This window comes from Ruegeria sp. BHSA123, from assembly GCF_059613425.1.
This window is the reverse complement of the sequence record NZ_JBXWSL010000002.1, coordinates 1-57,671: the sequence shown is the minus strand read 5'-3', so window position 1 is coordinate 57,671 and position 57,671 is coordinate 1. Positions and strand designations below refer to the sequence as shown.

The 57,671-nt window shown below is 55.9% G+C and carries 51 protein-coding genes, 1 tRNA gene and 1 pseudogene (1 of these 53 running past the window's edge); 31 read left to right on the top strand and 22 right to left on the bottom strand.

All coding sequences use genetic code 11. The features are described 5' to 3' along the window. Positions 1-1,198, bottom strand: the 5' portion of a protein-coding gene (locus tag AC2FNC_RS01325) for a trimethylamine methyltransferase family protein (RefSeq protein WP_480472461.1). 347 nt of this gene lie to the left of the window's left edge; the window shows 1,198 of its 1,545 coding nt (coding positions 1-1,198); the start codon lies at positions 1,196-1,198; its stop codon lies beyond the left edge, outside the window. 301 nt (positions 1,199-1,499) lie between these two features. On the opposite strand from AC2FNC_RS01325, the gene guaA reads away from it, so the two are divergent. From guaA to AC2FNC_RS01280, 9 genes are all read left to right on the top strand, one after another. Further along, the gene (guaA, locus tag AC2FNC_RS01320) at positions 1,500-3,059 is read left to right on the top strand and encodes a glutamine-hydrolyzing GMP synthase (RefSeq protein WP_480553353.1); all 1,560 of its coding nucleotides are present in this window, start codon (positions 1,500-1,502) and stop codon (positions 3,057-3,059) included. Between the two features lie 211 nt (positions 3,060-3,270). Then, positions 3,271-4,176, top strand: a complete 906-nt coding sequence (locus AC2FNC_RS01315; RefSeq protein ID WP_496714420.1) for a DMT family transporter — start codon at positions 3,271-3,273, stop codon at positions 4,174-4,176. 124 nt (positions 4,177-4,300) lie between these two features. Next, a complete protein-coding gene (locus tag AC2FNC_RS01310; RefSeq protein ID WP_480516822.1) occupies positions 4,301-5,440 on the top strand; it encodes an OmpP1/FadL family transporter in 1,140 nt (379 codons plus the stop codon). Between the two features lie 100 nt (positions 5,441-5,540). After that, positions 5,541-6,437: a DMT family transporter gene (locus AC2FNC_RS01305; protein WP_496714418.1), complete on the top strand. Its 897-nt coding sequence runs from the start codon at positions 5,541-5,543 to the stop codon at positions 6,435-6,437. A gap of 47 nt (positions 6,438-6,484) precedes the next feature. Next, entirely contained in the window at positions 6,485-7,357 is an 873-nt protein-coding gene (locus AC2FNC_RS01300) for an ATPase (RefSeq protein ID WP_480516818.1), read from the top strand. 36 nt (positions 7,358-7,393) lie between these two features. Continuing rightward, positions 7,394-8,311, top strand: a complete 918-nt coding sequence (gene metA, locus AC2FNC_RS01295; RefSeq protein ID WP_480516816.1) for a homoserine O-acetyltransferase MetA — start codon at positions 7,394-7,396, stop codon at positions 8,309-8,311. Then, complete coding sequence (locus AC2FNC_RS01290; protein WP_496714416.1) at positions 8,301-9,254, top strand: alpha/beta fold hydrolase; 954 nt, start codon at positions 8,301-8,303, stop codon at positions 9,252-9,254. The genes metA and AC2FNC_RS01290 overlap by 11 nt, the downstream gene beginning before the upstream one ends. Positions 9,255-9,303: 49 nt before the next feature. Continuing rightward, complete coding sequence (gene ppk2, locus AC2FNC_RS01285; protein WP_480553346.1) at positions 9,304-10,173, top strand: polyphosphate kinase 2; 870 nt, start codon at positions 9,304-9,306, stop codon at positions 10,171-10,173. Between the two features lie 113 nt (positions 10,174-10,286). Then, positions 10,287-10,901: a TetR/AcrR family transcriptional regulator gene (locus tag AC2FNC_RS01280; protein WP_480476721.1), complete on the top strand. Its 615-nt coding sequence runs from the start codon at positions 10,287-10,289 to the stop codon at positions 10,899-10,901. A gap of 6 nt (positions 10,902-10,907) precedes the next feature. On the opposite strand, the gene AC2FNC_RS01275 is transcribed toward AC2FNC_RS01280, so the two are convergent. From AC2FNC_RS01275 to pyrH, 11 genes are all read right to left on the bottom strand, one after another. After that, positions 10,908-11,966 carry an adenylate/guanylate cyclase domain-containing protein gene (locus tag AC2FNC_RS01275; protein WP_480472441.1) on the bottom strand — a complete coding sequence of 353 codons (1,059 nt, stop codon included), beginning with the start codon at positions 11,964-11,966 and terminating at the stop codon, positions 10,908-10,910. Next, the gene (locus AC2FNC_RS01270) at positions 11,963-12,331 is read right to left on the bottom strand and encodes a group I truncated hemoglobin (protein WP_480493317.1); all 369 of its coding nucleotides are present in this window, start codon (positions 12,329-12,331) and stop codon (positions 11,963-11,965) included. The genes AC2FNC_RS01275 and AC2FNC_RS01270 overlap by 4 nt, the downstream gene beginning before the upstream one ends. A 232-nt stretch (positions 12,332-12,563) precedes the next feature. Then, positions 12,564-12,653 (bottom strand) — tRNA-Ser (locus tag AC2FNC_RS01265). A gap of 142 nt (positions 12,654-12,795) precedes the next feature. After that, on the bottom strand, positions 12,796-15,222 hold the full coding sequence (locus AC2FNC_RS01260) for a DUF3772 domain-containing protein (RefSeq protein ID WP_496714413.1): 2,427 nt from the start codon (positions 15,220-15,222) through the stop codon (positions 12,796-12,798). Further along, complete coding sequence (locus AC2FNC_RS01255; protein ID WP_480622480.1) at positions 15,222-16,256, bottom strand: cysteine synthase A; 1,035 nt, start codon at positions 16,254-16,256, stop codon at positions 15,222-15,224. The genes AC2FNC_RS01260 and AC2FNC_RS01255 overlap by 1 nt, the downstream gene beginning before the upstream one ends. 67 nt (positions 16,257-16,323) lie before the next feature. Beyond that, positions 16,324-17,430 (bottom strand): NUDIX domain-containing protein, encoded by a 1,107-nt coding sequence (locus AC2FNC_RS01250; RefSeq protein WP_480476718.1) that lies wholly within the window; start codon positions 17,428-17,430, stop codon positions 16,324-16,326. 36 nt (positions 17,431-17,466) lie between these two features. Beyond that, entirely contained in the window at positions 17,467-17,907 is a 441-nt protein-coding gene (locus AC2FNC_RS01245; protein ID WP_480553340.1) for a TrgA family protein, read from the bottom strand. A gap of 11 nt (positions 17,908-17,918) precedes the next feature. Next, the gene (locus AC2FNC_RS01240) at positions 17,919-19,130 is read right to left on the bottom strand and encodes a class I SAM-dependent methyltransferase (RefSeq protein WP_480553338.1); all 1,212 of its coding nucleotides are present in this window, start codon (positions 19,128-19,130) and stop codon (positions 17,919-17,921) included. A gap of 69 nt (positions 19,131-19,199) precedes the next feature. After that, positions 19,200-20,624, bottom strand: a complete 1,425-nt coding sequence (locus AC2FNC_RS01235) for a cryptochrome/photolyase family protein (RefSeq protein WP_496714410.1) — start codon at positions 20,622-20,624, stop codon at positions 19,200-19,202. A gap of 48 nt (positions 20,625-20,672) precedes the next feature. After that, positions 20,673-21,899 (bottom strand): aminotransferase class V-fold PLP-dependent enzyme, encoded by a 1,227-nt coding sequence (locus tag AC2FNC_RS01230; protein ID WP_496714408.1) that lies wholly within the window; start codon positions 21,897-21,899, stop codon positions 20,673-20,675. A gap of 263 nt (positions 21,900-22,162) precedes the next feature. After that, positions 22,163-22,915 (bottom strand): UMP kinase, encoded by a 753-nt coding sequence (gene pyrH / locus AC2FNC_RS01225; RefSeq protein WP_209504110.1) that lies wholly within the window; start codon positions 22,913-22,915, stop codon positions 22,163-22,165. Between the two features lie 97 nt (positions 22,916-23,012). Between pyrH and miaA the strand changes: the two genes are divergently transcribed. The 5 genes from miaA to AC2FNC_RS01200 all read left to right on the top strand — a co-directional run bounded on the left by miaA (position 23,013) and on the right by AC2FNC_RS01200 (position 30,757). Continuing rightward, the gene (miaA, locus tag AC2FNC_RS01220; protein WP_496714406.1) at positions 23,013-23,906 is read left to right on the top strand and encodes a tRNA (adenosine(37)-N6)-dimethylallyltransferase MiaA; all 894 of its coding nucleotides are present in this window, start codon (positions 23,013-23,015) and stop codon (positions 23,904-23,906) included. A gap of 352 nt (positions 23,907-24,258) precedes the next feature. Further along, complete coding sequence (locus AC2FNC_RS01215) at positions 24,259-25,929, top strand: ABC transporter substrate-binding protein (protein WP_480472425.1); 1,671 nt, start codon at positions 24,259-24,261, stop codon at positions 25,927-25,929. A 123-nt stretch (positions 25,930-26,052) separates the two neighbouring features. Continuing rightward, positions 26,053-27,099 carry an ABC transporter permease gene (locus AC2FNC_RS01210; protein WP_480472422.1) on the top strand — a complete coding sequence of 349 codons (1,047 nt, stop codon included), beginning with the start codon at positions 26,053-26,055 and terminating at the stop codon, positions 27,097-27,099. 13 nt (positions 27,100-27,112) lie between these two features. Further along, positions 27,113-28,576 carry an ABC transporter permease gene (locus AC2FNC_RS01205; protein ID WP_480472420.1) on the top strand — a complete coding sequence of 488 codons (1,464 nt, stop codon included), beginning with the start codon at positions 27,113-27,115 and terminating at the stop codon, positions 28,574-28,576. Between the two features lie 93 nt (positions 28,577-28,669). Beyond that, on the top strand, positions 28,670-30,757 hold the full coding sequence (locus tag AC2FNC_RS01200; protein WP_480472418.1) for a dipeptide ABC transporter ATP-binding protein: 2,088 nt from the start codon (positions 28,670-28,672) through the stop codon (positions 30,755-30,757). 111 nt (positions 30,758-30,868) lie between these two features. On the opposite strand, the gene AC2FNC_RS01195 is transcribed toward AC2FNC_RS01200, so the two are convergent. From AC2FNC_RS01195 to AC2FNC_RS01185, 3 genes are all read right to left on the bottom strand, one after another. Continuing rightward, on the bottom strand, positions 30,869-31,855 hold the full coding sequence (locus tag AC2FNC_RS01195; RefSeq protein ID WP_480516796.1) for an MBL fold metallo-hydrolase: 987 nt from the start codon (positions 31,853-31,855) through the stop codon (positions 30,869-30,871). Between the two features lie 130 nt (positions 31,856-31,985). Next, entirely contained in the window at positions 31,986-32,948 is a 963-nt protein-coding gene (locus AC2FNC_RS01190) for a LuxR C-terminal-related transcriptional regulator (protein ID WP_480516794.1), read from the bottom strand. Positions 32,949-33,044: 96 nt separating this feature from the next. Next, complete coding sequence (locus tag AC2FNC_RS01185; RefSeq protein WP_267363904.1) at positions 33,045-33,623, bottom strand: lytic transglycosylase domain-containing protein; 579 nt, start codon at positions 33,621-33,623, stop codon at positions 33,045-33,047. 201 nt (positions 33,624-33,824) lie between these two features. On the opposite strand from AC2FNC_RS01185, the gene ssb reads away from it, so the two are divergent. Together ssb and AC2FNC_RS01175 are read left to right on the top strand one after the other, a co-directional pair. Continuing rightward, positions 33,825-34,313, top strand: coding sequence for a single-stranded DNA-binding protein (ssb, locus tag AC2FNC_RS01180; RefSeq protein WP_480472412.1), 489 nt, complete (start codon positions 33,825-33,827; stop codon positions 34,311-34,313). Positions 34,314-34,331: 18 nt separating this feature from the next. Beyond that, positions 34,332-35,402 (top strand): site-2 protease family protein, encoded by a 1,071-nt coding sequence (locus tag AC2FNC_RS01175; protein ID WP_496714402.1) that lies wholly within the window; start codon positions 34,332-34,334, stop codon positions 35,400-35,402. 8 nt (positions 35,403-35,410) lie between these two features. On the opposite strand, the gene aroB is transcribed toward AC2FNC_RS01175, so the two are convergent. Together aroB and AC2FNC_RS01165 are read right to left on the bottom strand one after the other, a co-directional pair. Beyond that, positions 35,411-36,523 carry a 3-dehydroquinate synthase gene (gene aroB / locus AC2FNC_RS01170; RefSeq protein ID WP_480472408.1) on the bottom strand — a complete coding sequence of 371 codons (1,113 nt, stop codon included), beginning with the start codon at positions 36,521-36,523 and terminating at the stop codon, positions 35,411-35,413. Further along, complete coding sequence (locus AC2FNC_RS01165; RefSeq protein ID WP_496714400.1) at positions 36,523-37,110, bottom strand: shikimate kinase; 588 nt, start codon at positions 37,108-37,110, stop codon at positions 36,523-36,525. Before AC2FNC_RS01165 ends, aroB begins: the two co-directional genes overlap by 1 nt. Before the next feature lie 79 nt (positions 37,111-37,189). On the opposite strand from AC2FNC_RS01165, the gene AC2FNC_RS01160 reads away from it, so the two are divergent. From AC2FNC_RS01160 to AC2FNC_RS01120, 9 genes are all read left to right on the top strand, one after another. Next, positions 37,190-37,339, top strand: a complete 150-nt coding sequence (locus AC2FNC_RS01160) for a hypothetical protein (RefSeq protein WP_480472404.1) — start codon at positions 37,190-37,192, stop codon at positions 37,337-37,339. Continuing rightward, complete coding sequence (locus tag AC2FNC_RS01155; RefSeq protein ID WP_480553328.1) at positions 37,329-38,849, top strand: hypothetical protein; 1,521 nt, start codon at positions 37,329-37,331, stop codon at positions 38,847-38,849. The genes AC2FNC_RS01160 and AC2FNC_RS01155 overlap by 11 nt, the downstream gene beginning before the upstream one ends. 2 nt (positions 38,850-38,851) lie before the next feature. Continuing rightward, positions 38,852-39,808 carry a site-specific tyrosine recombinase XerD gene (locus AC2FNC_RS01150; RefSeq protein ID WP_480553326.1) on the top strand — a complete coding sequence of 319 codons (957 nt, stop codon included), beginning with the start codon at positions 38,852-38,854 and terminating at the stop codon, positions 39,806-39,808. Between the two features lie 63 nt (positions 39,809-39,871). Continuing rightward, positions 39,872-41,179, top strand: coding sequence for an HlyC/CorC family transporter (locus tag AC2FNC_RS01145; protein ID WP_480493337.1), 1,308 nt, complete (start codon positions 39,872-39,874; stop codon positions 41,177-41,179). A 96-nt stretch (positions 41,180-41,275) separates the two neighbouring features. After that, positions 41,276-43,693, top strand: a complete 2,418-nt coding sequence (locus AC2FNC_RS01140) for a GcvT family protein (protein WP_496714397.1) — start codon at positions 41,276-41,278, stop codon at positions 43,691-43,693. Between the two features lie 31 nt (positions 43,694-43,724). Next, on the top strand, positions 43,725-44,324 hold the full coding sequence (locus tag AC2FNC_RS01135; RefSeq protein ID WP_480472395.1) for a nucleotidyltransferase family protein: 600 nt from the start codon (positions 43,725-43,727) through the stop codon (positions 44,322-44,324). A 749-nt stretch (positions 44,325-45,073) separates the two neighbouring features. Next, positions 45,074-46,510: a DegQ family serine endoprotease gene (locus tag AC2FNC_RS01130; protein WP_480516778.1), complete on the top strand. Its 1,437-nt coding sequence runs from the start codon at positions 45,074-45,076 to the stop codon at positions 46,508-46,510. 180 nt (positions 46,511-46,690) lie between these two features. Continuing rightward, positions 46,691-47,371 (top strand): response regulator transcription factor, encoded by a 681-nt coding sequence (locus AC2FNC_RS01125; protein ID WP_209504130.1) that lies wholly within the window; start codon positions 46,691-46,693, stop codon positions 47,369-47,371. Continuing rightward, complete coding sequence (locus AC2FNC_RS01120; protein WP_480553318.1) at positions 47,364-48,734, top strand: sensor histidine kinase; 1,371 nt, start codon at positions 47,364-47,366, stop codon at positions 48,732-48,734. The genes AC2FNC_RS01125 and AC2FNC_RS01120 overlap by 8 nt, the downstream gene beginning before the upstream one ends. Here the strand turns inward: AC2FNC_RS01120 and AC2FNC_RS01115 are convergent. From AC2FNC_RS01115 to AC2FNC_RS01105, 3 genes are read right to left on the bottom strand one after another with little or no spacing between them, the layout of a single operon-like run. Beyond that, positions 48,731-49,198: a CYTH domain-containing protein gene (locus tag AC2FNC_RS01115; protein ID WP_480516774.1), complete on the bottom strand. Its 468-nt coding sequence runs from the start codon at positions 49,196-49,198 to the stop codon at positions 48,731-48,733. The genes AC2FNC_RS01120 and AC2FNC_RS01115 overlap by 4 nt on opposite strands. Next, entirely contained in the window at positions 49,198-49,950 is a 753-nt protein-coding gene (locus AC2FNC_RS01110) for a ParA family protein (RefSeq protein ID WP_480472387.1), read from the bottom strand. The genes AC2FNC_RS01115 and AC2FNC_RS01110 overlap by 1 nt, the downstream gene beginning before the upstream one ends. Positions 49,951-49,953: 3 nt before the next feature. Then, positions 49,954-51,114, bottom strand: a complete 1,161-nt coding sequence (locus AC2FNC_RS01105) for a CHAD domain-containing protein (RefSeq protein ID WP_496714393.1) — start codon at positions 51,112-51,114, stop codon at positions 49,954-49,956. Positions 51,115-51,685: 571 nt separating this feature from the next. Here AC2FNC_RS01105 and AC2FNC_RS01100 point away from each other — a divergent pair. Beyond that, positions 51,686-52,033: a TfoX/Sxy family protein gene (locus tag AC2FNC_RS01100; RefSeq protein WP_480472383.1), complete on the top strand. Its 348-nt coding sequence runs from the start codon at positions 51,686-51,688 to the stop codon at positions 52,031-52,033. 59 nt (positions 52,034-52,092) lie between these two features. On the opposite strand, the gene ndk is transcribed toward AC2FNC_RS01100, so the two are convergent. Together ndk and AC2FNC_RS01090 are read right to left on the bottom strand one after the other, a co-directional pair. Beyond that, on the bottom strand, positions 52,093-52,515 hold the full coding sequence (gene ndk, locus AC2FNC_RS01095; RefSeq protein ID WP_008757405.1) for a nucleoside-diphosphate kinase: 423 nt from the start codon (positions 52,513-52,515) through the stop codon (positions 52,093-52,095). A 115-nt stretch (positions 52,516-52,630) separates the two neighbouring features. Next, positions 52,631-53,833, bottom strand: a complete 1,203-nt coding sequence (locus tag AC2FNC_RS01090; protein ID WP_480553314.1) for a multidrug effflux MFS transporter — start codon at positions 53,831-53,833, stop codon at positions 52,631-52,633. A gap of 107 nt (positions 53,834-53,940) precedes the next feature. Between AC2FNC_RS01090 and AC2FNC_RS01085 the strand changes: the two genes are divergently transcribed. The 5 genes and pseudogenes from AC2FNC_RS01085 to AC2FNC_RS01065 all read left to right on the top strand — a co-directional run. Further along, positions 53,941-55,791: an ABC-F family ATP-binding cassette domain-containing protein gene (locus tag AC2FNC_RS01085; RefSeq protein WP_480553312.1), complete on the top strand. Its 1,851-nt coding sequence runs from the start codon at positions 53,941-53,943 to the stop codon at positions 55,789-55,791. Continuing rightward, complete coding sequence (locus AC2FNC_RS01080) at positions 55,788-56,180, top strand: ACT domain-containing protein (protein ID WP_496714390.1); 393 nt, start codon at positions 55,788-55,790, stop codon at positions 56,178-56,180. Before AC2FNC_RS01085 ends, AC2FNC_RS01080 begins: the two co-directional genes overlap by 4 nt. After that, on the top strand, positions 56,177-56,797 hold the full coding sequence (locus tag AC2FNC_RS01075) for a MarC family protein (RefSeq protein WP_480472375.1): 621 nt from the start codon (positions 56,177-56,179) through the stop codon (positions 56,795-56,797). The genes AC2FNC_RS01080 and AC2FNC_RS01075 overlap by 4 nt, the downstream gene beginning before the upstream one ends. Positions 56,798-56,839: 42 nt before the next feature. Beyond that, complete coding sequence (locus AC2FNC_RS01070) at positions 56,840-57,421, top strand: retropepsin-like aspartic protease family protein (protein WP_480472373.1); 582 nt, start codon at positions 56,840-56,842, stop codon at positions 57,419-57,421. A 48-nt stretch (positions 57,422-57,469) separates the two neighbouring features. Beyond that, positions 57,470-57,671 (top strand): annotated as a pseudogene (locus AC2FNC_RS01065) (hypothetical protein); the annotation flags it as partial.

The following is a 57,671-nucleotide window of genomic DNA, read 5'->3' as shown; positions in this document are numbered from 1 at the left end:
CATCCATAACAAATTTCTCGAAGTCGGCCACCAGGCCACCTTCCAGCCAGCCGCAGGCATGCAGCATGAAGTTCACGCCAGCCAACAGACCCATGTTCAGCGAGTTCGCTGTCTCATAAGCCGCCTGCGCATCCGGAAGTTTCGAGCCGCAGAACGACCCTGCGGACCGATACGGCAAGTTCAGACGCCGCGCCAGCTGACCCGCGCCATAGGTGATATGCGAAGCTTCCGGCGTACCGAAGGTCGGCGCGCCAGAATTCATGTCGATCGAGGTCACGAATGCCCCAAAGATCGCGGGAGCACCAGGACGGACGATCTGGCTGTACGCCACACCGGCAAGAACCTCGGCCAGAACCTGGGTCAAAGTACCGGCCACCGAGACCGGCGCCATCGCACCGCCCACAATAAAGGGCGAGATGATGCAGGCCTGATTGTTGCGGGCATAGACTTCCAGCGAGCCCATCATCACATCGTCGAATGTCATCGGCGAGTTTATGTTGGTCAGCGACGTCATCACCGTGTTTTGCTGGACGAATTCCTTACCGAACAGGATTTCGCACATTTCAACCGAATCCTGCGCCCGGCTGGGATCGGTCACCGAGCCCATGAAAGGCTTGTCCGACAGAGTCATATGCGCCTTCAGCATATCCAGATGGCGCTTGTTCACCGGAATGTCGGTCGGTTCACACACCGTACCGCCCGAATGGTGCAGCCACTTGGACATATAGGCAAGTTTCACGAACTTGTTGAAGTCGTCCATCGTCGCGTAACGACGGCCGCCTTGTGCATCGCGCACGAAAGGAGGGCCGTAAACCGGGGCCAGAACCATGTTCCGGCCACCAATCACGACCGACTTCTCGGGGTTGCGGGCATGTTGGGTGAACTCGCTGGGCGCTGTTTTAATCAGCTCACGAGCAAGGCCGCGCGGAATGCGCACGCGTTCACCGTCGATATCCGCACCCGCGTCGCGCCAGCGTTCCAGAGCGGCAGGGTTATCAACAAAGTTAACACCGATCTCTTCCAACACGGTTTCCGCGTTGTTTTCAATGATCTCCAGTGCCTCTTCGTTGAGGATTTCAAAGTTCGGAATGTTGCGTTCGATGTATTTCGCGGTCTCGATACGAACTGCAGTCCGCTCGGCACGGCGGGCAGCGCCACCGCCACCTCTCGCCCTGCGCCGGGTGTTTGCCTCGGTCATGAGAAGATCCCGTGTTGTTGGTTAGATTGAGCGTTTGATACAGGTTTGCCGGGGCGCAAGCATAGGGATTGCGGCACGTTGGGGGGAAAAGCGACATTGCCGCGCGGCAATCCGGCGAACCGGCCGCCAAGGGTGAAATCTGGAATTGGAAAGCGTACCCTTCTGCCCTGTCCATGTGCGCCGACGGAGCCACCGGTGGAAACCCTCGTGTCAAAAATCATTGCAGTGATCTTTTTTGATTCCCGCGCTGGAATCGGACCTCGCTCTTGCGAAATGTGCGGGCTTGCCCTAAGGCGCTGACATGACCCAGACATCCCACGACCGCCTTCTGATCATCGACTTCGGCAGCCAGGTTACGCAGCTTATTGCCCGCCGCCTGCGTGAGCTGAATGTCTATTGCGAAATTCACCCTTACCAGAATGTCACGATGGATTTCGTGCGGGAAATGGCCCCGCGCGCGGTGATCTTCTCGGGCGGGCCGGACAGTGTGACGCGCGAGGGCTCGCCCCGTGCTCCGCAAGAGATTTTTGACTATGGCGTGCCGATTCTGGGCATCTGTTATGGCCAGCAAGTGATGATGCACCAGCTTGGCGGCAAGGTCGAAAGCGGCCATGGCACGGCCGAGTTTGGTCGGGCTTTTGTCACGCCAAAAGACAAACTGGCAATTCTGAACGGCTGGTTTGACGACGGGGATGAACAGGTCTGGATGAGCCACGGCGACCACGTCAGTGAAATCGCACCGGGGTTTCAGGTCTTCGGCACATCGCCTAACGCGCCCTTTGCGATCACAGCCGATCCGTCGCGTCACTTCTATGCCGTGCAATTCCACCCCGAGGTGCACCACACGCCCAAGGGCGCGAAGCTGTATGCGAACTTCGTCAAGCTGGCCGGTTTCAAGGGCGACTGGACCATGGGGGCCTATCGCGAAGAAATGATCCGCAAGATCCGCGAGCAGGTTGGCGACAAGAAGGTCATCTGCGGTTTGTCGGGCGGTGTTGACAGCTCGGTCGCGGCGATCCTGATCCACGAGGCGATTGGGAACCAGTTGACCTGCGTCTTCGTCGACCACGGGCTGTTGCGCAAGAACGAGGCGACAGAAGTCGTCGGCATGTTCCGCGACAACTACAACATCCAGTTGATCCACGCGGACGAATCCGAACTGTTCCTTGGCGAGCTTGAAGGGCAAAGCGACCCGGAAACCAAGCGCAAGATCATCGGCAAACTGTTCATCGACGTGTTCCAGAAACACGCTGACACCATTGAAGGGGCCGAGTTCCTGGCGCAAGGGACGCTTTATCCGGATGTAATCGAATCGGTGTCATTTTCGGGCGGGCCTTCTGTAACCATCAAATCGCACCACAATGTCGGTGGCTTGCCGGAAAAGATGGGGCTGAAGCTGGTCGAGCCCCTGCGAGAGCTGTTCAAGGATGAGGTTCGCGCGCTTGGCCGCGAACTTGGCCTTCCACAGAGCTTCATCGGACGTCACCCTTTCCCCGGCCCTGGTCTGGCAATCCGCTGCCCCGGTGAAATCACCCGCGAAAAACTGGGCATCTTGCGTGAAGCTGATGCGATCTTTATCGACCAGATCCGTAAACACGGCCTCTATGACGACATCTGGCAGGCTTTTGTTGCCATCTTGCCAGTGCGGACCGTAGGTGTCATGGGCGACGGGCGCACCTATGACTACGCCTGCGCGCTGCGGGCCGTAACATCTGTCGATGGCATGACCGCAGACTACTACCCGTTCAGCCATGAATTCCTGGGCGAAACGGCAACGCGGATCATCAACGAAGTCAAAGGCATCAACCGGTGTACCTATGACATCACATCGAAACCCCCCGGCACCATCGAGTGGGAATGACCGGCGGGTGTCTGCGTAAAACTTAACTGATTGAGCGGCAAAACGCCCTACTCGTTAAAGCCTTTGTACCGGGCAGTCACCTATGCGACCTTGAATCTGGCGCACCTTCGGCGTTTGATTAGCCGGACGAACCTAGTCTGCTTATCATAAGCGCTTGGCTTTGCGGTCTTTTGGCAGCGCGGCCCCGCGACGAACCTGAGGGACGCTCGAAATGAGCCATGCGCAGAAAGACGTAATCAAGGCCGGTCTATGGATGACCGGCGCGATCGCCTCATTCTCTTCCATGGCGGTTGCAGGGCGTGAACTGAGTTCTGCGCATGATACCTTTGAAATCATGATGTATCGCAGCATCGTTGGGTTCGTTGTTGTTGCAACTGTCCTGACTGTGACTCGCAACTGGCAGCAAGTTTCGACGGAACGGCTGGGATTGCACGCCTTACGAAACACCTTACATTTCACGGGGCAAAATCTCTGGTTCTACGCCGTGGCAGTGGCTCCCTTGGCGCAGGTATTCGCGCTGGAGTTCACACAGCCGCTTTGGGTAATCCTGCTCTCGCCGCTGTTTCTGAACGAACGGTTGACGCCGCTCAGGTTGATAGCGGCGCTTATCGGGTTTTCGGGCGTTCTGATCGTCACGCGCCCCGGCGCTGCCCCTTTGAGCCCCGGCCTTATGACAGCCGCCGCATCCGCAGTATTCTTTGCGTTTACAACGATTACCACCAAGAAGCTCACGCGATTTGCCAGCATTGGGTGTATTGTTTTCTGGCTGACTACAATGCAAGCAGTCCTTGGAGCCACAGCCGCTGGCATCAATGGTCAGATTGCGCTTCCGACAATGCAGACCGCTCCCTATCTGATTTTGGTTGGGCTGGCGGGTTTGCTGGCGCATTTCTGTATTACCAATGCCCTATCCATAGCCCCGGCAACCGTGGTCATTCCCTTTGATTTTGCACGTCTTCCGACAATCGCAGTAATCGGGATGCTCCTCTATCATGAACCCATCGACCATTGGGTACTGATCGGCGCTGCCGTCATCTTTACTGGCATTTTCCTGAACATCTGGTCCGAAAATCGTAACAGTTTGGCAACAGTTCAGAACTGTAGTGGCAACAAGTAACGCACCGTCACCAGTTGACCTTAAACTAACTGAAAAGAAAGTATCGCGCATTACACACGGGTAAGCGCTGGACTCACTCAATTCTTCGCCAGGCAAATACTCGAAAAAAGTTCGGGAGGACAGAATGAAAACAACACTACTCGCAACGTGCGCATTGTGCGTTGGAGCAACGGCTGGTTTTGCAGGCGGTCTGGACCGCAGCGGTCAGGGTATCAACCTGATCTTTGAAGAAGGCTCTGCAGTTCAGTTTCGGTTGGGGTATACCGACCCAAGCGTGACCGGCACGATGCCAGACATTTTTGGTACAAACGGCGGCCAACCCATTAGTTCAGGTGAAGTTGCGAACGACTTTTTTACACCGCACCTTGGGTTCAAAACGGCGCTTACCGAAAAGCTTGATTTCGCACTGATCTATGATCAACCCTACGGTGCCGATATTCAATATGCGGCCGCCTACCCGCTTTCGATCAACCCGGTTAATCCTACAGACCCCCGCGTGTTGCAGGCAACTGCTGACACTGATGCGATTACCGCTTTGCTACGGTACAAATTCGACGGTGGATTCAGTGCGATCGGCGGTATTCGCGCGCAGCGCGTCGAGGCTTCGATTACTGTTCCCATTACCGCAGGCTATCAGGTGAATACTGACGCAGATACCGCATTCGGGTATGTCGTGGGCGTCGCCTGGGAAAAACCTGAGATCGCCGCGCGCGTATCTCTGACCTATAACTCCAAGATCAGCCACGATCTTTCACAGACAGAATCCAGTGCTTTGACTGGAGGGTTGCCTGTAAACACTTCGAGTGAGATTGAAACACCGCAGTCTGTGAATCTGGATTTTCAAACGGGCGTGGCGCCCAAGACATTGTTGTTTGGCTCGATCCGTTGGGTCGACTGGCCACAACTTGTGTATAATCCGCCAAACTATCCGCCGACCAGCAACCTGGTTGACTATGACGACGCCACGTTCACCTACTCGCTGGGTTTGGGTTATCAGTTCTCGGAAGAGTTTTCTGGTGCTGTGACACTGGGCTACGAAACTTCCCAAGGTACGCCGGTTTCGAACCTCGGTCCGACAGATGGGTTCTGGAGCATCGGTCTGGGTGGCACGTATTCGCTTGAGAAGGCAAAAATCTCGGGCGGTGTTCGTTATACCGACATCGGGGATGCCACCGCGAATGGTGCTGGTCCCGCGGCACGTGGTACGTTCACAGGCAACAGCGCCTGGAGCGTTGGTTTCCAGATCACATACGCTCTGAACTGATCTGAGTAATCTTATGTAACTGTAAAGCCCCGCAGTTTCTGCGGGGCTTTTTCGCATGAACCGGGTCGCCGTTGGTTAACATCAATGAAACAGTGCCCGCATGAACGAACAAAAACACCTCTCTCTCCGCGCCTGGGCCGAGCTTTTGCTCCTTGGACTGATCTGGGGCGCCTCCTTTGTTTCCATCCGGGTCGCTCTGGACACGCTTCCCGTGATGACCTCGGTTTTGCATCGCACATTCTGGGCCATGCTGGTTTTGTGGCTGGTAACTTGGATCAGGCGGATCAAGGTGCCGCGCGCGCCCCGTATCTGGGGCACTTTTCTGGTCATGGGGCTGTTGAACAACGTCATCCCCTTCAGCCTGATGGCTTGGGGGCAGCTTTACATTGACACGGGTCTGACGGCGATCCTGAACGCGGCGACTGCGATCTTCGGCGTTTTGATAGCAGCACTGTTTTTTCGCGACGAGCGATTGACAAAAACCCGGCTACTGGGTGTCTGCCTGGGCTTTCTTGGTGTCTCAATCGCGATTGGAGTGCTGAACTTCTTGAGTTTCAGCCTGCAAAGCACCGCTCAGCTTGCAGTGTTGGCCGGAACAGTTTCCTACGCATGTGCCGCGGCTTGGGCGAGGCAGACTTTATCGCACCTTCCCCCGGTGATTGCCGCCGCCGGTATGCTGACGGCTTCGACAGTGCTGGTATTGCCAATAACACTAGCAGTTGATGGAGTACCCAGCTTGGCGTTACCCGCAATAACCTGGGTGGCCATCGGGTACTATGCGATTGTCGCAACGGCCGGCGCATATCTGCTTTACTACCGGGTTTTGGCAATGGCCGGCAGTGGCAATCTGATGCTGGTCACACTTGTCATACCTCCGGTCGCTATTGTTCTGGGTGCATTACTGCGCGAAGAGTCCCTGCCCCCAAATGCCTTTCTGGGCTTTGCCGTTCTGGCGATTGGCCTTTTGGTTCTCAATCGTTCGTCCCGGCCCAATTGACGCCGTGCGCTGCCCGATTTAGCTAGGGCAAAAAAGGACAGCGCAAAATGATCTACACCTCAGCCAATGACTGGCGCACGGCAAGCCGAAAGAAAGTGCTGTTCTTTGGCATGTCGGGGTTGGGCAAGACCTATGTATCCAACATCCTCAGAGATTCTGGGAACTGGTTCCACTACTCGATCGATTACCGGATTGGCACGCGCTATATGGGCGAGTACATCACCGACAATGCCAAGGCCGAGGCCATGAAAGTTCCGTTCTTGCGTGAACTGCTGTTGTCGGATTCGATCTATATCGGTTCGAATATTTCATTCGCCAACCTGACACCTGTTGCCGCTTATCTGGGCAAGCCGGGAAACCCCGATCTGGGCGGCTTGGACATGCCGGAGTACCGCCGCAGGCAGGAACAGTTTCGCTTGGCCGAAATTCATGCGCTGCTGGACACCGAATACTTCATCGACCGCGCCGAGCGTCTGTACAAATATCCTCACTTTATCTGCGATACGGGCGGATCCATCTGCGAGTGGGTAGATCCCGAAGACCCAAGGGATCAGGTTTTGTCCGAACTCGCGCGGCACACCCTCATGATCTGGCTGAAGGGTGACGAGGGTCACACAGCCGACCTTGTGCGCCGTTTCGACAAGGCCCCAAAACCCATGTCCTATCAGGCTGATTTCCTGACACGTTCCTGGACCGAGTATCTGGATCAACACGGCTGTGCAGAGGCCGAGGTCAACCCCGATGATTTTGTCCGCTGGACCTATGCGCAAGCCCTGGCCCATCGTCAGCCCCGATACGAGGCGATGGCAAAGAACTGGGGCGTGACGATTGATGCCAACGACATCGGCAAAATCCGCGATGCGGCCGATTTCGATGAGTTGATCGAACGCACCCTTGAGGCCAGACGCAATAACGCCTAACTACCAGTTTTCCCTAATCTCTTCGAAGTCAGACACATGCCCATCAAAATTCCCTCTGATCTGCCCGCCTTTGACGTCCTGAACAAAGAGGGCGTTATGGTCATGTCCGAGGATCAGGCAATGCGTCAGGATATTCGCCCCCTGCGCATCGGGCTGCTAAATCTGATGCCGAAGAAGATCCAGACGGAAAACCAGTTTGCGCGCCTGATCGGTGCAACCCCGTTGCAGATCGAACTGTCATTGATCCGTATGACGGAACATCAGACAAAAACCACTGCCGCCGAGCATATGTCCGAGTTCTATCAGCCTTTTCAGGAGGTCAAGGACCAGAAATTTGACGGCCTGATCATTACTGGCGCGCCGATCGAGCATCTGGAATTCGGTGATGTCACCTATTGGGATGAAATCAGCGAAATCTTCGACTGGACCCAAACCAACGTTCATTCAACCTTTGGTGTTTGCTGGGGAGGGATGGCGATGATCAACCATTTTCATGGTGTTCGAAAGCACATGCTGGATGCCAAGGCCTTTGGCTGTTTCCGCCACCGCAATCTGAACCCTGCATCACCTTTTTTACGTGGGTTCTCTGACGATTGCGTTATCCCGGTCAGCCGCTGGACGGAAATGAAACAAGATGAGATCGACGCCGCGCAGGGTTTGACGACCCTGCTGGGCAGCGATGATGTGGGCCCTTGTCTGGTCGAAGATCCCAGCCACCGCGCGCTGTATATCTTCAATCATTTTGAGTATGACAGCGACACGCTGAAACAGGAGTATGACCGCGACGTCGCCAATAACACGCCCATCAACGTGCCGATCAACTATTATCCGGATGATGACCCATCCAAGACACCTCAAAACCGTTGGCGCAGTCACGCGCATCTTCTTTACGGAAACTGGATAAACGAAATCTATCAGACGACGCCTTTTGATATGAGCAAAATTGGCCACTAAAACCTTGATATCCTTTAGCCTCATCATTCTGGGCCTTGTCGCTGTGACTGCGTGGCGCAGCGCCCGGATTGAAGCACATGCAGAAGCGGCTTTCCCACCCGAAGGCCAGATTCTTGATGTCGACGGAATCGCGGTTCATGCGGTTGTCATAGGGAATGGGCCGGATGTTGTCCTTCTTCACGGCTCAAGCGGCAACACCCGCGACATGACCTTTGCGCTGGCACCTATTCTGGCGGAAAACTACCGCGTCATCGTTTTTGACCGGCCCGGCCTGGGGTTTTCAGAAAGTTTCAACCCAGACGGTGAAACGATCACGGAACAAGCGGATATCCTGCAAAAAGCTGCTGCCCAGCTTGGGGCGGACAAGCCTGTCGTGGCGGGCCAAAGCTATGGTGGTTCAGTGGCGCTTGCATGGGCGGTCACCAGGACCGACGACCTCTCAGCACTTGTTCTGATCGCACCCGCCGCCATTCCGTGGGAAACGCCGCTGGATGGGTTTAACCAATTAGCGTCTACCACGCTCGGCAATACGCTCGCCCTGCCTCTGATTTCTTCCTTTGTGCCCGATTGGTACGTAACGCGGGCATTGGACAGTGTATTTGCGCCCCAATCGGCCCCCGCTGGATATGCTGAACATTTTGGGCCCGGCCTGACCATCCGGCGCAGTTCCATGCATGCAAATGCCAAGCAACGGGCCAACCTATTGGATGAGATAACCCAATTGCAGCCGCGATACGGTGAGATTTCAGTGCCAACCGAAATCGTTCACGGCACCGCCGACGACACTGTCGGCCTTGAATGGCATTCGCAACGTCTGATCCAGCAAATCCCGCAGGCCGAACTGGTCGCGTTACCGGGGATCGGTCACATGCCGCAGGTTGTCGCAGCGCCCGAGGTTGCTGCCGCAATTGATCGTGCAGTGCAGCGTGCAGGTTTGCGTTAATCCAAGCTCTAATCCATAGTCGGATATGGGTTTTATCGCGAGGTGACATATGGCTCGGACCGAAAAAGGTTCTATCGAGAAGTATTTTCAGGATAGCGCGCCCAAAGCTGTGCGGGATGAGATCGAGAATTCGAAGAAAGGCGATATCCTGAACCCGACCTACCCATATAGCGAGAAGATGAAACCCAAGGACTATGATGAGCAGATGGAACTGCTCCAGATCGAGCTGGTCAAAATGCAGTCTTGGGTCAAGGACACGGCGCAACGGATCGCCATCATCTTCGAAGGCCGCGATGCTGCCGGTAAGGGCGGAACGATCAAACGGTTTCGCGAAAACCTGAACCCGCGCGGAGCGCGCAATGTGGCGCTCAGCAAACCCTCGGAAACTGAACGCAGTCAATGGTACTTTCAGCGCTACATCCCGCACCTGCCTGCAGCCGGCGAGATCGTGTTCTTTGACCGCAGCTGGTACAATCGCGGCGTGGTCGAAAACGTCTTTGGTTTCTGCACCCGGGAAGAGCGCGAGCGGTTCTTTCGTCAGGTTCTGCCGCTTGAAACGGGTCTGGTCAATGATGGCATCAAACTCTTCAAGTTCTGGCTCAATGTCGGGCGCGCTGAGCAACTGAACCGTTTTCTGGCCCGTGAAACCGACCCGTTAAAGCAATGGAAACTCAGCCCGATTGACGTGGCAGGGTTGGACAAGTGGGACGAATACACACAGTCGATTTCGGAAACTCTTACCCGGTCACACTCAGACATATCTCCTTGGACAATAGTCCGGTCCGACGACAAGAAACGCGCCCGTCTTGCAGCAATTCAATCGGTCCTGCACACGCTGGACTATGATGAGAAGGACGCAAAAAGCATTGGTGACATTGATCCCCTGATCTGCGGTGGTCCGGATGTCTGGGAAGCGTAGGTTGCGTTTTCGCCCTGCCCGGCCAAGGCTTTCAAGGGCAAGTGTTGGACGACCGGGTGTATTTGGTCTATCCCCTTGTCTTCCAATACCTAATCGAAGAACCTGAGGCCGGGATGTCGAAACGCGGTTATCATCACGGAAACCTAAAGCAAGCTCTGATCGAGGCAGCCTTGTCCCTGATCGAAGAAAAGGGGCCGACAGGTTTTACGTTATCTGAAGCCGCCAAAACCGCTGGCGTAACACCAGCCGCAGTCTATCGCCATTTTGAAGGGCGCGAAGACCTTATCGCCGAAGCCGCACGGCAGGGATTCGAGATGTTCGCGGACCTGATGCAATACGCTTATGACACAGGCCAACCCTCTGCCCTATCCGCCTTCGAGGCAACCGGGCGGGCCTATCTGGCTTTTGCCCGGAAGAACCCCGGCCACTACATCGCCATGTTTGAAAGCGGAATTTCGTTGAATCGCACCCCAGAATTATCCATGGCCGCCAATCGGGCCAAATCGGTTCTCGAGAAAGCAGCCGCTGACTTGTCGCAACATATTCCACCAGAAAAGCGCCCGCCCGCGTCGATGTTCAGCGCGCACATCTGGGCGATGAGCCATGGCGTGGTCGAATTATACGCGCGCAATACCGGGGCGACGTCTCCCTTCCCCCCGGAAGACCTGCTGGAAAGCGGCATTGGTATCTATCTGCGAGGGCTGGGTCTGATCCCGCAGGACGACTGACACCTTTCAAAAAGTTCGACTGCTTTGCGGTAAGCTCAGCCCGGACGTAACGTTGATAAGATTCATCTCGCCCATTCCCTTTATGTCGACACGTCCCAGGTCCGAGACCTGAAACTCATCAATCAGGGCGTATTTCATCTCTTCCGGCGCAACTATTTTCATAGGATTGGCGAAAATTTGCAGTCGGGACGCGATATTTACCGCCGGACCGAAAACGTCGTAGACGTATTTCTGAATGCCCACGACAGACCCGACTGCGGCCCCCATGCCCAAACCGATCCGGGCCTGCCATTTGTGCGGATGGCTTTCGTTACGGCGTTCGAGATAACGCAGGAAACGTACCGCGCAATGGGCCACTGCAGTCGCATGATCGGGTGTCGGGTCAGGCATGCCTGAGACCGCAAGATATGCGTCACCTATTGTTTTGATCCTTTCACACCCGAATTGTTCAACGATCCTGTCAAACGCCGTGAAAATGTCGTTCAACTCACTCAGGGTCACTGTCGGGTCGGTCTTGGCCGCGAAATCGGTGAAACCCACAAAGTCCAGCATGACCACAGACACCTGCTTGTAGAGCTGCGGAGTGACGACACCGAAGGTTTTGAACTCTTCATAAACAGCCCGTGGCATCAGGTTCAGAAGCAGGCGTTCAACCCGTTCTTTTTCGCGTTCCAGTTCTCGTGTGTTGCGTTCGACCATGGTGGAATAGCTGTCGATCATGCTTTCCAGCTCGCGAATGCGCGTGATGTTCTGGCATTCGACAATCAGAACCTGCTCGGACAATCCGCTTGCCAACGAAACTGCGACCGCAAAGATCAAGGTCCGCCGCTTTGGTTTGATCTGCAACTCAACCGAATATCTCAGGCCCGATTGCTTGACGTCTTCCAGTTCTTTGGGATCAAGGGCAGGCAGAATGTCCGTAAGAGTACTGCCGTTCTCGGGGGTTCCAAACCACTCTGCGAAAGGTCCGTTATGAAACACGAACTGAAGATCCGAGGCGCGCACCACGGCAATGCCGACACCGATGGCGCGTAACAGCTGTTCGTTTATCGCATGAATGCTCATGCCGCGTTTCGGGCGACGATAATTGAACGCTTCCCTTCAATTGCAGCCAGCGCGGTTTTGATATCCTGATCGGACATACCATGCACGCTCAGCGCTTCGCCAAACAGCTCAGCCATCACATCAAATTCGTCGTGTGAAATACCCAGATGCCTGTGAACGGCTTCGATCCTGTCATCACTGAATGACGCCGGTCCGCCAATCAGGGACGATACGAATTTCGTCTGATGATCAATCAGCCGAGGCATGTCGATATCTTCAAAATAATGGCCGATATCATCCGAATCCAACGCCATTTCATAGAAGGTCATCACGACACGGCTGATCGTTTTGAAGCCACCGTATTTGTCATAAAGCGTTTGTGTCACACGAAAACCCAAGCGATACAGAACAAAAACACTATAACTCTATATCAAATTGATATTTTTGTTAATGTTTATGGTGTTTTTTATTTTCCGGTTTACCGGGTATTCTTTTAAGGGAAAGCAATAGCGACCAGGGTACACGATCCTGGGCTTTCGGAAATCTGGCGTGGTTCACGAAACTGCGTTGCACAGCCAAGACGCCGGGGCAGACATAGTTCTCTGTAAAAAGGGGCAATGGCGGAGAGACAGGGATTCGAACCCTGGAGACGGTTCCCCGCCTACACACTTTCCAGGCGTGCGCCTTCGACCACTCGGCCACCTCTCCGTGCCGGCGATGTTTGGACCAATGTCATGGAATTTGCAAGGCCCCAATTCGGCGAAATCACGGGAAAGATCAATTAAATCCGGTCGCCTTTCCGGTGCGCCAAACCACCGGAAAGGCTACCCTTCAGCTTTCGGACAGGTCGTCAGAATTCATCGCCAGCGTCGGGGTCCAGATCAGATTCGGTCAGTTCAACTGGCTCTCTTGTCGTCGACTCATCTGCCTTCTGTTTGGACGCTGAACCAGCCGCTTTCACCTTGTTTGAGGTCTGCAAAGCTTCGGGATTACGCAACCAGATATCACGCTGTGCAAACGGCACCTCGATGCCTGCTTCAAGGAAGCGTCGGTTGATTTCGTGGTTCATGTCGGATTTGACGGACAGAACCCAGTTCACATCCCGCAGGATCGCCCTGATTTCAAAATCCAATGCATCCGCTCCAAACCCCTGAAACACCACACTGGGTGCCGGGTTGGCCAAAACCATCGGGTGGTTGTTCGCAACCTCACTCAGGATGGTCTCGACCAGACGCGTATCAGTGCCATATGCGACGCCGACCGGAACAATCACCCTGCCGATTGTATTGCCACGCGTATAGTTGGTGACAACACCGCTGATCAGGTCCGAGTTGGGAATGATCACATCCGATCTGTCGAACGTCTCGATACGGGTCGAGCGGACGGAAATGTCACGCACGTAGCCCATCATCCCGTTCACATCAATCCAGTCACCCTTGGAGATTGGCCGTTCCACCAGAAGGATGATGCCGGACACAAAGTTGGACACAATCGTCTGCAGCCCAAAGCCAATACCGACAGACAGTGCGCCCGCAACAATTGCCAGCGACGACAGATCAAACCCCGCGACCATAATCGCTGCCAACGCAGCCAGAAAGATCCCGATATACCCCGAGCCAGCGACAATCGCGTTCTGCCCGCCCGGATCGATGCTGGTTTTGGGCAACAGCGAGTTGCGCAACCCGCTTTGCAACAACCGTGTCAGCGTATATCCGATTGCGAAAACAGCGATAAATGTCAGGAAATTGCTGGGCGAGATCATGACACCGCCGATGTCAAAGCCAAGCAGCAGACGTGACCACACCTCAAGCAGGTCCGTTTCGCGCGCGCCCCAGTATATCGCCAGAACAGGCAGCGCGACGATGGCGAGTGCAAAGCCCACCAGGACCGAAAAAAGAGAGTCGCGCGCAGCGTCGCCCTGCCCTGTGATCCATCCGTATATCTGACTGACGAACCGTTGGAAAATCGCCAGAGCGGCAATCAGAACCAGCGTTTTTACCGCCGGAAACACGATCGCTTCGGCCGCATTAGTATAGCCGGCCAGTGCCAGTACGGGTGTTGCGATCCCCAGCAGGAACATGGCCTTGCGCAGGAATTCCAACAACTGGCTGAATCCGGCGGCCCGGGTAGACGCCGTCTGGTCCAGCAGGCGGTCGTTCGTTCTGATCTGCCGCACGCGGAGCAAAAGCAATGCCGTTCCAACAATCACGGGAAAGCTGATCACCGCACGAGTCGCATCCGAGACGTTTTCGATCTGCTGAAACAGAAGCGCCAGTTCGTGCAGGATCAACATCAAAGCCAACAGATCAATGTATATCCGCAATTCGGTAATCCGAGCAGCAGACAGGCGCTTGAATCCTTGTGAAGCGCCAATCACGTAAATCTGTCGGCCAATCCAGTCGTAGAAGAAGGCAATTGCCGCCCAGTAGGGGATTTTTTCCAGCAACAAACTGCCTCGCAGACCCGGAATACCCGAAAGACTGATCGCGGCGATGGCGGCAACGACACCGATCCATGGCAACAGAATCCGCAACAGAGAAATGATGAAGGACCAAACACCAGTGCCCGCTCCGCCCAGCAACCTCAGATAGTCGCCGCCCCGCTCGGACCAACGTTTGCCGAAGATCAGTAATACCGCGGCCAGGATCACCAGAAACAGGATTCCCAAGCCACGATCACGGATACGTTCTTTCACTACGTCCGAACGCAGGTTGGTAATTGTTTCATTTGTCAGGCTCTGAAGCGCCTCTTTTACGTCTTGCCATGCAGGTCCCCAATATACGGGGTTGATCGGTGACGGCCCGCGCTCAAAGAATTGTTTTGTCTGCCGCGTCCGGATGATCCGATCGATTTCACTGATCAATCCATTTGCGCGGGTATAAGCTTCTTCGGAAATGATGCGCGGCACCCGCAAACTGTTGAGCTGCTCATTAAGATGAGTTCGCAATTTAGCGATGTCTTCAGGTTCGGCCGCGTCCCCTTCGGGTTTCGGACCAAGCGCCTTGATCTGGCTTTCCAGCGTTGTGATACGGTCTGTGTTGGCGCTGCGTGCCTTGTTAAAGTCCTCTCGGTAACCGTTTATTTCAGAACGTAAATTCTCAAACGCAGCGTTTGACGCACGGTTCGCTTCAATCACGGACTCGGCACGGTCAGCCGTTTTTATCCAGCCCCGGTAATACTCACTTTGCCTGTCGGTCAGCTGCGCGACAGCACCGCCTGCGAGCCCGACAAGACACAGGAATACCAGTGTCAGAAACAGGCGAACCTGCCCAGGCATTACACGTCCTCGAAAACGCCGGGAATGCTGCGCGGTGCTTCGGTCATCCAATCCGGCACCGGCAATTCTTTCTCGCGCAGGAAATCCGGGTTGAACAGCTTGGACTGATACCGCGTGCCATAGTCGCAAAGGACAGTCACAATCGTGTGGCCCGGCCCCATTTCCTTGGCCAGACGCACGGCGCCCGCCATGTTGATCGCGGTTGACCCGCCCATAACCAGCCCCTCTTCACGGAGCAGGTCAAAGATATAGGGCAACGCCTCGGTGTCAGTGATCTGATAGGAATGATCCGGCGTGAACCCTTCCAGGTTCTTTGTTATCCGCACCTGTCCGATACCTTCGGCAATCGATCCGCCCTCCATCGCGATTTCACCGGTGGTGTAGTAAGAGTAGAGACCCGCACCCATAGGATCGGCCAGACCGATTTTCACACCCTTGGGCTGCAACGCTTCGGCAACCCCGGCCAACGTACCGCCCGACCCGACAGCACAGATAAACCCGTCGACCTTACCTGCTGTTTGTTCCCAGATTTCGGGCCCTGTGGTTTCAACATGGGCCTGACGGTTCGCCACGTTGTCAAACTGGTTGGCCCAGATCGCCCCATTGGGTTCGGTCTGCGCCAATTCCTCGGCCAGACGGCGGGAATAATGCACGAAATTGTTGGGGTTGCGATAAGGTGCGGCCGGAACTTGAACCAGTTGTGCACCTGCCAGCCGCAGCATGTCTTTCTTTTCTTCCGACTGGGTCTCCGGGATCACAATCACGGTCTTGAACCCCATTGACGCACCCACCAGCGCCAGGCCAATACCGGTATTGCCTGCGGTGCCTTCCACAATGGTGCCGCCGGGCTTCAAATCGCCCCGCGCAATGGCATCACGGATAATAAAGAGTGCAGCACGGTCCTTGACGGATTGACCGGGGTTCATGAATTCGGCTTTGCCGAGAATTTCGCAACCAGTTTTTTCACTGATGCGGCGCAGCCGGATCAACGGTGTTTTTCCTACTGCGTCAGCAAGATCTCGTGCAATGCGCATGACGGCCCCTTGTCGTTTGTACCATCGAAGATTTACAGCCGCACCGCCGCGACCACAAGCAGGATAGTCACCCGCGCAATCTGTCCCGATGGCGGGCCAGCCAATAAGCCAGAGACACCAATTGTAGATCCTTGAAAACATGACGATCCGTCAAGTCTATGAATTCATCGAACGGCAAGATTTGACTGCGGATGTCTTCACCTTCTGTGTCCAGGCCGCCAGTGATTGTGGTGTGTGTCAACTCACCCAGACCAACATAAAGATACATGAACCCGGTGGAAGATCCGCTCGAGGTATAGGCCCCGCCGGCATATTCCAGCCTGTCAAAACGAATACCCGCCTCCTCCATCGCCTCGCGATGCGCGGCCTGTTCGGGTGTCTCGCCCGGATCAATCATCCCGGCCACCGCTTCCCAAAGCCAGGGTTCCGGATCGTTGTTCAGGAAAACCGGCGGTCTGAACTGTTCCACGATCAAAACGGTATCACGGACCGGATCATAGGGCAGAACGCCGACCGCACTGCCCTGCAACAAGCTTCCACGGCGCAGCACCGGACCCATGCTGCCGTCATGCCGCCGGTGTTGCAGATCGATTTCCTCCATCCCGAAATAATCGAGATACACCCGGTCATGGCGATGCACGATCACGTCTTTTGCAATGTCCCGCGGATCACCGGTTCGCCGCTGCCCGGCCATAATCTTCGACCAGGCACGCGTTTGCGTGGCGCGAATACTGCGGGCCATGACCCGGGGGGCGACCTTCCCGAAATAGGCCATCTCTTCCTCAGCTGCGAGCGTTGTGAGTTCGCCCAATCTGTCCGCCCAGTTCTGAAGCGACCACAAATCACCCGGTCTCCATGCATCGGGTGCCGGAAAAAAGACCTGCGCTTCGGCCTCGGTCCCGTCTTCTAATTCGACTTTCAAAGGCTTCAGATCATAGTCGAAAGACCCTTCGTAATAATCCAGCCTGGCCAGATCCTCAGGCGACAAGTCCTGCACGAGCAACCCTTCGGCACTGGCGCCTTCCGTTTCCAGGATCATCGGGAAATCCTGCCCCTGAACAGAATGGACAGCATGGCCTCGAAGTCGGGCGGGCCGTGCTTTGCTTTCGCTCAGAGGATGGCCAAGAACGCGTTCCAACAACGGCAAGTGCCGCAGCGTTCCATAAAAAAACAAATCAGACAAATTCGATCTCTCTTGTAAGGAAACGGATCAGCGCCACGAACGGTTGGCCTGTTCTGTGGCCAGCCCCGAGACAACGGCACCAATCAGGAATGCAATCAGGATTTCCGGATAAATCAGCAGCTTACCGTACTCAATCCCGATTTTGAAAATGGCCAGTATGGCCTCGAACGGGCCACCGTAACGATTGCGCATGGCAAGCCGGAACATTTCATAACAGCCCTGCACGAACAGCGCCCAGAAAATCAGCGAGGCGACACCAGTCAGCCCATTGTTGATCGCAGCAGTCCAACCGCGCCCGGCCCGCTTACCCATGATGCCCCACCCGCAAACCGCACCAAGGGCCATGTTGACCACGGTAAAGTACCCATAATCCTTACCTTCTTCACCGTTTTCGATGATCATGCCAGAGACAATGAAGGCCAGCACGATGAGGCAAACGGCGGCTACGAGACGCGAGGCAGTGGGCATATAACGGTCCGTCAGTTAACTTGCTTTGCTACGGTGATCTGTGTCACATCGCAATTGCGCGTGTCAAAGGCTGCGCCACATGCCGTCAAATAATAATTCCACATGCGGCGAAAACGCTCATCAAACCCCAGATCTGCGATCTGTTCCCATTTTGCGTTGAACGTTTCATACCACCGCCGCAGTGTCAGGTCGTAACTTTTGCCGAATTCTTTCGACTTCACCACATTCAGACCGGCCTGATTGATCTGTTGCCGCAGGATCGAAGGTGATGGGAGCATTCCGCCCGGAAAGATGTATTTCTGAATGAAATCTACACCGTTCTTGTAGTAATCCCAGCGGTGGTCACCCACCGTTATGATTTGCAAGGTCGCTTGCGCCCCCGGCTTCAGTCTCTCGCGAACGGTTTCAAAATAAACCGGCCAGTATTTTTGGCCCACCGCCTCGAACATCTCGATTGAGGCGATGCCATCATATTGTCCACGCTCGTCACGATAGTCCTGCAACTTGAACGTCACTTGATCCGAAAGTCCTGCTTTTTCAATACGCTCTTTCGCATATTTAAATTGTTCCTCACTGATCGTAAGGCCGGTTACATGCAGGCCCCGTTCTTTCGCGGCATATTCGGCAAAACCGCCCCATCCGCATCCGATTTCCAGAATGTGGTCGCCGGGTTTGGCCCCCATCTCATCGACAAGGCTGGCGTATTTGGCAGTTTGCGCCTTCTCCAGACTTTCTTGCCCGGTCTCAAAAATGGCACTGGAATAGGTCATCGTGTCATCCAGCCACAAACCGTAGAAGTCGTTACCTAGATCATAGTGGTACGAGATATTCTTCTTCGCCTGCGTCCTGTTATTACGGTGAAGCCAGAACCGCAGCCGTTCATAGGCCTGAACAATAAATTTCCCAGTGAATCCGTCATAGACGGTCTCAGACCCCAAATGGACCAGATCCATGAATGAGCGGAGGTCTGGCGTGCTCCAATGTCCCTCAAGGTAGGCATCAGAAAAACCCAGTTCGCCTTCGCGGATCAGGCGGGCAAAAACATCTCCGTTGTGAATGTCGATCTGGGCGACGGGCCCTGCCTTGGGCCCTTCAGCGCGAAAAGTGCGGCCATCGGGCAATGTAATGTCCAACCGCCCCGACTCCATTCGGGTCAGCATCTTGAAGACCTGGGCGAAATACCTGGGCAGATCCGACTGCCCCTCTGTCGTCGTCAGCACCATCCGCTCTCCCCTCTGCGGTACAGTTATCAGGCTAGGGCGCGATTTTGTTTCTGGCAAGTTTTCAGTTCCTTAGTGGGATTTTCGGCTTTCATACGCACGCAAGGCGCGGTTTCGACCGTCCGCCAGTTTCACGACAGGTTCGGGATAATCCGCCTGCGGACACAGGTTCCATGACCGGGGAACCGCAGCAAAATAAGAAAGCGCAATGTCACTGGGTTTCGTCTGGCCTTCGGCGATCCAGCGCCGCAGGTAAGACCCCTGCGGATCAAACTTTTCCGCCTGCGTTTGAGGGTTGAATATGCGAAAGAAAGGTGCCGCGTCGGGGCCTGACCCAGCAACCCACTGCCAGCCCATGGTGTTACAGGCCGGGTCCCAGTCAATCAGGCAATCCTCGAACCAACTCATCCCGATTTTCCAGTGTGTCATCAGATGTTTGGTCAGGTAGCTGGCAACAATCATCCGGGCCCGATTATGCATACGGCCTGTCACATACATCTGTCGCAGGCCAGCATCGACGACAGGAATTCCGGTTCGGGCCTGCCTCCAGGCGGCAACTTCAGGATGGTGCGGATCGACGTTCCAGGGGAAATCATCCCATTCCGCTTTCCAGTTTTCGGTCAGCAGATGCGGTGAGTGATACATCAGGTGATAGGCAAACTCACGCCAGACCATCTGCCGCAGAAATGCCTCAGTGCCGGGGGTTCCCATCATCGCAGCCTGTTGAACCCTGTGCCAGACTGTACGTGGCCCGATCTCGCCCAATGAAAGGTATTCTGACAGGTTTGATGTTCCTTCCAAATCCAATCGGTCACGGTCAGTGGAATAACGGGGGACATGGTCGAGAAAGTGCTCAAGGCGATCGCGGGCGGCCTGCTCGCCGGGTTGGACATGGGGACGCACGATTGCAGCACCCCGATTCATGTCCGCACCCATCTGCCAGGTGCTAAGTCTGTCACTGGAAGGCCAAGTCGCTGGCGCTGCCAAGCGTGACACCAACGCATCCGGCGCGGGCACGTCCCGCCGCTGAACCGCGCGCCACATAGGGGTGTAGACACGAAACGGCTGGCCCTGTTTTGTTGATACCGTCCAGGGCTCAAAAAGCAAATGACCGGAAAAAGACTTTGCGCATACCCCCAGTTCGGTCAGAGCCGTTTTGATCTGTGTATCGCGTGTGATCGACGCCGGATCATAGGCCCGCGACCAAAAAACAGCCTTTGCGCCCGTCTCTTTAACAAGTGTCTGCAAATGCTCAAGCGCATCTCCACGCCGCAGGATCAGTCGGCTACCCAGCCTCGTCAGAGCGTCGCTAAAGACCTCCAGACCCAGCCCCAACCGCCATTTCGGGGCCGCGCCAAGGTGTCGCACAAGAGGGTCATGAACAAAAACTGGTATGATCGGACGACCGCTTGAGACAGCTGCAGTTAATGCCGGATGGTCCGACAGGCGCAGATCCCGTCGGAACCATAAGATGATCGGAGAATGCTCGTTTTCCATATCCGCCCTGTGGTTTTCTTCATTCTACGAATCCCGGCGGAAAGTGGATTACAAAACGCGTTCAAGCGCCTCCAAAAGCTGATCAACCTCCTGCTGCGAGGTATAATGCGTAAAGCTGACCCGCAAAACGCCCTGTGCCGGATCTACTCCTATCGCTTTCAAGGGGCGCACAGCATAAAAGTCGCCGCCTCCGGCCATAACGCCGTATTGCGCCAGTTCCGCTGCAACAGGTTCAGCCGGGCGGTTCAACGACAGCGCAACGGTCGGCGCGCGCCGGGTGGCGTCTGATGTGCCGATCAGACGCACCGCATTGCGATCCTTTACCGCATCCAGAACCGGTTGCAATAAGGACACCTCATGCGCTCTCATCAGATCATGGGCAAAGGCACCCTGCTCTGCCGCGTCCATGTCAGGCCCACCGTGATGAGCACACAGGAGCTCGACGTAATCGGCCATACCTGCACTTGCCGCAATCTGGGCATGATCCGGGCCCGCCGGGGTAAAGCGTTTATACAGAACATCGGCGTTGAAATAATGCGCCTGGTTGGGCAACAACTCTCCTAATGTTCGGCGAATGACCATGCAGCCTTGATGAGGGCCGTAAGTTTTATAGGCCGAAAACAGATAGATATCCGGTCCCAGATCGCCAATATTCGGAAAACCATGTGGGGCATAAGATACGCCGTCCACACAGACAAATGCGCCTGCAGCGTGGGCAATCGCAGTGATCTCGGTGACCGGGTTAATTTCTCCCACGACATTGGAACAATGCGGGAAACAGACCAGACGCACTTTTTCGTCCAACATGTTTTCCAGATCCTGCGGGTTCAGTGATCCGGTCTCCGGATCGATCTGCCACTCCCGCACCTCAATCCCTGCCTCGGCCAGACGGCGCCAAGGGCCCGAATTTGCCTCGTGATCCTGATTGGTCACGACAATCGCCTCGCCAGGTTTCATCCACTGCCGGAATGCCTGCGCCAAAACATAGGTGTTTTGAGTTGTCGATGGGCCAAAGCTCAGCTCATCGGTTTCAACACCCAGTATGGCGGCCATGCGCGTGCGTGCCTCATCCATCTCTGCGCCTGCAAGACGGCTGGCCTCGTACGGGGCGTAGGGCTGAACCTTTCGCTGTGTATAGAACCGAGTCAGACGGTCGATCACCGGCTTGCAGGTATAAGACCCGCCCGCGTTCTCAAAAAACGCCTGTCCTTTCAGGCTGGGTTCGGAAAAAGCCGGAAACTGTGCCCGAACGAAATTGATATCCAGAGAGCTCATGCCTCATTGCTCCTTAGTTGTGCTGTCATATCAACAAGATGCCCGCTCATGTTTCCGGACATCTCAGAAATCATGGCAGGTCTTCCAGCCCAGCCTGTGCTTGCGTCATGGACTGACGAAACACCGGGCAGCCCTTCACCGCAGAAGGACACCGTTACTTAGACAGCGCCATCCGCGACCGTCAAGCTGAAGCAAAAGAAAAAGCCCCGGCGGGACTGCCAGGGCTGAGTTGCTCATACTCTGGGCCAAGTCTCGTTCGGGCCTCAACCCTGAACCTTGGTATACGTCCCCTCGCCTGCAAGAATACCACGGAAACCACCGGGCTCATCCAGACCGAAGACGATCAGAGGCAGGTTGTTGTCACGCGCCAGCGCGATGGCCGACGCATCCATGACCCGCAAGCGCTTGGCCAGAACGTCGTCATAGGTGACCGTGTCATAGCGCACCGCGTCGGCATGTTGCTTGGGATCCTTGTCGTAAACGCCGTCGACACCGTTCTTGCCCATGAAAATCGCCTCGCATGCCATTTCATTGGCGCGCAATGTCGCCGCGGTGTCGGTGGTGAAATACGGGTTACCGGTTCCGGCAGCAAAGATGCACACCCTTTTCTTTTCAAGGTGCCGCACGGCACGACGGCGGATATAGGGCTCGCACACCTCATCCATCCGAATGGCCGAGATAACCCGCGTGAACACCCCAATCTCTTCCAGGGCTGACTGCATACCCAGTGCGTTCATCACCGTGGCCAACATCCCCATATAGTCTGCTGTGGTCCGCTCCATACCCTGAGCAGACCCACTCAGGCCCCGGAAAATGTTTCCGCCACCGATAACCATGCAGATCTCAACACCCAGATCGTGAACCGATTTCACCTCTTGCGCGATGCGCTGAACGGTTGGAGGGTGCAGGCCAAAGCCCTGATCCCCCATCAATGCCTCTCCTGAAATTTTCAACATGACACGTTTGTATGTGGTTTTCGGGGTTTCGGCAGTTTCAGAAGACGGGGAAAGGCTCATGTTGCGCTCCGGGCTGGCACGGGGTTAATTTCCGGCGCAAAATGAAGCAAAAGCTCCGCAGGTTCAATGCGGTTGGTGAGGATTGAGGCAACCGCATATGACCCGGCGATCAACAGACGCGATATTTCGGAAATTGCCCCCTATTCCCGATGACAAGCCTGTCCTGATTGCAGGGCCCACAGCATCCGGGAAATCAGCGCTGGCACTGGAGATCGCCGAACGCCATGGCGGGGTCATCGTCAATGCCGATGCAAGTCAGGTTTATGATTGTTGGCGCGTGATTTCGGCCCGACCATCTGCCGAAGAAGAAGAACGCGCACCGCATCTGCTCTATGGTCACATCGCCTATGATCAGGATTATTCAGCCGGTCACTGGCTGCGTGAAGTGGTGCCACTGCTGACCGGGAGCCAGCGGCCAATCATCGTCGGCGGCACAGGATTGTATTTCACGGCCCTGACCGAAGGCATGGCCGAGATCCCTGCTACCCCAGTGCAGGTGCGGGCCGAAGCAGACTTACTGACCCTTGCTGATCTTGTTGCCGGGGTTGACGAACAGACTCTGGCTGGTCTGGATATACAGAACCGCGCGCGCGTGCAGCGCGCTTGGGAAGTGCAGCGTGCCACGGGGCGCAGCCTGATGTCCTGGCAGGCCGATACTCCACCGCCAATCTTACGGCTGAAAGATGTGGTTCCAATCGTTTTCGACGTCGACAAAGCGTGGCTTCTGAACCGGATTGAACGCCGTTTTGACCAGATGCTGGAACTGGGCGCAATCGACGAAGTTCGCGCCATGCGGGATCGTTTCGACCCCGTTCTTCCCGCCTGCAAAGCCATTGGTGTGCCAGAGCTTATGGCCTATCTGGATGGAAAACTGACTTTGGATCAGGCCCGTGAAAGGGCCACGATCTCGACCAGGCAATTTGCCAAACGCCAACGCACGTGGTTCCGGGCCAGAATGAAAACATGGAATCACGTTGATTTCTCAAAGTGATATCTGGTGTTGTTCATTCCACAAGATTTGACAACCAAAGTAAACGGATCAACGGAAACGAATTAGTTTTTCGTCTGTTATCAGTGATTTGACACAGAATCTCCGCAAGGATTTCTCCTGACGAAGCGCCACATGACAAAATCCGCGCCAAAGTATCAACACTGCGGGAACGTCGCTTTTGTGCATTTTATGTCGATTCCGAACGTTGACGTTAAGTGAATTCTGGTGCCGAATAGCGGCATGGGGATGCACAGAGTCCAAAAACCGGAACCCTTCTTTCTTTCGACAGGACAAGCCCGTGTCGCTTAGAACAATAACAAATCAACAAAATCAATGTCACAGGGAGACATTTATGACCAATACGGCAATCACCACAGACAAGGTGCACTGGGCGGCCGAGATGCACGCGCAGGAATACCGTGACGGCAAGCTTAGCCGCCGGGAATTTCTGGCCCGCGCGACGGCGCTGGGTGTCGCGGTACCGGCAGCCTATGGATTGATCGGTCTGCAGTCGCCTGCGGCGGCGCAAGAGCCGCAGCGCGGCGGCACCATCCGCTATCAGATGGAAGTGCGCGCGCTCAAAGATCCGCGGACTTATGACTGGACGCAAATTGCTACTTTCACAGCAGGCTGGCTGGAGTACCTCGTCGAATACAACAACGACGGCTCGTTCAAGCCGATGCTGCTGGAAAGCTGGGAAGCCAACGCCGATGCCACCGAATACACATTGAACGTTCGCAAGGGCGTAAAGTGGAACAATGGCGACGATTTCACAGCCGAAGACGTGGCCCGCAACATCGCAGGATGGTGCGACGCTGGTCTGGAAGGCAACTCGATGGCATCGCGTATGGCGTCGCTTATCGACGAAAGCACTCAGCAAGCTGCGGACGGTGCAATCACCGTTGTCGACTCCCATACTGTCAAACTGAAGTGCAACGCGCCTGACATCACGATCATCCCGGGCATGGCGGACTATCCCGCTCCTATCGTTCATAGCAGCTTTGATGCAAACGACATGCTTTCAAACCCGGTCGGCACAGGCTTCATGCTGCCCGACAGCCACGAAGTTGGCGTCAAAGGCGTGCTGGTCCGCAACGAAGGCTTCGAATGGTGGGGTTATGAGGCTGGCAAAGGCGGCTATATAGACCGCATCGAGTTCATCGACTACGGCACTGACCCGGCTGCATTCCTTGCGGCTTATGAGGCCGAAGAGATCGACATGAACTGGGAGTCTGTTGGCGAATTCGTCGACATCTTCGACGGCATTGGGCTTGTGCGCTCGGAAATCCCGTCGGGCTTCACCATCGTTATCCGACCGAACCAGTTGGCGGAGGACGAAAACGGTAACAAAATCTACGGCGACAAGCGCGTTCGTCAGGCTTTAGCCATGGCGGTGGACAACGAAGTGTGTCTGGAACTGGGTATGTCGGGTTATGGCATTCCGGCTGACAACTGCCACGTCGGGCCAATGCACCCTGAACATGACTCGGCCGTAACTCGCATTCCGTATGATCCTGCCGGCGCGAAAGCCCTGATGGACGAAGCGGGTATGGGTGACTTTGAGCATGAAGTGCAATCGATCGACGATGACTGGCGTCGTAACACCACAGCTGCGGTTGTAGCGCAACTGAACGACGCTGGCATCAAGGCCAAGCACACAGTTCTGCCGGGATCAACTTTCTGGAACGACTGGACGAAATACGCCTTCTCGTCGACGAACTGGAACCACCGCCCATTGGGCACCCAGGTTCTGGCGCTGGCCTACAAGTCAGGTGTTGCCTGGAATGAATCAGGTTTTGCCAATGCAGAGTTCGACGCCTTGTTGTCTGAAGCAAACTCGATCGCGGACGTAGATAAGCGTCGCGAAGTGATGGCCAAACTGCAGGCGATCATGATCGACGAAGGTGTCACGATCCAACCTTATTGGCGGACTGCGATGCGCCATCATCGCGACAATTTGGTGGGTGTTGAAAAGCATATCGCTGACCTGCCGCAGCTTTATAAGTTCGGCTTTACGTCCTGAGCCAAAACACAAAAGGCCGCGCCACCTCGGCGCGGCCTCTTCTTCCTGAATGCGGCGAACAAATAATAACAGCTAAGCGTGGCGTTCCATGAAACCCGCGCTAGCCGACCCACAGGGGCAAATATGGGACTTTTCATTCTAAGGCGCGTTGGCATCATGCTGTTGACGGCATTGTGTCTGACATTCCTGGTTTTCTTCTTAACCAACCTCTATCCGAACCTCGAAAAGCTGGCGAAAACGCAGGGCAACTTTCGGATGTCGGATGAGCAGGTTGAGAGCTACCTGAACAAAAATGGTTACCTCCAATCCACTCCGATAAAATACGGCGAATGGCTGGGTGTCCTGCCCTCATATCGGTACACGAATGAAGACGGAACCGTTCAGGGAAGATGCATTCTGCCGGGCAAAACCGCCGAGGAATCTCCGAATTTTTGCGGAATCCTGCAAGGGTATTGGGGCTATTCGACCGTCTTCAAAGAAGAGGTTTCGACCGTTGTTGGCAACAGATTGGCTCTGACTGGCCGTCTGATGCTCTGGGTCATGCTGCTGATGGTTCCGTCTGCGTTGATCCTTGGTGTTTTGGCAGGAATGAAAGAAGGATCTGCCACCGACAGGACGTTGTCGACCTTCGCCATCACAACGACGGCGACACCGGAATACGTCTCGGGCGTGATCTTTATCGCCATCTTCACCTCTTCTGCAGTTGGATTGAAGTGGTTCAAGGGTACGGCCACGCAAGCGATGGAGAACCCGACCTTTGAAAACTTCTTCCTGCCGGTCCTGACCATTGCGCTTTATGGGATGGGTTATATTGCCCGGATGACCCGCGCCTCGATGACTGAAGTGATGACCGCCCAATATATCCGGACGGCGCGTCTGAAAGGTGTGTCCTTCCCCAATATCGTCATGAAACATGCGCTGCGTAATGCGCTGATCGCACCGTTCACCGTCATCATGCTGCAATTCCCCTGGCTGCTGAATGGCGTGGTGATCGTCGAGACCCTGTTCAACTACAAGGGCTTCGGCTGGGCGCTGGTTCAGGCCGCGGGCAATAACGACATTCAGCTGTTACTGGCAATTTCGGTCGTGTCGGTCTTTGTGGTGCTGGTGACCCAGCTGATCTCTGATATCGGCTATGTCTACCTCAACCCGCGCATACGCATTTCTTAAGGAGGGTTAGATCATGGAACCACTTACCTGGACCGGCTCTATCGCCTTCCTGAACCCGCTTTTTGCACTTGGCCTTGCGCTGATGCTCTTGTCCATTGCCGTATGGATGCTGGCCAGCATCGTGCTGCCCGAAGACCAGATGACGGTGAACCCGGACGGTACGTTGAGCTCAAGCTCAGGCCTGCGGACACTGATACAATTGGCGCTGCGTTACAGTTTCCTGGCCAGTGTAGGAATCGCACTCGCCTATATTGTGCTAGGCGTTCTGATGGGCACCAGCGCCGGAATAATTGGCGCCATGTCCCAGCAGTTTTTGCCCGTATGGGTGTCTTTGATCATCCTTTATGCCATGTCGATCGCTTTCAAACGCAAGCTTGGCCTCTACGGCAAACTGTTTGACAGTCCAATCGGCATGATTGGCTTTGGCCTTGTGATGTTCTGGGTCTTCACCGGGATTTTCGGCGCGATGGATCTGATCGTTACACATGATCCGCTGTCGCAGGTCTCGGGCATGAAGAACAAAGTGCCAGGGACGCCACTGTCCAATCTGGAGGACGGTCAATACGCCTGGTATCTGCTGGGTGGCGACAACCTGGCCCGCGACGTGTTCAGCCGCATGGTCAAAGGGGCTTGGATTGTTGTTCAGATCGCCCCGCTTGCCACGATATTTGCCTTCATGGTTGGCATCACGCTGGGTCTGCCGGCAGGCTACTACGGTGGTCGGCTGGATACTTTGCTGTCCTTCCTTGCAAACCTGATCCTGGCCTTCCCAGTGATCCTGCTGTTCTATCTGCTGGTCACACCTGAGATCGTTGCGACCGGTGTGCCGAACTACATGGCGGCTGTCTTGTTCGTATTCCCTATCATATTCCTCGGCGTGCTGCTGAACTCACGCTACTATACCAGACCGAACTTCCGAACACCGCTGCTGATCGGAGTTTTGGGGGTTGCAGGTTGGTTCTACCTGTCTCTGATTTCGACCGGTGGCTACATCATCAATACCGACGCCTATCGTATCTGGGGTCTGCCGACCTATCTGGATCTTTTCGATATTCCAGGCGGTATTCTGGTGGTCTTTGTCTCGGTGGTCTTTGTGAATTCGCCCACCGTGTTCCGCATTGTGCGCGGACTGGCGATGGACATCAAAACCCGTGACTATGTGGCGGCAGCACAAACCCGTGGCGAGGGTCCGTGGTACATCATGCTGTGGGAAATCCTGCCCAACGCGCGTGGCCCGCTGATCGTCGATTTCTGCCTGCGCATTGGCTATACCACCATTCTTCTGGGAACCTTAGGTTTCTTTGGGCTGGGCCTGCCGCCCGAAAGCCCTGACTGGGGGTCGACGATCAACGAGGGGCGCAAGCTTTTGTCGATCTACCTGCACCCTGCTCTGCCGCCCGCGCTGGCCTTGTTGACGCTGGTTCTGGGTCTGAACCTGCTGGCCGACGGTTTGCGCGAAGAAAGCCTGAAGGACTGATGTGAAAGCGCCCGGGGGGCCAGCCCCCCGGACCCCCCGAGATATTTTTAGCCAGATGAATGGGATCCCCTCGATCTGGTGAGGAGATACAAGATGAGCAAGATGGCGGATTATGACGGCCCGATCCTTGAGATCGACAAGCTGTCGATTTCCTTCTTTACCCGCCTGCGGGAAATTCCGGCTGTGATGGATTTCTCAGTCAGCGTCCAACCCGGTGAAGCTGTTGGTCTGGTCGGTGAATCTGGTTGCGGTAAATCCACGGTGGCGCTGGGCGTCATGCAGGACCTTGGTAAAAACGGTCGCATCGTTGGCGGTACGATCAAGTTCAAGGGTCGTGATCTGGCGGAAATGAGTTCAGATGAATTGCGCGACATACGCGGCAATGAGATCGCGATGATCTATCAGGAGCCGATGGCCTCGCTGAACCCGGCGATGAAGATCGGCAAGCAGCTGATGGAAGTGCCCATGATTCACGAGGGCGTCAGCGCAGAAGAAGCGTATTCGCGCGCTCTGGAAGTTGTCACCGATGTGCGCCTGCCGGACCCCGAGCGAATGCTCAACTCGTTCCCGCACCAGCTGTCAGGCGGTCAACAGCAGCGCATCGTGATCGCGATGGCCTTGATGTCGAAACCGGCGCTGCTGATCCTTGACGAACCAACAACGGCACTTGACGTGACGGTTGAGGCTGCCGTGGTCGAGCTGGTGAAGGATCTGGGCAAGAAATACGGCACCTCGATGCTGTTCATTTCGCACAACCTCGGTCTGGTTCTGGAAACCTGTGACCGGCTTTGCGTGATGTATTCAGGTGAGGCGGTCGAGCGCGGCTCGATCAAGGATGTGTTTGATGAGATGCAGCATCCTTATACGCAGGCCCTGTTCCGGTCGATCCCGCTGCCGGGGGCCGACAAGAATTCGCGCCCGCTGGTGGCTATACCGGGGAACTTTCCTCTACCCCATGAGCGGCCCCCTGGTTGTAATTTCGGCCCGCGCTGCGACTATTTCGAAGAGGGTCGCTGTGACGCCAAGGACATACTGATGGAGGCGGTTCCCGGAAATGACCGGCACCATACCCGTTGCCTGAAATTCAAAGAGATCGACTGGAACGCACCGATCACGGTGGGTGAACAGAAAGAGAAAGGTGAGATCGGCAGGGTCGTTCTGAAGATGGACAACCTCAAAAAATACTATGAGGTTGCGGCAAACGCCCTGTTCGGCGGTGGCGAAAAGAAGGTTGTGAAAGCAAACGAAACGCTCAGTTTCGAGGCGCATGAATCCGAGACGTTGGCCATTGTGGGCGAATCCGGTTGCGGCAAATCCACGTTCGCCAAAGTTTTGATGGGTCTTGAGACGGCCACGGACGGGCAGATCCTTCTGGACAACCGCAATATCGAACAAGTGCCCATAGAAGAGCGTGACGCAAAGACCGTTGGTGAAGTTCAGATGGTGTTTCAGAACCCGTTCGACACGCTGAACCCGTCAATGACCGTCGGGCGCCAGATCATCCGGGCATTGGAGATCTTCGGTGTTGGTAATTCCGAGGCCGATCGCAAGAAGCGGATGCTGGAACTGCTGGATCTGGTGAAACTTCCGCGCGCCTTTGCAGACAGGATGCCGCGTCAGCTGTCAGGTGGCCAGAAGCAACGCGTTGGTATCGCGCGCGCCTTTGCTGGTGATGCGCGCATCGTGGTGGCCGACGAGCCCGTATCAGCGCTGGACGTTTCCGTGCAAGCTGCGGTGACCGACCTGCTGATGGAAATTCAGCGCGTGCACAAAACCACGTTGCTGTTCATCAGCCATGACCTTTCCATCGTGCGATACCTCAGCGACCGGGTAATGGTGATGTATCTGGGCCACGTGGTCGAGCTGGGCACAACTGACCAGGTTTTTGCACCCCCCTACCACCCTTATACCGAAGCGCTGCTGAGTGCTGTTCCCATCGCCGATACATCGGTCGAAAAGCAGCACATCGTACTGGAGGGTGATATCCCTTCGGCCATGAACCCGCCACCGGGATGCCCGTTCCAGACACGGTGTCGCTGGAAGTCCGAAGTGCCTGACGGTCGCTGTGAGTCGCATGTACCGCCAGTGCAGACATTGGCCGAGGGTCATCAGGTAAAGTGCCACTTGTCCGAAGAGGTGCTGGCACGGATGCAACCCGTGATCAAAGTCGCGGCTGAATAGGTTTGCGGATCTTTACTGGAAAGGGCCGGTCGTTGACCGGCCCTTTCTGTGAGCGCCGCGTGTCACGAGGAGACCGGCGACGCTTGTGAGTGGTGGTTCCCTACAAGACTCTCAGCCGGTCATGACGTTGTTGCCGAAATGCATGAACTCCTGATCCATGCCTGAAATCTCTCCGGCCTCCAGTTTCAGGCTGGCACTGTCAAGCATCTGATAGCTTTTCTGCCCCTTTACCCACTCGTCCGCAGATTGCAGCGTGGTCAGCGTGTAAGACGTGACTTCATTCAGGTAATGGGTTGGGATAATGATCTTGGGCTTTAGCTTGGCCACGATGTCATTACCCTGATCGAAACTCAGGATATGTTGCGACCCGTCTACCGGCAGGGTCAGAACATCGACCTGTCCGACGGCGTCCCAAAACTCCTGCGGTGGGTTATGGCGATTGTCACCCCAGATCAGCGTACGAATGCCGCCTGTTTCCACCAGATAGACCACCATATCCATATGACCCACATTGTTCGGTGGGCAGGCATCGACCCCAAACTCGGCCAGTGCATTGGTCCAGTTGTACCACCCCGGCGCCACGCAGGCATGTTTATCAGCAAAACCAGTGATCTTGATATCGGCGAACTCGAAATTGCCCACCATCCTGTCCAGAACCATGGTCGAGCTTGGGCGTTCGATCGCGTCGTGATCAAAATGCGCGTGGGTCGACAGGGTAATGTCTACCGGAATCTGGGGGAATTCATTGCGGAACCAAAGCCCCCACGCGCCCGACGGGTCATCACGCCAGGGGTCAAGCAGGACCGTTGCGCCGTTGGGCGAAGTGATCTTGATGGCGCAATGGCCATAATAATCGATACCGACAACTCCGGCACTGGCCTGACCCGTCGATCCCTGCAGGTCAATCACATGGTTATTGTTCCCTGGCTGCAACCAGGCTTGCGATTGCGCTTCGGCCGGTTTCGCCCCCAGCACTGAAGCGGTCGCGCCAACACCGGCAGCACCTGCCGCCATGAAAAATGACCGCCGAGACAAACCCGGTGCCAGATGATCCCTGTCCCCTTTCAGGATGGTCGGCTTCAGATCCTTGCGATCCATATCTATGTACCTCTCTGTTGGACGTGCGCCTTTTTTCCGCACCTCATCCCAAAAGGTAACAAGCTAAAGCACATCGGCTCAGACCGAAAAAATAGGGGTGGAATATGGGGGCAATCCCCATATTCGACATTCACGAAATCGAGAGCAAGTGACTGCGCAGGTTTTTATCCCGGCCCTCAAGTCCAAGTTTTCGGCGAATGTTGTTGCGGTGAAAATCGATTGTCGACGTCTCTCGGGACAGGGCCTTGGCTATGTCCTTCGTGGTTCTCCCAAACATGACCATCTGAGCAATTTCCATTTCTGTCGGGGTCATTGCCGCAAAGGCATCCGTCAACTTGTCAGACAGCGAAGACGTGATCTCGTTCAGGTTCTTCTCGGCCAGCTCAAGATAGACAAACTGCGCCTCATCCCCTGAAAGCTGCGCCCGAACCTTTTCAAGATACGGCAAAACTCTGCTGCGAACCTGCTCGACGATTTCGTGATCCCGGTTCTTGCGGTCATCGTCGAGACTTGAGAGCAATACGCGCAACGCTGTGTTCGTCTCCTGCAGCTCTCGGGTTCGATCCGAAACACGCGTTTCAAGCTGGGCAAGTGTTTCGTTCAGTTTCTCTTCCAACGCGCGTCTCAGATAAACCTCTTGCAACAAAGCCAAATCCGACTCGACCATGCGCGCGAACTGCGCCAACCCCTCACGGAATAACAAGGCCCGCCGGTTCTGTTTACGGTCCAGAACACAGATTGTGCCGAACACCGATCCATCGGGCCATTTCAGCGGTAAGCCGATGTAAAAGGTCATTCCGTGTTCCAGGTCGTCGTTGTCCGCCCAAACCGGATCACATTTGGCGTCTTCGACCACCAACTCTCCGTCACGCTCCAGAACACCCTTACAGTATAGCTTGGGGTTCAACTGGAAACTCAGACCGACCGGATATGGATTCTCGGGGTGATCGGATGTGATCAAAACCGCATGATCCGGCGCGTCGGTTTTCATGATCAGGCTTGCGGGCACGTCGGCCAGTTCTGCGACCAGATCAACAAGTTGCTGCCAGTTTGCCAGCGTTTCTTTGGGAATCTGCGGATGATCAACAGGCATGAGGGGCCTCACCAGTTACTGGGCGATACCCTGTCAGGTTAGTTGGAGGCGTTGCACTGAATCAAGAATACGACACTCTGCAGCGCAGCATCAGTTTCAGCCGCCCCAGATAACCTTCACGTAGTTCTGGGTTTCCTTGTACGGCGGGATCCCACCGTGCTTTTCAACCGCATCAGGACCCGCGTTATAGGCCGCCAGCGCCAAAGGCCACGATTTGAACTTGCGGTACTGCCAGGACAGATATCTGGCACCGCCTTCGAGGTTCTGCTTGGGATCATGCGGGTTTACGCCCAAAAGCTCGGCCGTTTGTGGCATAAGCTGCGCCAATCCCAACGCACCTTTATGTGACTTCGCCTGTGGGTTCCATCCACTTTCCTGCTGCACCAGACGCAAAAAGAGATCTTCAGGGATGTTGTGAAGGCGAGCAACACGCCGTGCGATTTCCAGATATTCTCCACGATATTTTCCTGAATACCGTTTGCTGACCTGATCACGCGTTGTTTTGGGTTTCAGCCGGGCCGAGTCGCGGTACTGGGTTGCCGCACGAGAATCCAGAACCTTCGCCTGTTTCAGGAAGATATCCTTGCGGCTTTTGCTGGACAATGTTTGTGCCTGCACCGGCGCAACGGCCAATACAAGGCAGGCAACGGAAAACCCAGCAACCCAAGAACGCATCTTTGCTTATCCTGCTCGATCAAAACCAGTGGGAGTATAGGTATTCCCGCAAAAAATGAAAGCTTGGTAAATAGTACAGTAAGACTCTTATTCGACAGTGTTGTATCAACTGTTTTCAACCATGATGCAGGCCGTATAGGGTCTCACGAAACTCATTGCGTCAGATTCGGCGCATTTACGCAGAACAGAACGAGGATTTACATGGCGGGTTCAGTCAACAAGGTCATTCTGGTGGGAAATCTTGGCCGCGACCCCGAGGTCCGGTCGTTCCAGAACGGCGGCAAAGTGTGCAACCTGCGCATTGCCACCTCGGAGAACTGGAAAGACCGCAACACAGGTGAGCGGCGCGAACGGACAGAGTGGCATTCGGTTGCCATCTTCTCGGAACCGCTGGCCCGCATCGCCGAGCAATATCTGCGCAAGGGCAGCAAGGTTTATATCGAAGGCCAGCTGGAAACCCGCAAATGGCAGGATCAATCCGGTCAGGATCGGTATACGACCGAGGTTGTCCTACGCCCCTATCGCGGGGAACTGACCCTGCTGGACGGTCGTGGTGAAGGCGGTGGCGGCAGCGGCGGCGGTTATGGTGGTGGCCAGGCCGGTGGCGGTTACGATGACCCCTATGGCGGTCCTTCCAGCTCTGCGGCACCAGCCTCGGGCGGAATCGACGATGACGAGATTCCGTTCTAACCAAAGCGGAGTAACAATATGACATGGTCCTTCTCTCTCGGCCGATTGCTCGGGTCCGAACTGAGGGTCCATGTCACCTTTTTTCTGCTGCTCGCTTGGGTCGGTTTTGCCGCATTCTCGGCCGGTGGCCTGCCAGCCGCGATTGAGAACCTTCTCTTTGTTCTGGCCCTGTTTGCCTGCGTTGTCGCGCATGAGTTCGGTCACGCTCTTATGGCGCGGCGCTATGGTATCAAAACCCCCGACATCACCCTTCTGCCCATCGGTGGCCTGGCCCGACTTGAGAGAATGCCGGAAAAACCGATGCAAGAGGTTCTGGTGGCGCTTGCGGGTCCGGCAGTGAATATCGCTATCTTCATTGGCCTTGCCGTGCTTGGTGCAGGGATGCCGCTTGAGACCCTCGCGCAATTGGAATCACCAAATGTGAGAATTTTGGACAAGCTGGCCTATATCAATCTGCTTTTGGCCATCTTCAACTTGATCCCGGCCTTCCCAATGGATGGAGGCCGCGTTTTTCGCGCCCTTCTGTGTTTGCGCGTGAATCGCGTCAAAGCCACCCGAATTGCAGCGGTTGGTGGCCAGATTGTCGCTGTCGGGTTTGGATTTCTAGGGCTGAGCTCTGGCAATCCAATTCTGGTATTGATCGCCGTATTCGTGTTCTTTGCAGCGAATGCAGAAAGCCAGGATGTCGCTTTGCGATCCGCGGTCCGCCGTGTTCTGGCTCGTGACGCGATGATCACTGAATTTCATGCCCTGTCCCCCAGCGATACGCTAAGCACAGCTGCGCAAGCCGTCATTCACACCACACAGCACGAGTTTCCGGTACTGGACCCAAATCACACTTTGCTGGGCTTTGTGACACGCGATCGCCTGTTCACCGCTCTGGCAAGCGACCAGCCCAGAACTGCGCCCGCGACCTCGATCATGGATGCTAACGTTCCCACAGTCTTGCTGACAACCGGCCTTGAGGACGTACTGGAACACCTGCACAATGGTGCGCCGGCGATTGCAGTTCTGAGCCATGGCGGTCGTATGATCGGTTACATAACCCGCGAAAACATCGGCGAGCTGATGGTCATTCAGGGTCGTTAACCCCTGCGTCACACCGGGGCGAGAGCGTCCGACAGAACCGATAAGACCGCATCCTTCGGCACATCCGAGGTCACAAAAGCCTGACCAATTCCGCGGGCCAGGATAAACCGCAGCTGGCCGTCCACGACCTTTTTGTCCTGCCCCATCAGATCCACCAGTGACTCGGCACTTGGCAATTCGCCCGGAATATCAGCCAGATCCGTTTTCATACCCATTGCCCGCAGATGCGCGCGTACCCGGCTTGGGTCTTCTTGTGAACACAGCCCAAGGCGGGACGAAAGCTCGAACGCAAGTGCACAGCCGATGGCCACGCCCTCGCCATGCAAAAGACGGTCCGAATAACCAGTGGCAGCCTCCAAGGCATGACAGAAGGTGTGTCCCAGATTCAGCAGGGCGCGGTCACCTTGTTCGGTTTCGTCCCGGGCCACGATATCGGCTTTCATCTGAACCGAGCGGGTTACCGCACGCACCCGCGCGGCCAAGTCACCCGAGGACACGCTTTGCCCGTTCGCCTCAAGCCATTCAAAGAAATCAGCATCCCCAAGCAAGCCGTATTTCACCACCTCGCCATACCCTGAAAGAAAGTCCCTCTGGGTCATGGTCTGCAACACAGATGTATCGGCCAGAACCAGCGATGGCTGATGAAAAGCGCCGATAAGGTTCTTCCCCTGAGGGGCGTTGATCCCTGTTTTCCCTCCGACGGAGCTGTCGACCTGCGCCAGCAAAGACGTGGGGATTTGCACGAACCGAACACCTCGGCGCAGGACGGCTGCGGCAAAGCCGGCAAGATCACCAATTACGCCGCCACCAAGGGCCACAACAACGTCGCTGCGTTCAACCTTTTCAGCCAACAGCCACTCAACCGCGCGTTCGAAATGAGGCCAGCTTTTGGTCGCCTCCCCGGCTGGCAAGGCCAGCGCGGACATTTCGATTCCGGCGGCTTTCAGACCCGCACGTAGTGCGTCCAGATGCAGGCCAGCTACGTTCTCATCTGTCAGGACGGCCACCTTGGGGCGCGCCAATAGCGGTGCAATCCAATCGCCTGCGCGCGCCAGAAGATCCGGACCGATCTCAACGTCATACGACCGGTCTCCAAGTTCAACGTGTACTCTTTGATGCATTATCTGATTTCCAAAACATCAGGGCGCGCCAATAAGGCGTCGACAACCCGGTCCACCATATTCTCGATCGAAGTTTCGCCATCCGAATCCACGATCAAATCTGCCTCGGCGTAAACCGGAACACGCGCCTCGTAGAGGTCTTTCAATGTCGCATAAGGATCAGCAGTGCGCAGCAGCGGGCGCGTGTCCTTGTGGCGAACTCGGCTCCACAAAACTCTCAGGTCTGCCCGCAGCCAGACAGACGCCCCGCGCAAGGTGATCATACGCCGGTTGTCGGGCTGAAGAAACGCCCCGCCACCCGTTGAAAGGATGCCTTTTTTCTCGTCCAGCAGACGGCTGATGACCTGTGTTTCCTTGGTGCGAAAAAACGGCTCCCCGTCCCGCTCAAAGATTTCGGGGATGGTCATGTTGGCGGCTGATTCGATTTCGGCATCACTATCCAGAAAGGGAACACCCAGACGCGCGGCCAAAGCGCGGCCCACGGCTGTCTTACCAGCCCCCATCATCCCCACCAGAACCACGGTTTTGTGCAGAGCAAATCGGGTCTGCGCGTCCGCTGAGTGCGTGTTATGCTTAATTTCGCTCATTTCACCGTGAATGACGTGATCTTGGGAAAAATGCCAGTTATAACTTGGTCAAAACCAAAAATTGAGGCAGCGTGACGCCATGAGCCGTCTGATCAAATTCCTGATATATGTTCTGTGCCTGGTATTTATCGGGCTGGTTGCCTATGCCTATGTCGGTCCATTCTTTGGTGTGGATTTCTCTGCGCCTCAAAGTGAAATTCGCGAGCCGGTTGTACTGGATGTCAACTAAGCAACTGCTTTTGGCAATCACACTGGCCGGGTCGGCACATGCGCAGGAACCCTTATCCGCCATCGAATGGCTGACAGACCCGCCGGAAAACCTGCCGGGAACCGTTCTGCTGGAACCACCGGTCACGCAAGATGGCGCTTTGCCAGAAATTGAAGTGACTTCGCTTGAGGCGCTGTCGCAGCCACTGGGCCTTGTTTCGTCCTCTGTCACTGGCCTGCCCGTCGACCTTTGGCAAGGCAGCGATGCGGATCGCTTGGCCGAACTGATCGCCGACGTCCACGTGCGTGACAACCCGGCGATGCAGCGATTGTTGTTCACGTTACTCTTGTCTGAAACACGCGCGCCGTCAGGGCCTCTGGCCGAAGAAACCCTTTTACTGGCGCGGCTGGATCGGTTGATGCAACTGGGTGCCGCTGATCCGGCGCAATCGCTTGTTCAACTGGCCGGACCTACTGACACGCAAGACCGTTTCAAGCGCTGGTTCGATGCGACGCTCTTGACCGGGGATGAGGATCGCAGTTGTACCGCCCTTATTGCCGAACCGCATCTTTCGCGGGACTATGCGGCTCAGATCTTCTGCAAGGCCCGCCGCGGGGATTGGGCTTCAGCCGCGCTGACCCTTGAGGCAGCGCATGCGCTTGAAATCCTTCCACCCGAGGATCTGGCAGTTCTGGACCGTTTCCTCAGCCCGGAACTGTATGAAGGCGCAGCTTACCTGCCGCAGCCTGAGAACCCTGATCCCCTGACGTTCCGTTTGTTTGAGGCAATTGGCGAACGACTTCCCTCCGCTCCGCTGCCACGGGCGTTTGCCAATGCGGATCTGCGCGATGTCGCAGGTTGGAAGGCACAGATCGAAGCAGCGGAACGGCTTACCCGCATTGGCGCATTAACCCCCAATCAGCTGCTGGGCCTTTATACTGAGCGTGACCCGGCGGCCTCAGGTGCTGTCTGGGATCGGGTGGCCGCCGTTCAGCGTTTTGAAAGCGCGTTAGACACCGGGAACGCGGAAGCGATCGGAAAGACCTTGCAGCCGGTCTGGCAACAGATGCGCGGTGTCGGGCTTGAGGTTCCGTTTGCCGAACTGTTTGCCGAGCGCTTGTCGACTGTCACATTACCGGTTGCTGCCACCGAAAACCTGCGCTGGCGTATTCTGATGCTGTCCGGGCTTTACGAACAGGCCGCCTTGTTAACACCTGACACATCGAACGAAACCCGGTTTCTTGCCGCTTTGGCACAAGGCGATCCCGGGCGCGCGGTGTCCCCGTCCCCTTTGGCTGATGCCGTCGCTCAGGGGTTCGAATGGGCAGCGCCTGTGCCAGGCGACATTGATGCGTTGCTGACCAACGGTCAGTTGGGCGAAGCCATAATTGAAGCCATGCAATTGTTTGCACATGGCGCGCGGGGCAATCTGGTGGACCTGACAGCGGCAATTGCAACATTTCGGCGCGTTGGGCTGGAAGACACCGCGCGACGTGCGGCCCTGTCCCTTTTGATCCTGCAAAAACGTTGATCATGGGCTCTCCGGCATCAGATGCACTGTGGATTTCAACGTTCTTGCAGGCGCAGGCGGCAGAGCTTGGCGCTGCGACCAATACGCTGCTGGCTTATGGGCGCGACCTGAAAGATTTTGCCGAATGGCTGGACCGCAAGAAATCCGGATTTGATCAGGCAGATCGCGACCTGATCGAAGCCTACCTGATCGACTGCGATGCACAGGGCTTGTCACGTTCGACCCGCGCGCGGCGTTTGTCTGCAATAAAGCAGCTGTACCGGTTTGCCTTCGAGGAAGGCTGGCGCGCAGCCAATCCTGCCATTCAGATCAAAGGTCCCGGCCGGCAGAAACGGCTGCCCAAGACGCTGGATGTGCCCGAAGTTGATCGTTTATTGGAGGCCGCCCGAAAAACCGGGAGAACCGAAGCTGACAGGCTAAGAAACACCTGCCTGATGGAGGTTTTGTACGCCACCGGAATGCGGGTGACTGAACTTGTCTCCCTGCCAGTCTCCTCGGCCCGTGGCGATCCCCGGATGCTGCTGGTGCTGGGCAAAGGGGGGAAGGAGCGAATGGTCCCCCTGTCGCCCCCGGCCCGGGATGCGCTGGCCGCGTGGCTGACCGCGCGGGACGAGGCCGAGGATTTGGCCGTGGAAAAAGGCGCTCAACGCTCGCGTTTTCTGTTCCCATCACGCGGTAAGTCCGGTCATCTGACACGGCACAGGTTCTTTTTGCTGGTGAAAGAGCTGGCTGTACGCGGCGGTGTTTCTTCTGAAAAAGTCACACCACACACGCTGCGCCATGCATTCGCTACGCATCTGCTGGCCAATGGTGCTGATCTGAGATCGATCCAGACGTTATTGGGTCATGCAGACGTGGCGACGACCGAAATCTATACGCATGTTCTGGATGAACGTCTGGCGGAACTGGTGTTGCAACATCACCCGCTGAGCAAAGACCGCAATGAGGACAAAGGCTAAGACCTTGATCCAGCGGAGCGACGTCCCCATAACGGATGCAGTACACTAACCTATCAAGGACCAATGGAACCCTTACCTTCTATGATCGACGGCGCATTCTGGTTTACGACCGGCGCTATCCTGTTTCTGCTTATCCTGTCCGGATTTTTCTCGGGCTCGGAAACGGCGCTGACCGCCTCATCAAGGGGGAAACTGCGCGCTCAGGCCGACAAGGGATCGCGCGGGGCTAAAAAGGCGCTGGAAATCACCGACGACAACGAACGTCTGATCGGGTCGGTTCTGCTGGGCAACAACCTCGTCAACATTCTGGCTGCGTCACTGGCGACGGCGTTGTTCACACGTCTTTTTGGCGAAAGCGGCGTGGCATTGGCGACACTGGTCATGACCTTTTTGGTGCTGATCTTTGCCGAAGTTCTGCCCAAGACATACGCCATCACCAATTCCGAAAAGGCCGCTGCGGCCGTTGCGCCGATCATCAGCGTGGTCGTGACGGTGTTTTCGCCTGTCGTCGCAGCCGTGCGGTTGCTGGTGCGTGGCGTATTGCGCTTGTTCGGAGTTCAGATCGATCCTGACAGCAACATTCTGGCCGTGCGCGAAGAAATCGCAGGCGCCCTGCAACTGGGCCATTCAGAAGGTGTTGTTGAAAAAGAAGATCGCGACCGCATCCTCGGCGCGCTGGATCTGGGCGACCGCACGGTGGAAGAGATCATGCTCCACCGTTCCAACATCGAGATGATCGATGCGAACGCCCCACCCGAAGCTATCCTGAGGCAATGCCTTGAAAGCCCTCACACTCGTCTGCCTGTTTTCAGGGACGAGCAGGAGAACATTGTTGGCGTTGTTCACGCCAAGGATTTGTTCCGCGCGATGTATGCGCAGGCTGGCAGCAGTGACGGCGGCACCGACCGTCTGGCCAGCTTTGACATCGGCAAAGTCGCGAATGCCCCTTATTTCGTTCCAGAGACCACAACTCTGGATGACCAGATGCGCGAGTTTCTGCGAATGCACGCTCATTTTGCGCTGGTCGTAGACGAATATGGCTCATTGCGTGGCCTGATCACGCTTGAGGATATTCTCGAAGAAATTGTGGGCGAAATCGCCGATGAATTCGATATCGCCGAAGAGGTGCCGGTCGTGCGGACGGATGATGGCCAATTCCTTGTCGAAGGCGCGATGACCATTCGTGACGCCAATCGTGCGCTGGACTGGTCGCTACCGGATGAAGAGGCCAACACTCTTGCTGGTCTGGTCATCCACGAAGCCCAGATGATCCCGGTTGTTGGGCAAGTATTTTCGTTCCATGGCTTCCGGTTCGAGGTAACAGCACGCGAAGGCAATCGTATCACAGCCCTGAAAGTGCGGCCCTTATAGGGTTTGGACGCAAGACAAAAACGACGCGCTCTGTCGCTCGTATGACAGAATGCTTTTTCGTTGATCTGCACCGTCCTACCAGAAAAGGAGGAGCGGATGAAAAACACATGCCAGGTGGCCGTCATTGGTGGCGGCGTTGTCGGATGTTCGGTTCTTTATCACCTGACCAAGCTTGGGTGGTCGGACGTCATGTTGCTGGAACGGTCCGAACTGACCAGCGGCTCGACCTGGCATGCAGCAGGCGGGTTTCACACCCTCAACGGCGACACCAACATGGCGGCGCTACAGGGCTACACGATCAGGCTGTATAAAGAACTGGAACAGATCACCGGCATGTCCTGTGGCCTGCACCACGTGGGCGGTGTGACACTGGCCGACAATCAGGACCGGTTTGATATGCTGCTGGCCGAACGCGCCAAGCATCGGTTCATGGGGCTTGAGACAGAAATCGTCGGCCCGGAAGAAATCAAAAAGATCGCGCCCATTACGAACATCGACCGAATTATCGGTGCTCTTTACGATCCGCTGGATGGTCATTTGGACCCGTCAGGTACAACCCATGCCTATGCCAAGGCCGCGCGAATGGGCGGTGCTACGATTGAAACCCATTGCATGGTGCGTGAAACCAACCAGCGCCCCGATGGAAGCTGGGATGTCGTCACCGACAAAGGCACAATCCATGCCGAACACATTGTTAATGCGGGCGGGCTTTGGGCACGCGAAGTTGGTGCCATGGCAGGTGTCTATTTTCCCCTGCACCCGATGGAGCATCAATACCTTGTCACAGACGCGATCCCCCAGATCGAAGCGATCATTGATGCGGGTGGCGAGCATCCGCATGTCATGGATCCGGCGGGTGAAAGCTATTTAAGGCAGGAAGGGCGTGGTCTGTGCATCGGGTTCTACGAACAACCCTGCAAGCCTTGGGCAGTAGACGGCACCCCGTGGGACTTCGGGCACGAGTTGCTGCCCGATGACTATGACAAGATCACCGACAGTATCGAATTCGCCTATCGCCGCTTTCCCGTGCTGGCTGAGGCCGGGATAAAATCGGTCATCCATGGGCCGTTTACCTTTGCCCCTGATGGAAACCCGCTGGTCGGTCCTGTACCTGGAATGCGCAACTACTGGTCGGCCTGTGGTGTTATGGCAGGGTTCAGCCAGGGTGGCGGCGTTGGCCTGACGCTGGCGCAGTGGATGATCGAAGGCGAGCCAGAGCGCGATGTGTTTGCCATGGATGTTGCCCGCTTCGGCGACTGGATCAGCCCAGGTTATACCCGCCCCAAAGTCATCGAGAATTATCAGAAACGCTTCAGCGTTGCCTATCCGAACGAAGAACTGCCCGCCGCACGCCCCAACCGCACAACACCAATGTATGACATCTTCAGCGATCTTGGCGCGGTTTGGGGGCAGCAATACGGCCTTGAAGTGCCAAACTATTTTGCGCAGGAAGACGAGCCGGGACTTGAAACGCCATCCTTCCGCCGCTCGAACGCGTTCGAGGCGACGGGGCGCGAAGTGCGGGCGGTGCGTGAAGCTGTAGGTATCAACGAAGTCCACAATTTCGGCAAATACCGCATCACCGGACCCAATGCTCGGAACTGGCTGGACCAGATCATGGCTGGTCGCATTCCGAAACCCGGTCGGCTGTCTTTGACCCCGATGCTGTCGCACAAGGGCAAGCTAATCGGCGATTTCACGGTTTCCTGCCTGAGTGACACTGAATTCCAGCTTACGGCGTCCTATGGCAGTCAGGCCTTCCACATGCGGTGGTTCCAACAAAACGCTCAGGACGGTGTAACAATTAAAAACATCAGCGACCGGTTGAACGGTTTCCAGATTGCCGGCCCAAAGGCAACGCAGGTTCTGGCGACCTGCACCCGAGACGACCTGACGGATTTCAACTTCCTAAACGTGCGACGGATGACTGTCGGCATGACCGACTGTATCGTTCAGCGTGTCAGCTATACGGGCGATCTTGGTTATGAAATCTATTGCGACCCCTTAGCGCAGCGTCAGCTTTGGTGGACACTGTGGGAGGCCGGACAACCCCACGGAATTGTTCCGTTCGGAATGCGCGCAATGATGAGCCTGCGGCTGGACAAGTTTTTTGGCTCATGGATGCGAGAGTATTCGCCGGATTACACCGCCGCTGAAACGGGATTGGATCGGTTCATTGCGTTCCGCAAAAACACCCGTTTCATCGGCCGCGATACAGCGGAATTAGAACGGGCCAACGGAACCATCCGCCAGTTGGCAGCCTTCGAGGTTGAAACAGACGATGCGGACGTCAACGCCTATGAACCGATCTGGCTGGATGGTTCGGTTGTTGGGTTCTGTACCTCCGGCGGCTACTCTCATTTTGCGCAGAAATCCGTCGCCATGGGCTTTCTGCCGTCCGGGCGCATAGAAGATGGTCTGGAGGTTGAAATCGAGATTCTGGGGCAGATGCGCAAAGCGAAGGTTATCTCGACACCTTTGTTTGACCCAGATGGCACACGCATGAGGGGATGACAGCACACATGACTGACAGCAGTGTGGCGCAATGACCGAAATCCCCATCATCCTGCTTGCCGCCGGTCATTCCAGCCGTATGGGCGGGCTGGACAAGCTTATGCAGCAAATCGATGGCATTCCACTGCTGACCCGTACGGCGACCCTAGCGCGTGGCGTGGCACCTGTCCTTGTCGCCCTGCCACCGCGCCCGCATCCAAGATACGATGCTCTTGCAGGAATGGACGTACAGACCGTTCCCGTACCGGACGCGGCCGAGGGAATGAATGCCAGTTTGCGCACCGCCATAAAACACCTTCCTGTTGATGCACCCGCGGTCATGGTTTTGCTGGCCGACTTACCCGACCTGACCCAGACCGATCTGAGAACGATCTTGAAAGCACGCCAGTTGCATCCCGACAATGTAATCTGGCGCGGAACAACCACAGATGGAAAGCCCGGGCACCCGGTGATCTTCGATCGGACGCTTTTCAGTAAGCTTTCGGCATTACACGGCGATCACGGCGCGCAGACGGTGGTCCGGTCACAACAAGGTGGCGTATTCCTGCAACCCCTGCCCGGTCAAAACGCGGTTTTGGATCTGGATACGCCGGAAGATTGGGCAGCTTGGTGCAAGAAACGCACCGTTTAAATAAACACGGCCCGGTCGATATCGACCGGGCCGGTGCCCAATACAGGACTACCACTTTCCACAATTCCAAAAGTTTGACCAATAGGTCTTAAAGACACTCTGGTTCCCTAGCCGCTAAACCTAAACAAGACCCCCTCGTTAACACGCCGCTAAAACTTCCGGTAACTGAGTTAGCCGCCAGCGCCCCCTAGCGCTTTTGGCTTCCCCTCACTTGGGCAATTTCATCCTCACTTATCCGATCCTTAGAAACAACGTAAAATTGGAAGAATAGGTTAATTTCGCGTGCCTCGATTTGGCTTTTAGGCAACATAGAACAAAGGCTTGCTCAACCTATAGGCGATCCAAGTCCGGTGCACGTATCATCGATTCGGGATTAAGCGCAAACTTATGCACCCATTCAGCTGCCTATCGGCAAGGTTACAGCGTCAAGCCCGAAGTTTCCCGGACTCGCCCACAACCATTGGAAGAGCAGCATTTTTCCCCACTGTTCAGTGAAAGCATTGTCAACAAAACAATGAAAATTCAACTTTTTTGAAAGTTTGACGTCTGTTTTGGCAACAATCCTCCGATTCGCCTTCGACCTCCTCGGTTAAATCAGCGAATCCTGATCAACGTCCTTCACCACAAAACACCCGCTTTGTGGCAAAATTAAGATTTATTAATTGATCAGTCAGGAAACCCCAATCCTGACAGTGCATCTCATGTCTCAACGCGCAACGGAAATTGCGTGATCAAACCAGGAGACAGAAATGAGCATCCGAAAATCTTCGCTTTTACTTCCCCGCACATCCAACTGGATGGGGGTCAGCGCATTGGGCGCAGCCATGCTGGCCACAACCGCTATACCTTCGATGGCGGATGAAGCGCTTGCCGATCTTGTCGAAACCGTTTCCCCTTCGGTTGTAACCATCATTGCCGAGCAAAAGACCGCCCCAAGCCCCACACAGGGTCAGAATTTTGACTTTGACGGTCACCCGTTTGGGGAATTCTTCAAACGATTTGGTGGGCCTGAAGGGTTCAACATGCCTCAACGCGGTCCGGCACAAGGGCTCGGGTCAGGGTTTGTACTGGATGAAGCCGGTTATATCGTCACCAATCACCATGTGGTGGACAATGCCGCGACTGTAACCGTTCGCCTAAGTGATGACCGGACATTTGAGGCCGAGGTGGTTGGCACCGACCCGCTGACAGACATTGCAGTCTTGAAGATCGATGCAGTCCCGGGCCTGCAAGCCGTCGAACTGGGTGACAGCGATGCAATCCGTGTTGGCGAAGATGTCGTAGCGATCGGCAACCCGTTTGGTTTGAGCTCCACGGTCACTACCGGCATTGTATCGGCTAAAGGTCGCAATATCTCGGACGGGCCATATGCCGAGTTCATTCAAACGGACGCAGCTATCAACAAGGGCAACTCTGGTGGCCCGCTTTTCAACATGGACGGCGAAGTGATTGGTGTAAACTCGGCCATTTATTCCCCCAGTGGCGGATCTGTCGGGCTGGGATTTGCCGTAACCTCGAACATCGTTGAACATATTGCAGCCGATCTACAGGATGACGGGCAGGTCAGCCGTGGGTGGCTGGGTGTTTCGATCCAGAATATCAGCCCGCAGCTTGCGGCGGCGCTGGGTATTGATGCCTCCTCGGGTGCACTGGTGGCAGATGTTGTCGCCGACAGCCCTGCAGATGGCGTCCTGGAACAAGGCGATGTTATCCTGTCTTTCAATGGCGAAGCCGTAGACTCCAGTGGTGACCTGCCTATTCTGGTGGGCACAACCAAGGTCGGCACCGCCAGTAATTTGACCATTCTGCGCGATGGCAAACAGGAAACGGTCACTTTGACCGTTGGCCAGCATCAGGCAGCGGCGGCTCAGTCCGACAGCCCTGTCGAATCTGATGCAGCAGGCACGTCGCTTGGTGTCACAGTGGCCCCGCTGACCGAAACGGTGCGGGCTGAAGCGGGTATTGCTAAAACCGTCGAAGGTGTGGTCGTCACAGACTTGCAACCGGACAGCCCTGCGGCCCGGGCGGGTCTGCAACGCGGTGACGTGATCGTCAAACTGGGCAACCAGGACACGTTCACACCCGAAGCGCTGAAGGCCGCACTGGACAGCGAAAAGACAGACCCGGCACTGGTATTGATCAATCGGGCCGGCAGCCAGATTTTCGTTGCTGTCGAACTGGTCTGACTAACACCATGCGCGCGCCGCTTGATGGGGAGATCCGGCGCGTGCCTCACCCGGCGGACCTGAGTTGTCCGCTGTCCGTCGGGCTTGCCGGGTGCGTGCCCAGCACCCGGCAAGATCGTCAGCAAACCATATGCTTTGTTTGAATTTTGTGTTTAAATCCTTAGGGAAAGGAACCACATCATGAGCCGCCGTCTGTTGATCGTCGAAGATGACGCTGACACCAGGGATTTCATTGCCAAAGGGTTTGGCGAAGAAGGCTATGTGGTCGAAACGGCTGCTGATGGCCGCGAGGGATTGTACCACGCTACGGACGGCGGTTTTGACGCCATTGTGTTGGACAGGATGTTGCCCGGTCTGGACGGTCTGTCCCTGATCAAATCCCTGCGTGCAGCGGGGTTGAAAACACCGGTCTTGATGTTGACGGCCATGAGCGCAGTGGATGAGCGCGTCAAAGGATTGCGATCAGGCGCCGACGATTATCTGGTCAAGCCCTTCTCGTTTCAGGAACTTCATGCGCGGATCGAAGCCTTGTTGCGGCGTCCGCAGGAATCCGAGGAAACGCCGACGCTGACCTGCAAGGATCTTGAAATGGATCTACTGACCCGCAAGGTTACGCGTGACGGCCATGAGATTACGCTGACGCCTCGTGAATTCCAGATCCTTGAGTTCTTTCTACGCCGCAAGAACCGTGTCGTGTCGCGTACCATGCTGCTTGAAGGCGTCTGGGATTATCATTTCGACCCGAACACAAACGTTGTGGATGTTCATATTTCAAAGCTGCGCCGCCAGTTGGATGAAGGCGGAGACATACCTTTGATTGAAACAGTTCGCGGTGCGGGTTACATGATGTCCGATGGATAACCTTCGGCTTTCCCTTAATAATTCAAGAACAAGACTTGTCGCCACCAGCATGGTGCTAAGCACGTTACTGACCGCGTCTGTGCTGGCATTGGTCTATGTGACAGCCAACCGGAGCATCGAATCCGAGACCCGATCGGTCGTGTCCGCCGAACTGACCGGGCTTGCCGATGAATATGAACGGCGCGGGCTGATCGGGCTGATTACAGCGATCGAGCGTCGTCTTCCAAGCGCGTCCGATCGAGACGCGCTGTATCTGCTGGCGGATCGGCAGGGCGTCAAGCTTGTGGGTAACCTGAAAACCTGGCCGGTCAATGTGACCGCCGGAAGCGGTTGGGTCGACCTCGAGTTGCGCAGGGCTGACAATGACCAACTGGTGCCCATCTCGGCCGCTTCGATCCGATTGCCCGGTGGTGAACGCCTTTTGGTGGGACGGGATGCGGCGGCCCGTCAACAATTCGACCGTGTATTGTTCCGATCTCTGGCACTGGCACTAGGAATAGCATTTGTTCTGAGCGTGATCACTGGCTGGCTGTTCACACGTCTGGTGTTTTCGCGCCTGTCAGACATCGCAAGCACAGCCGAAAACATCGTTTCCGGCGATCTTTCCAAGAGGATGCCCCTGCGCGGAACCGGGGACGAGTTCGATCAGGTCTCTGGCACGTTGAACAACATGCTCGACAGGATCGAAGAGCTGGTGAGCAATCTGCGCACCACGTCGAACTCTATCGCACATGATTTGCGCTCTCCTTTGTCCCGCCTTCGCCAAAGGGTCGAATCCCTTTCCGAGCCCGGCAAAAGCGATCTGGACCGCGAAATCGACATTGCGCGGGCTACGGGAGAAATCGACCATGTTTTGCGGGTCTTGGGGCAGCTTACCGAAATTTCGCGGGCCGAGGCCGGTCTAGGGCGCGAGCAATTCGAAGACATTGACTTGCAGCAACTGGTTGGAGATGTCGTGGAACTGTATGACCCGGTGGCCGCAGATCAGGACATCCGCCTTGAGGTTACAGGCTCTGCCCCGGCTATTCAGGGGCACCGGCCCCTACTCTCGCAGGCTCTTTCTAATTTGCTGGAAAACGCGATGCGTTATGCACCGGCGGATACCGCAATCACGATCTCTATCGGTACCAAGGACGGATTTGCCCAATTGCGGGTTCGGGACCGTGGTCCGGGTGTTCCGCCCGGAGAGTTGGATCGCCTTCAACTTCCCTTCGTCACACTTGATCCGGCGCGGACGGAACGCAATGCGGGATTGGGGCTCGCGCTGGTTGCCGCGATTTCACATATGCATGGCGGGACATTCGCAGCCCGAAACTGCGACCCAGGTTTGGAAACTACGATCAATCTGGCAATTCAGAGTTAATCCGGCAGTCCGTTTATCGCCAATACCTTGTTTTTGTACCGTTTATCCCCTGTAACTTCCGCACCGAACCAACCCGGCGGGACATAGGCATTTGCGTCTTCACTGGTATGGAACTCAACCTCAACCAAACGCAGGGGTTCCAGACCGCCTGAAAAAACATCCAGCTCGAACTGGTGGCCGTCTGGCATTAGATCCGTGTAACGCACCTTCTCGACCCGGCGACCTTTGGTTTCCGGCCAGAAGGTTTCAAACTGGTCTCGGGTTATCTCTGCCTCACGCTCAACACGTACAAGATCACCGCCGCCTTTTAAGGTCAGGAAAAACACATTGTTCTTTTGCCGAAGGCGCAATTCGGTCGAGTCCTCCGGCGCGGTGAGGTACCCCTGACGCACCTCTGCTTTTTCTGCGCGGCTCAGGTTCGGCAACCTTGCCACCAGAAACTTGCGTTCAATTTCTTTGCTCATCAGGGTGCCCCCGCTCTTTCTTCCAGCTCATCAAACAGCGCCCGATATGCCGCACCAGCAGCGCTACGACCTGCGTAAGTACAGACAGGGCCCCGATATTGCCCCATCTTTTCGACATCCGCAGCGAAAGGCACAACCGCGTGTAAAATGCGCTTGGGATGCTGGGCGCGCATTGAAACCATCGTTTCCCGATGCAACAACTTCCGGTTCTGCACCATCGAAAAGAACGCCCGCAGCTTCTTCTTACGCAGCCCGTGTTTGTCGAAAAAGCCAACCAGCTGATCGAATGACCGCTCGGACAGGGTTGTGGGAATGATCGGAACAACGATTTCATCAGCGGCCCGAAAGATATTCTCGGACAAGGTGGAAAAATTGGGCGGACAATCCAGAAGAACCAGATCATAGTCACTGCCAGCCGCCGACAATGCCCTTTTCAAACGCGAGCGTTTGTTCCGCATGCGCGACAGGAAGATATCAAAGTCGCGGAAAGTCAGGTTTGCGGGCAGAACGTCCAACCCGTCAAAATCACTTGCCCGGATGGCTTTGGTAAACCGCTCCACATCCTCAAAAAAACGGGCATCCGTCAGTTTTTTTGACGGCTTCACCCGAAAATAGAACCCGGACGCCCCCTGAGGATCGAGATCGCATAGCAAAACTTTTTGGCCAGCCTGCGCATAGGCATAGGCCAGGTTCACCGAAGTAGCGGTTTTTCCGACACCGCCCTTATTGCTGTAACAGGCAATGATCTTCATTCCCTACTCCTTTTTGTGGTGAAACAGACTGCGGAACATGTGCCGGATTTCTTGCCCGTCGAACTGAAGGAAGCTTGCGACAACGCGTTTTCTTTCGGTCTTCTGACGTTGATCAAGCACAGCGATTAGGCCGCCCACGGACAAACCGATCTGCGCGTTTACGTGGCCTTGCGTATCGGCGTGCGACGCTACAAAGGTCAGCAACGCGTCTTGCTGCACAGAATAGTCGTTGAACAAACCAAGATTATCCTGAAGTTTTTTCAACGGTTTAAGGATCGTTCTCAATCCGTTCGCATCGAAGAGCGGGGCAAACAATTCCATCAGATATCTTAGTTTTTTGCATTCGATACGAAGCTCATGCACCGTCTTGTCTGGCGTATCATCGCTTATGCCGCGCGCCAGTTTGCACATCTTGCGATAATGCTTCCAGATCAGCGCGCAGGCATAGTCATACGTGCCGCGATGCGCGTTTGGTCCGAGGTCCAAGTAATCAGTACTGGTGAACATTGCGGTCAGGTCGGTCATGGACGTCGTGTAGTCGGCGCTGCGCAACCAGCGAGATAGGCGCAGTTGCTCTTGTGTACGTTCCGTTTGAAACTGATCAAACATCTCGGACAGTCCTGCGTGAAGGCTCGGCGGGATAAGATTGAAATACTTGTCTTTTTTCAGAAGGTAGACATCCAAATCACGCAGAGGTCCCGTGGGGGCCATAAGATCGGAAAAGAGCCGCTTCAGTTCGGCCGTCTGGGCCTCGGACAACACACCCTTGAACAGGCTGATCACTGACCTGATCTTGCGCAACGAAACCCGGTAATCGTGCAAAAACTCGGTGTCGATATCAGCGATCATGCCCTCCTCGTTTTGCCGTGCAACCCTCAGATATATTTGAACGATTTTCGCAGCGACTTCGCTGCAAGGATCTGCTTGACCGAACTTTATTTCAGGCTTGGCCTGATAGGGAACCATGTCTGGAAACAGACTGGGATAGACCGTTTCAACGTCACGAACACCGCCCGAAACGCGATCGAGAGCGGAACGGACCAACTGATAGGCCTTCTTATACCCGCGCAACTGCTGAATTCGTACAATGGTTGCCTGCCCTGATGGCGTCGACATGTACGTTAAAGTTCCCCTGACTTTTGTCTTTTGCAGATCATCAAGCACGGCGAAGGTCTTTGCCTCGATCTCTCCAACACCAATCTGCGTCAGCGCCCGTAGTTCAGGAAAGTCGCTCAGCGCCTTCTGAACCGGCCCTTCTGGCAAGTCCCGTGCAAACCGCAGATGCCCCGAGTGCTGCTGAGACAAAGGGCCGTGGTCCTTCCGCAGCAGGTGCAACACCCCGCCAGTATCGATCAAAGCACGACCCGAGGCGCGCAGTGACTGATCGTGACAATCCAGCAATGCGAAAGCTGCGACGGGGCTATCGGGTGAAACTTTTTGGGAAAACCCGGCAATGGCATTTGCCAGAGCCGTTTCGTCAATCCTCGCTGGGAAAATGAACTGATCGCTTGACGATCTGGTCATGATACGCCTTTCCAGTTCAACTTCAGAAACCCCTTTACAGGTTTCTCAACGATCATATGCGCGCGCCCCTTGTTTGGTTTGGTTGCTCCAACGCCATCCAAGGTTCTCCTTTTCAGTCTCGGCTGAACCCGAAAGGACATCAAGGCATTATGCCTGCGACCGAGTGTAATCACGGGGTGACAGGCCTCGGGTGCCGAAGTAAGACACCGCTATGAGCGAACCAGTATCTTCGATCCGAAACCTTGGCCCCGCCTTTGAACAGGCCTGCGCACGTGCTGGTATTCATTCGGCTGAGGCGCTGCGAGAACTGGGGCCGGACGAAGCCTATGCCCGCCTGTTGCGCGCCGGCACCAGGGCGCATTTCATCGGATATTATGTTCTGGTGATGGGATTGCAGGGCCGCCCGTGGAACGATTGCAAGGGCGACGAGAAGAAAGCCCTGCGCGAAAGGTTCGACGCAATCAAAGCTGGTAACGGTGCTGCTCCGGAAAACCAGATGATTGCAGATCTGGACGCCATCGGAGTTCGTGTTGCACCAAAGGACTTAAAGCAGCTCTGAACGAATAAGGCCGCACCCAACCAAGGATGCGGCCCCTGTTTGTCACCAATGGCTGTGGCTTAACCGACCAGTTCAATGCCCGAGAAGAAGTATGCGATTTCAACCGCTGCGGTTTCCGGTGCGTCCGAACCGTGGACCGAGTTTTCACCGACCGATTCCGCGAATTCAGCGCGGATGGTGCCGGGGGCTGCGTCCGCAGGGTTCGTTGCGCCCATGACTTCACGGTTCTTTGCAATGGCGCCTTCGCCTTCCAGAACCTGAACAACAACCGGAGCCGACGACATGAATTCGCACAGTTCGTCATAGAACGGACGTTCGGCATGAACGTCATAGAACTTGCCAGCCTGAGCTTTGGTCATGTGAATGCGCTTTTGCGCCACGATGCGCAGGCCTGCTTCTTCGAACTTGGCGTTGATCTTGCCGGTCAGGTTGCGGCGGGTTGCATCGGGTTTGATGATCGAGAATGTGCGTTCCAGTGCCATATCGGCCTCTCCTTATAATGTGACGCGGGATCCGCGCCGAAATCCATCGCGCGCCGGGTATCACGGTCTTTGATCCATGAAAAGTGTAATGATGCCTTGCCGGTGGCTTTGCAGTTCAGATTGTTTCTGGCAAAGGGTCGACACGGTCCAGTCGACGAACGTAAAGCACCGCCATCAAGCCGGCAAAGCTACAGGCCCACATCATGCCCAGTACCAGATACGGCCCGTTTTCGGGGCTGACGAACGCGCCGGTCATTGAGGTCAGAACAGCTCCCAAAGCCACGATCATTGCCCCCGACAGCCCTGCCGCGCTACCTGCCAGCCCGGGGCGTACCGACATGACACCGGCCGCGGCATTGGCATTGGTCAAACCGTTGCCAAAGCCGACACAGATTGCCGAACCGAAGAAGACCCAGACCGATCCCAGATCAGCGAGAAACAGCATCAATCCGCAGAACGGGCCAGTTGAGGCCACGATCCGCCCCGACAATATCATTGTCGTCAGGCGCGTCCGGGCCGCAATCCGACCGGTGACAAAATTGCCAACCATGAACCCGCCGGTGATGATGCCAATCCCCAGCCCCAGCGTTGCTGGGCTCAGGTCGAACCACGCTGCGGCAACCAGCGGCGCACCGGTGATAAAGCTGTAGAACCCCCCAATCGAAAACGCCGCGCATAGGGCATAACCCCAGAACCTGCGGGCACGGAACAGGTGTGGGTATTCGCGCAGTTGGGCACCAAATGTGGACGAGCGGTTCGTGTTGGTTTCGCCCAGGTCGAACCAAAGCAGCACCAGCAACCCTGCTCCAAGCAACGAGTACAGGACAAACCCCGAACGCCAACCGAAAAGCATATCCAGCGCCCCACCCAACATCGGCCCAAGCATCGGGGCTAAGGCCATGGCCATCGCGACGTAACCGAGTTTGCTTGCCGCCTCATTCGGTGCGTAACGGTCTCTGATCGACGCGCTGGACAGGACCGAGCCGGCGACAACAGCAGCCTGAAGCAGGCGGAAGCCAAGAAAAACCCAGATCGATCCGGCCAGTGTGCATCCGATCGACGCAAGGACAAATATTGATATACAAATCAAAAGGATAGGTCTGCGCCCAAAGCGATCCGATAACGGGCCCATGATCAGTTGCAACACTGCCGAAACCGCCAGATACCCCGCGACCGACAGGTTCATCAGGCCGTAATCCACCGTGAAGTCTTCACTCATATGCGCCAGCGACGGCAGGAACATGTTGAGCGTCAGCACAGACAGCGCCGTAGCAAAGATCAATGTGATCAGGGATGGAGGCGTCCGGGCCGCGCGCATGTGAAAAACCGCTTCAAAAAGCAAACGAGACAGCGCTAACACATTGCTTGATGCTTGAAAATGCCAAGCCGCTGGCGGCGGCATCACACCTCTGCTAAGAGCGCCTCATGTTACGGATCGAAGACATCACCTATGCCGTTGAAGGCCGCCCATTGTTTGATGGCGCCAGCGCAACCGTACCAGACGGTCACAAGGTTGGCCTTGTGGGCCGGAATGGCACGGGAAAGACCACGCTTTTTCGCCTGATCCGCGGGGAACTGGCGCTGGAATCGGGGAATATTGCGGTCCCCAAGCGCGCCCGCATTGGCGGGGTCGCGCAGGAGGTCCCATCATCCAACGTTTCGCTGATCGACACTGTTCTAGCCGCTGATACCGAACGCAGCGCCCTGATGACCGAGGCTGGCGACGCAACGGATCCCACGCGAATTGCCGAAATCCAGACCCGGCTGGCCGATATCGACGCCTGGTCGGCCGAGGCCCGCGCGGCCTCAATCCTCAAGGGGTTGGGGTTTGACGACGCAGACCAATTGCGCCCCTGTTCGGATTTTTCGGGTGGCTGGCGGATGCGCGTGGCCTTGGCGGCGGTTCTGTTCTCACAACCGGATTTGTTGCTGTTGGACGAACCGACCAACTATCTGGACCTTGAAGGCGCGTTGTGGCTCGAAAGCTATCTGGCCAGGTATCCACATACGGTCATAATCATCAGCCATGACCGGGGCCTGCTGAACCGTGCCGTAGGGTCGATCCTGCATCTGGAGGATCGCAAACTCACCTATTACGCCGTGCCATATGACAAATTCGCTGAACGGAGGGCGGAACGTCTGGCACAGGCAGAATCCGAAAACGCCAAAGCCAAGGCGCGCATCGCTCATTTGCAGAGCTTCGTGGATCGGTTTCGATATAAGGCATCCAAGGCCGTTCAGGCCCAATCGCGCCTGAAAATGATCGAACGCATCCAGTTGGTCTCAACCCCGCAAGAGGCCGCGCTGCGTGCGTTTTCCTTCCCCGAACCCGAGGAACTATCGCCACCGATCATCCAGATTGAAGGCGGTGTGACCGGTTATGGCGAAACCGAAGTACTGCGCCGCCTGAACCTGCGCATCGATCAGGATGACCGTATTGCGCTGTTGGGCAAGAACGGTCAGGGCAAATCTACCCTGTCCAAACTGTTGTCAGACCGGCTGCCCTTGATGGCTGGCAAGATGACCCGCAGCAACAAGCTGCGCATCGGGTATTTCGCTCAGCATCAGGTGGACGAGCTTTATGTGAACGAAACGCCACTGGACCACCTGCGCCGCCTGCGCCCGGACGAGGCGCCGGGCAAGTGGCGCTCGCGTCTGGCGGGGTTCGGCCTGAACGCGGCTCAGGCGGAAACCGAGGTTGGCCGCCTGTCGGGTGGGCAGAAGGCGCGCCTGTCGCTGCTGCTGGCAACCATCGACGCACCACATATGCTGATCCTCGACGAGCCGACGAACCATCTGGATATCGAAAGCCGTGAGGCGCTGGTCGAAGCGCTGACCGCCTATTCGGGTGCTGTCGTGCTGGTCAGCCACGACATGCACCTGCTGTCGCTTGTTGCCGATCGGTTGTGGCTGGTCTCGGACGGTACGGTCAAATCTTATGACAGTGACCTTGAATCCTATCGTGCCCTATTGCTGGCGCGTGACAAACCGGTGAAAGAAAAGCCACAAACAGAGAAGCCCAAACGCGCCTCGCGCGATACCATGCTGGCATTGCGGGCGGACCTGCGCAAATGCGAGGACCGGGTCGAGAAACTGACAGAGATGCACGACAAGCTCGCGGCAAAACTGGCCGACCCGACGCTTTACGAAGACGACAAGATCAACGATCTGGAAATCTGGAATCGCAAATTCGCCGAGGTGGTCGAGGCTATGCAAAAAGCAGAAGCGCTTTGGATCGCCGCTGCTGAGCGACTGGAACAGGCAGAAACGGTATGAGCGATCCTGTCGTTGAAACCAAAGCAATGATCGCGGGAATGCATCCCGAAATTCAACCCGGAGAATTCGCATTTGTAGTCTGGCCCGAAGATATGGACTGGCCCGACGGGACACGCGCCAGTTACGTCGAGGCCGAAGGGCTGTCTTTAGTCGTTCCGATCAATTGCGCACAAAAAGAGGCGGTCGCTATGCGCTGTATCACGCTTCAGGTGCACTCCTCGCTGGAAGGCGTGGGTCTGACCGCTGCAGTCTCGGGGGCGTTGGCACAGGCCGGAATTCCGGCAAACATGGTCGCGGGCTATCACCACGATCATGTTTATGTTCCCTCCGGACTGGCCGAAGACGCCCTGAGAATTTTGAAACATCTGCAACAGAGTAGCAAAGAGTGATTGACACCGCATTTCTGATCACCGCGTTCACAACGCTTTTCGTGGTTCTTGATCCACCGGCGCAAACGCCGATTTTTGTGGCCCTGACCCAGAACATGGATTGGCACACGCGCCGCTCTGTCGCTGTTCGCGCGTGCCTGACTGCTGGCGGCATTCTGGCGATGTTCGCGGCCTTCGGCGAAGCGCTGCTGGGATTTGTCGGCATCTCGATGGAGGCGTTTCGTGTTGCGGGGGGTGTTTTGCTGTTTCTGACCGCGCTCGATATGCTGTTTGAACGCCGGACCAAACGTCGTGAAAACAGCGCCGAAGAGGAAGAACATCCGGACCCGTCTGTGTTTCCACTGGGTATCCCACTGATTGCAGGGCCCGGTGCGATTGCCACTATGATCCTGCTGGCCGGTCAACATCCCGGCATTCAGGGCCTGGCCGTGGTCATCGGCGTTATGCTGGTCGTTCTGGCAATGGTTTTTGTGATGTATCTTTCATCAGGGGCCGTGGCACGGCTTTTGGGGAAAACCGGATTGAACGTGTTGACCCGGCTTCTTGGGATGCTGCTGGCTGCATTGTCTGTTCAGTTCATTCTCGATGGCCTCAAGGCCTTTGGATTTGCATCTTAAATCCCCATATTCACAAGGTTAGAGGGATTTCCGGGTAACCGCATGGACAGTTTCGACATTGGACGCCTGATCTATCTGGCCCTGCTGGGGGCGGCGCTGCTGATGTGGTTTGTCACGCATAATCGGCAGTCGCTTAGCAAGACATTCCAGCAGGTTATGGCATGGGTGTTCATATTCGTCGGGGTCATCGCACTGGTCGGCCTGTGGGAGGATATTCGCTCCTCGGTCGGTCCCGCACCGCAGATGAGTGTCACCGGAAACTCGGTTGAGGTTCCCCGCGCCTATGACGGCCATTATTACCTTCCGGTTCTGGTGAATGGTGAGCTGATTACCTTTCTTGTCGACACCGGTGCCAGCCAGATCGTGTTGAACGCGCAGGATGCCAAACGGGCAGGCATTGATCCCGATCAGCTGAGTTATTTCGGGCGCGCCTTGACTGCAAACGGTGAGGTGCGTACCGCGCCGGTGCGGCTTGAGACCCTGACGATAGGACCCATTACGGATCAGAACGTTTCGGCCTGGGTCAACGAGGGTGAGCTGGATAAATCGCTTTTGGGGATGGAATATCTGCACCGTTTTTCAAGCATTCAGTTTGCGGATGGCAAGCTGATCTTGTCTCGTTAATGCTCCTCACCTCTTGAGAACAAAAGTGGAACATGATAGCTTGCAGGCATGTCTGCTCAGCTTCTTGGCCACAAACCTGCGCGTCAGGTACCGGGGGTAAATCTCCATTCGCAGATCACCCTGCAACCGGGCCGCATGCACGAGGCTTGCGGCCCCGCCCGGCGCAGCTTTGCCATCTGGCTGGCCGGTCAGACACAGGGGCCCGTGCTGTGGATTTCCCCCGCGTGGGAGCCCGCCCAACTGAATCCCG

What these genes read in the sequence shown, in the direction of transcription:
- guaA (WP_480553353.1), top strand. Translation starts at nt 1,500, where the DNA reads ATGACCCAGACATCCCACGACCGCCTTCTGATCATCGACTTCGGCAGC.
- AC2FNC_RS01315 (WP_496714420.1), top strand. Translation starts at nt 3,271, where the DNA reads ATGAGCCATGCGCAGAAAGACGTAATCAAGGCCGGTCTATGGATGACC.
- AC2FNC_RS01310 (WP_480516822.1), top strand. Translation starts at nt 4,301, where the DNA reads ATGAAAACAACACTACTCGCAACGTGCGCATTGTGCGTTGGAGCAACG.
- AC2FNC_RS01305 (WP_496714418.1), top strand. Translation starts at nt 5,541, where the DNA reads ATGAACGAACAAAAACACCTCTCTCTCCGCGCCTGGGCCGAGCTTTTG.
- AC2FNC_RS01300 (WP_480516818.1), top strand. Translation starts at nt 6,485, where the DNA reads ATGATCTACACCTCAGCCAATGACTGGCGCACGGCAAGCCGAAAGAAA.
- metA (WP_480516816.1), top strand. Translation starts at nt 7,394, where the DNA reads ATGCCCATCAAAATTCCCTCTGATCTGCCCGCCTTTGACGTCCTGAAC.
- ppk2 (WP_480553346.1), top strand. Translation starts at nt 9,304, where the DNA reads ATGGCTCGGACCGAAAAAGGTTCTATCGAGAAGTATTTTCAGGATAGC.
- AC2FNC_RS01280 (WP_480476721.1), top strand. Translation starts at nt 10,287, where the DNA reads ATGTCGAAACGCGGTTATCATCACGGAAACCTAAAGCAAGCTCTGATC.
- AC2FNC_RS01275 (WP_480472441.1), bottom strand. Translation starts at nt 11,966, where the DNA reads ATGAGCATTCATGCGATAAACGAACAGCTGTTACGCGCCATCGGTGTC.
- AC2FNC_RS01260 (WP_496714413.1), bottom strand. Translation starts at nt 15,222, where the DNA reads ATGCCTGGGCAGGTTCGCCTGTTTCTGACACTGGTATTCCTGTGTCTT.
- AC2FNC_RS01255 (WP_480622480.1), bottom strand. Translation starts at nt 16,256, where the DNA reads ATGCGCATTGCACGAGATCTTGCTGACGCAGTAGGAAAAACACCGTTG.
- AC2FNC_RS01245 (WP_480553340.1), bottom strand. Translation starts at nt 17,907, where the DNA reads ATGCCCACTGCCTCGCGTCTCGTAGCCGCCGTTTGCCTCATCGTGCTG.
- AC2FNC_RS01240 (WP_480553338.1), bottom strand. Translation starts at nt 19,130, where the DNA reads ATGGTGCTGACGACGACAGAGGGGCAGTCGGATCTGCCCAGGTATTTC.
- AC2FNC_RS01235 (WP_496714410.1), bottom strand. Translation starts at nt 20,624, where the DNA reads ATGGAAAACGAGCATTCTCCGATCATCTTATGGTTCCGACGGGATCTG.
- AC2FNC_RS01230 (WP_496714408.1), bottom strand. Translation starts at nt 21,899, where the DNA reads ATGAGCTCTCTGGATATCAATTTCGTTCGGGCACAGTTTCCGGCTTTT.
- pyrH (WP_209504110.1), bottom strand. Translation starts at nt 22,915, where the DNA reads ATGAGCCTTTCCCCGTCTTCTGAAACTGCCGAAACCCCGAAAACCACA.
- miaA (WP_496714406.1), top strand. Translation starts at nt 23,013, where the DNA reads ATGACCCGGCGATCAACAGACGCGATATTTCGGAAATTGCCCCCTATT.
- AC2FNC_RS01215 (WP_480472425.1), top strand. Translation starts at nt 24,259, where the DNA reads ATGACCAATACGGCAATCACCACAGACAAGGTGCACTGGGCGGCCGAG.
- AC2FNC_RS01210 (WP_480472422.1), top strand. Translation starts at nt 26,053, where the DNA reads ATGGGACTTTTCATTCTAAGGCGCGTTGGCATCATGCTGTTGACGGCA.
- AC2FNC_RS01205 (WP_480472420.1), top strand. Translation starts at nt 27,113, where the DNA reads ATGGAACCACTTACCTGGACCGGCTCTATCGCCTTCCTGAACCCGCTT.
- AC2FNC_RS01200 (WP_480472418.1), top strand. Translation starts at nt 28,670, where the DNA reads ATGAGCAAGATGGCGGATTATGACGGCCCGATCCTTGAGATCGACAAG.
- AC2FNC_RS01195 (WP_480516796.1), bottom strand. Translation starts at nt 31,855, where the DNA reads ATGGATCGCAAGGATCTGAAGCCGACCATCCTGAAAGGGGACAGGGAT.
- AC2FNC_RS01190 (WP_480516794.1), bottom strand. Translation starts at nt 32,948, where the DNA reads ATGCCTGTTGATCATCCGCAGATTCCCAAAGAAACGCTGGCAAACTGG.
- AC2FNC_RS01185 (WP_267363904.1), bottom strand. Translation starts at nt 33,623, where the DNA reads ATGCGTTCTTGGGTTGCTGGGTTTTCCGTTGCCTGCCTTGTATTGGCC.
- ssb (WP_480472412.1), top strand. Translation starts at nt 33,825, where the DNA reads ATGGCGGGTTCAGTCAACAAGGTCATTCTGGTGGGAAATCTTGGCCGC.
- AC2FNC_RS01175 (WP_496714402.1), top strand. Translation starts at nt 34,332, where the DNA reads ATGACATGGTCCTTCTCTCTCGGCCGATTGCTCGGGTCCGAACTGAGG.
- aroB (WP_480472408.1), bottom strand. Translation starts at nt 36,523, where the DNA reads ATGCATCAAAGAGTACACGTTGAACTTGGAGACCGGTCGTATGACGTT.
- AC2FNC_RS01165 (WP_496714400.1), bottom strand. Translation starts at nt 37,110, where the DNA reads ATGAGCGAAATTAAGCATAACACGCACTCAGCGGACGCGCAGACCCGA.
- AC2FNC_RS01160 (WP_480472404.1), top strand. Translation starts at nt 37,190, where the DNA reads ATGAGCCGTCTGATCAAATTCCTGATATATGTTCTGTGCCTGGTATTT.
- AC2FNC_RS01155 (WP_480553328.1), top strand. Translation starts at nt 37,329, where the DNA reads ATGTCAACTAAGCAACTGCTTTTGGCAATCACACTGGCCGGGTCGGCA.
- AC2FNC_RS01150 (WP_480553326.1), top strand. Translation starts at nt 38,852, where the DNA reads ATGGGCTCTCCGGCATCAGATGCACTGTGGATTTCAACGTTCTTGCAG.
- AC2FNC_RS01145 (WP_480493337.1), top strand. Translation starts at nt 39,872, where the DNA reads ATGGAACCCTTACCTTCTATGATCGACGGCGCATTCTGGTTTACGACC.
- AC2FNC_RS01140 (WP_496714397.1), top strand. Translation starts at nt 41,276, where the DNA reads ATGAAAAACACATGCCAGGTGGCCGTCATTGGTGGCGGCGTTGTCGGA.
- AC2FNC_RS01135 (WP_480472395.1), top strand. Translation starts at nt 43,725, where the DNA reads ATGACCGAAATCCCCATCATCCTGCTTGCCGCCGGTCATTCCAGCCGT.
- AC2FNC_RS01130 (WP_480516778.1), top strand. Translation starts at nt 45,074, where the DNA reads ATGAGCATCCGAAAATCTTCGCTTTTACTTCCCCGCACATCCAACTGG.
- AC2FNC_RS01125 (WP_209504130.1), top strand. Translation starts at nt 46,691, where the DNA reads ATGAGCCGCCGTCTGTTGATCGTCGAAGATGACGCTGACACCAGGGAT.
- AC2FNC_RS01120 (WP_480553318.1), top strand. Translation starts at nt 47,364, where the DNA reads ATGGATAACCTTCGGCTTTCCCTTAATAATTCAAGAACAAGACTTGTC.
- AC2FNC_RS01115 (WP_480516774.1), bottom strand. Translation starts at nt 49,198, where the DNA reads ATGAGCAAAGAAATTGAACGCAAGTTTCTGGTGGCAAGGTTGCCGAAC.
- AC2FNC_RS01110 (WP_480472387.1), bottom strand. Translation starts at nt 49,950, where the DNA reads ATGAAGATCATTGCCTGTTACAGCAATAAGGGCGGTGTCGGAAAAACC.
- AC2FNC_RS01100 (WP_480472383.1), top strand. Translation starts at nt 51,686, where the DNA reads ATGAGCGAACCAGTATCTTCGATCCGAAACCTTGGCCCCGCCTTTGAA.
- ndk (WP_008757405.1), bottom strand. Translation starts at nt 52,515, where the DNA reads ATGGCACTGGAACGCACATTCTCGATCATCAAACCCGATGCAACCCGC.
- AC2FNC_RS01090 (WP_480553314.1), bottom strand. Translation starts at nt 53,833, where the DNA reads ATGCGCGCGGCCCGGACGCCTCCATCCCTGATCACATTGATCTTTGCT.
- AC2FNC_RS01085 (WP_480553312.1), top strand. Translation starts at nt 53,941, where the DNA reads ATGTTACGGATCGAAGACATCACCTATGCCGTTGAAGGCCGCCCATTG.
- AC2FNC_RS01080 (WP_496714390.1), top strand. Translation starts at nt 55,788, where the DNA reads ATGAGCGATCCTGTCGTTGAAACCAAAGCAATGATCGCGGGAATGCAT.
- AC2FNC_RS01070 (WP_480472373.1), top strand. Translation starts at nt 56,840, where the DNA reads ATGGACAGTTTCGACATTGGACGCCTGATCTATCTGGCCCTGCTGGGG.